Origin of the sequence: Morganella sp. B601 (genome assembly GCF_051172335.1) — a bacterium.
Lineage (GTDB): Bacteria > Pseudomonadota > Gammaproteobacteria > Enterobacterales > Enterobacteriaceae > Morganella > Morganella morganii.
The window spans coordinates 1-56307 of record NZ_JBPIZE010000002.1; the positions used below are offsets into that span (position 1 = coordinate 1).

General features: G+C 44.9%; 61 protein-coding genes and 5 pseudogenes (1 of these 66 only partly in view). 41 read left to right on the plus strand and 25 right to left on the minus strand.

What is annotated here, in order from left to right:
• Positions 1-179 precede the first annotated feature (179 nt).
• From ACSBQN_RS04605 to ACSBQN_RS04620, 4 genes are all read left to right on the plus strand, one after another.
• Positions 180-353 carry a hypothetical protein gene (locus ACSBQN_RS04605; RefSeq protein WP_214232540.1) on the plus strand — a complete coding sequence of 58 codons (174 nt, stop codon included), beginning with the start codon at positions 180-182 and terminating at the stop codon, positions 351-353.
• 222 nt (positions 354-575) lie between these two features.
• Positions 576-1883: a glutamate/aspartate:proton symporter GltP gene (gene gltP, locus ACSBQN_RS04610; protein WP_434991621.1), complete on the plus strand. Its 1308-nt coding sequence runs from the start codon at positions 576-578 to the stop codon at positions 1881-1883.
• A 126-nt stretch (positions 1884-2009) separates the two neighbouring features.
• Entirely contained in the window at positions 2010-2183 is a 174-nt protein-coding gene (locus ACSBQN_RS04615; protein ID WP_434991622.1) for a hypothetical protein, read from the plus strand.
• Between the two features lie 679 nt (positions 2184-2862).
• The gene (locus ACSBQN_RS04620; protein ID WP_214232536.1) at positions 2863-3759 is read left to right on the plus strand and encodes a LysR family transcriptional regulator; all 897 of its coding nucleotides are present in this window, start codon (positions 2863-2865) and stop codon (positions 3757-3759) included.
• Positions 3760-3812: 53 nt separating this feature from the next.
• On the opposite strand, the gene ACSBQN_RS04625 is transcribed toward ACSBQN_RS04620, so the two are convergent.
• Positions 3813-4802 carry an aldo/keto reductase gene (locus ACSBQN_RS04625; RefSeq protein WP_434991623.1) on the minus strand — a complete coding sequence of 330 codons (990 nt, stop codon included), beginning with the start codon at positions 4800-4802 and terminating at the stop codon, positions 3813-3815.
• 38 nt (positions 4803-4840) lie between these two features.
• On the minus strand, positions 4841-5692 hold the full coding sequence (locus ACSBQN_RS04630) for an aldo/keto reductase (RefSeq protein WP_214232534.1): 852 nt from the start codon (positions 5690-5692) through the stop codon (positions 4841-4843).
• Between the two features lie 488 nt (positions 5693-6180).
• Between ACSBQN_RS04630 and ACSBQN_RS04635 the strand changes: the two genes are divergently transcribed.
• The 3 genes from ACSBQN_RS04635 to ACSBQN_RS04645 all read left to right on the plus strand — a co-directional run bounded on the left by ACSBQN_RS04635 (position 6181) and on the right by ACSBQN_RS04645 (position 8570).
• The gene (locus ACSBQN_RS04635) at positions 6181-6669 is read left to right on the plus strand and encodes a hypothetical protein (RefSeq protein WP_434991624.1); all 489 of its coding nucleotides are present in this window, start codon (positions 6181-6183) and stop codon (positions 6667-6669) included.
• A gap of 26 nt (positions 6670-6695) precedes the next feature.
• Entirely contained in the window at positions 6696-7493 is a 798-nt protein-coding gene (locus tag ACSBQN_RS04640) for a hypothetical protein (protein ID WP_434991625.1), read from the plus strand.
• Positions 7494-7796: 303 nt separating this feature from the next.
• Positions 7797-8570, plus strand: a complete 774-nt coding sequence (locus tag ACSBQN_RS04645) for a hypothetical protein (protein WP_434991626.1) — start codon at positions 7797-7799, stop codon at positions 8568-8570.
• A 394-nt stretch (positions 8571-8964) separates the two neighbouring features.
• On the opposite strand, the gene ACSBQN_RS04650 is transcribed toward ACSBQN_RS04645, so the two are convergent.
• Entirely contained in the window at positions 8965-9960 is a 996-nt protein-coding gene (locus tag ACSBQN_RS04650; RefSeq protein WP_434991627.1) for a DUF4365 domain-containing protein, read from the minus strand.
• A 664-nt stretch (positions 9961-10624) separates the two neighbouring features.
• Between ACSBQN_RS04650 and umuD (ACSBQN_RS04655) the strand changes: the two genes are divergently transcribed.
• A complete protein-coding gene (gene umuD, locus ACSBQN_RS04655) occupies positions 10625-11041 on the plus strand; it encodes a translesion error-prone DNA polymerase V autoproteolytic subunit (RefSeq protein WP_214232532.1) in 417 nt (138 codons plus the stop codon).
• Positions 11041-12303: a translesion error-prone DNA polymerase V subunit UmuC gene (gene umuC, locus ACSBQN_RS04660; RefSeq protein WP_214232531.1), complete on the plus strand. Its 1263-nt coding sequence runs from the start codon at positions 11041-11043 to the stop codon at positions 12301-12303. The genes umuD (ACSBQN_RS04655) and umuC (ACSBQN_RS04660) overlap by 1 nt, the downstream gene beginning before the upstream one ends.
• Positions 12304-12590: 287 nt before the next feature.
• Here umuC (ACSBQN_RS04660) and ACSBQN_RS04665 read toward each other — a convergent pair whose 3' ends face one another.
• Both ACSBQN_RS04665 and ACSBQN_RS04670 read right to left on the minus strand, forming a co-directional pair.
• Entirely contained in the window at positions 12591-13025 is a 435-nt protein-coding gene (locus ACSBQN_RS04665; protein WP_434991628.1) for a single-stranded DNA-binding protein, read from the minus strand.
• 60 nt (positions 13026-13085) lie between these two features.
• Positions 13086-13364, minus strand: a pseudogene (locus tag ACSBQN_RS04670) (ERF family protein); the annotation flags it as partial.
• Between the two features lie 172 nt (positions 13365-13536).
• Between ACSBQN_RS04670 and ACSBQN_RS04675 the strand changes: the two are divergent.
• Together ACSBQN_RS04675 and ACSBQN_RS04680 are read left to right on the plus strand one after the other, a co-directional pair.
• On the plus strand, positions 13537-13707 hold the full coding sequence (locus ACSBQN_RS04675) for a recombination protein NinB (protein WP_080740581.1): 171 nt from the start codon (positions 13537-13539) through the stop codon (positions 13705-13707).
• A gap of 205 nt (positions 13708-13912) precedes the next feature.
• On the plus strand, positions 13913-14317 hold the full coding sequence (locus tag ACSBQN_RS04680; protein ID WP_024473813.1) for a hypothetical protein: 405 nt from the start codon (positions 13913-13915) through the stop codon (positions 14315-14317).
• Between the two features lie 27 nt (positions 14318-14344).
• On the opposite strand, the gene ACSBQN_RS04685 is transcribed toward ACSBQN_RS04680, so the two are convergent.
• Positions 14345-14788 (minus strand): universal stress protein, encoded by a 444-nt coding sequence (locus ACSBQN_RS04685; protein WP_024473812.1) that lies wholly within the window; start codon positions 14786-14788, stop codon positions 14345-14347.
• A 109-nt stretch (positions 14789-14897) separates the two neighbouring features.
• Here ACSBQN_RS04685 and ACSBQN_RS04690 point away from each other — a divergent pair.
• The 14 genes and pseudogenes from ACSBQN_RS04690 to ACSBQN_RS04755 all read left to right on the plus strand — a co-directional run.
• Positions 14898-15227: pseudogene (locus ACSBQN_RS04690) on the plus strand (recombination protein NinG); the annotation flags it as partial.
• A gap of 154 nt (positions 15228-15381) precedes the next feature.
• Positions 15382-15573: a phage holin family protein gene (locus ACSBQN_RS04695; RefSeq protein ID WP_004238694.1), complete on the plus strand. Its 192-nt coding sequence runs from the start codon at positions 15382-15384 to the stop codon at positions 15571-15573.
• Complete coding sequence (locus ACSBQN_RS04700) at positions 15566-16042, plus strand: glycoside hydrolase family protein (RefSeq protein ID WP_024473811.1); 477 nt, start codon at positions 15566-15568, stop codon at positions 16040-16042. The genes ACSBQN_RS04695 and ACSBQN_RS04700 overlap by 8 nt, the downstream gene beginning before the upstream one ends.
• Before the next feature lie 136 nt (positions 16043-16178).
• Positions 16179-16556: a hypothetical protein gene (locus ACSBQN_RS04705; protein WP_024473810.1), complete on the plus strand. Its 378-nt coding sequence runs from the start codon at positions 16179-16181 to the stop codon at positions 16554-16556.
• Positions 16474-16809 (plus strand): Rz1-like lysis system protein LysC, encoded by a 336-nt coding sequence (gene lysC, locus ACSBQN_RS04710; protein ID WP_419789163.1) that lies wholly within the window; start codon positions 16474-16476, stop codon positions 16807-16809. The genes ACSBQN_RS04705 and lysC overlap by 83 nt, the downstream gene beginning before the upstream one ends.
• Positions 16810-17001: 192 nt before the next feature.
• On the plus strand, positions 17002-17274 hold the full coding sequence (locus ACSBQN_RS04715; RefSeq protein WP_024473808.1) for a helix-turn-helix domain-containing protein: 273 nt from the start codon (positions 17002-17004) through the stop codon (positions 17272-17274).
• Positions 17275-17653: 379 nt separating this feature from the next.
• Complete coding sequence (locus tag ACSBQN_RS04720) at positions 17654-18169, plus strand: lipocalin family protein (protein WP_024473807.1); 516 nt, start codon at positions 17654-17656, stop codon at positions 18167-18169.
• A gap of 943 nt (positions 18170-19112) precedes the next feature.
• Positions 19113-20122: pseudogene (locus ACSBQN_RS04725) on the plus strand (DUF1983 domain-containing protein); the annotation flags it as partial.
• Between the two features lie 600 nt (positions 20123-20722).
• A complete protein-coding gene (locus ACSBQN_RS04730) occupies positions 20723-21496 on the plus strand; it encodes a class I SAM-dependent methyltransferase (protein ID WP_024473804.1) in 774 nt (257 codons plus the stop codon).
• Positions 21497-21568: 72 nt separating this feature from the next.
• Positions 21569-23140 (plus strand): nickel ABC transporter substrate-binding protein, encoded by a 1572-nt coding sequence (nikA, locus tag ACSBQN_RS04735; RefSeq protein ID WP_024473803.1) that lies wholly within the window; start codon positions 21569-21571, stop codon positions 23138-23140.
• Positions 23141-23185: 45 nt separating this feature from the next.
• Positions 23186-24112 carry a nickel/cobalt ABC transporter permease gene (opp1B, locus tag ACSBQN_RS04740; RefSeq protein ID WP_024473802.1) on the plus strand — a complete coding sequence of 309 codons (927 nt, stop codon included), beginning with the start codon at positions 23186-23188 and terminating at the stop codon, positions 24110-24112.
• Positions 24113-24116: 4 nt separating this feature from the next.
• Entirely contained in the window at positions 24117-24986 is an 870-nt protein-coding gene (opp1C, locus tag ACSBQN_RS04745; protein ID WP_024473801.1) for a nickel/cobalt ABC transporter permease, read from the plus strand.
• Entirely contained in the window at positions 24976-25803 is an 828-nt protein-coding gene (locus tag ACSBQN_RS04750) for an ABC transporter ATP-binding protein (protein WP_024473800.1), read from the plus strand. The genes opp1C and ACSBQN_RS04750 overlap by 11 nt, the downstream gene beginning before the upstream one ends.
• Positions 25787-26533, plus strand: coding sequence for an ABC transporter ATP-binding protein (locus ACSBQN_RS04755; RefSeq protein WP_434991629.1), 747 nt, complete (start codon positions 25787-25789; stop codon positions 26531-26533). Before ACSBQN_RS04750 ends, ACSBQN_RS04755 begins: the two co-directional genes overlap by 17 nt.
• Positions 26534-26817: 284 nt before the next feature.
• On the opposite strand, the gene ACSBQN_RS04760 is transcribed toward ACSBQN_RS04755, so the two are convergent.
• The gene (locus tag ACSBQN_RS04760; RefSeq protein WP_354633309.1) at positions 26818-28455 is read right to left on the minus strand and encodes an SAM-dependent methyltransferase; all 1638 of its coding nucleotides are present in this window, start codon (positions 28453-28455) and stop codon (positions 26818-26820) included.
• A 9-nt stretch (positions 28456-28464) separates the two neighbouring features.
• On the minus strand, positions 28465-28722 hold the full coding sequence (locus ACSBQN_RS04765; RefSeq protein WP_015422654.1) for a YjhX family toxin: 258 nt from the start codon (positions 28720-28722) through the stop codon (positions 28465-28467).
• A 446-nt stretch (positions 28723-29168) separates the two neighbouring features.
• Here ACSBQN_RS04765 and umuD (ACSBQN_RS04770) point away from each other — a divergent pair.
• From umuD (ACSBQN_RS04770) to ACSBQN_RS04780, 3 genes and pseudogenes are all read left to right on the plus strand, one after another.
• A pseudogene (umuD, locus tag ACSBQN_RS04770) lies at positions 29169-29584 on the plus strand (translesion error-prone DNA polymerase V autoproteolytic subunit).
• Positions 29584-30798, plus strand: coding sequence for a translesion error-prone DNA polymerase V subunit UmuC (gene umuC, locus ACSBQN_RS04775; RefSeq protein ID WP_354632815.1), 1215 nt, complete (start codon positions 29584-29586; stop codon positions 30796-30798). The pseudogene umuD (ACSBQN_RS04770) and the gene umuC (ACSBQN_RS04775) overlap by 1 nt, the downstream one beginning before the upstream one ends.
• Before the next feature lie 480 nt (positions 30799-31278).
• Positions 31279-31920: a hypothetical protein gene (locus ACSBQN_RS04780; RefSeq protein WP_024473795.1), complete on the plus strand. Its 642-nt coding sequence runs from the start codon at positions 31279-31281 to the stop codon at positions 31918-31920.
• A gap of 147 nt (positions 31921-32067) precedes the next feature.
• Here ACSBQN_RS04780 and ACSBQN_RS04785 read toward each other — a convergent pair whose 3' ends face one another.
• Positions 32068-33198: a glycosyltransferase family 9 protein gene (locus ACSBQN_RS04785; RefSeq protein WP_158001758.1), complete on the minus strand. Its 1131-nt coding sequence runs from the start codon at positions 33196-33198 to the stop codon at positions 32068-32070.
• 413 nt (positions 33199-33611) lie between these two features.
• Here ACSBQN_RS04785 and ACSBQN_RS04790 point away from each other — a divergent pair, with 413 nt between their 5' ends.
• On the plus strand, positions 33612-34298 hold the full coding sequence (locus tag ACSBQN_RS04790) for a DUF4431 domain-containing protein (protein WP_036406738.1): 687 nt from the start codon (positions 33612-33614) through the stop codon (positions 34296-34298).
• Positions 34299-34492: 194 nt separating this feature from the next.
• Here ACSBQN_RS04790 and ACSBQN_RS04795 read toward each other — a convergent pair whose 3' ends face one another.
• Positions 34493-35050 carry a hypothetical protein gene (locus tag ACSBQN_RS04795; protein ID WP_354632813.1) on the minus strand — a complete coding sequence of 186 codons (558 nt, stop codon included), beginning with the start codon at positions 35048-35050 and terminating at the stop codon, positions 34493-34495.
• 189 nt (positions 35051-35239) lie between these two features.
• Here ACSBQN_RS04795 and ACSBQN_RS04800 point away from each other — a divergent pair, with 189 nt between their 5' ends.
• The 5 genes and pseudogenes from ACSBQN_RS04800 (at position 35240) to ACSBQN_RS04820 (ending at position 37767) form a co-directional block, all read left to right on the plus strand.
• Positions 35240-35470 (plus strand): hypothetical protein, encoded by a 231-nt coding sequence (locus ACSBQN_RS04800; protein WP_036406735.1) that lies wholly within the window; start codon positions 35240-35242, stop codon positions 35468-35470.
• Positions 35471-35592: 122 nt separating this feature from the next.
• Positions 35593-35937, plus strand: a pseudogene (locus ACSBQN_RS04805) (aspartate/glutamate racemase family protein); the annotation flags it as partial.
• A gap of 232 nt (positions 35938-36169) precedes the next feature.
• Positions 36170-36457 (plus strand): hypothetical protein, encoded by a 288-nt coding sequence (locus ACSBQN_RS04810; RefSeq protein WP_318668017.1) that lies wholly within the window; start codon positions 36170-36172, stop codon positions 36455-36457.
• Between the two features lie 269 nt (positions 36458-36726).
• A complete protein-coding gene (locus ACSBQN_RS04815) occupies positions 36727-37155 on the plus strand; it encodes a hypothetical protein (RefSeq protein WP_250326652.1) in 429 nt (142 codons plus the stop codon).
• Between the two features lie 15 nt (positions 37156-37170).
• Complete coding sequence (locus tag ACSBQN_RS04820) at positions 37171-37767, plus strand: DUF1287 domain-containing protein (RefSeq protein WP_354632812.1); 597 nt, start codon at positions 37171-37173, stop codon at positions 37765-37767.
• Between the two features lie 29 nt (positions 37768-37796).
• Here the strand turns inward: ACSBQN_RS04820 and osmB are convergent, their stop codons facing one another.
• The 3 genes from osmB to ACSBQN_RS04835 all read right to left on the minus strand — a co-directional run bounded on the left by osmB (position 37797) and on the right by ACSBQN_RS04835 (position 39481).
• A complete protein-coding gene (osmB, locus tag ACSBQN_RS04825; RefSeq protein ID WP_024473788.1) occupies positions 37797-38015 on the minus strand; it encodes an osmotically-inducible lipoprotein OsmB in 219 nt (72 codons plus the stop codon).
• 111 nt (positions 38016-38126) lie between these two features.
• Positions 38127-38354 (minus strand): hypothetical protein, encoded by a 228-nt coding sequence (locus ACSBQN_RS04830; protein ID WP_036406726.1) that lies wholly within the window; start codon positions 38352-38354, stop codon positions 38127-38129.
• 227 nt (positions 38355-38581) lie between these two features.
• A complete protein-coding gene (locus ACSBQN_RS04835) occupies positions 38582-39481 on the minus strand; it encodes a helix-turn-helix domain-containing protein (protein ID WP_152696469.1) in 900 nt (299 codons plus the stop codon).
• A 213-nt stretch (positions 39482-39694) separates the two neighbouring features.
• On the opposite strand from ACSBQN_RS04835, the gene ACSBQN_RS04840 reads away from it, so the two are divergent.
• Positions 39695-39973, plus strand: a complete 279-nt coding sequence (locus ACSBQN_RS04840) for a DUF6694 family lipoprotein (protein WP_004237422.1) — start codon at positions 39695-39697, stop codon at positions 39971-39973.
• A 50-nt stretch (positions 39974-40023) separates the two neighbouring features.
• On the opposite strand, the gene ACSBQN_RS04845 is transcribed toward ACSBQN_RS04840, so the two are convergent.
• The 3 genes from ACSBQN_RS04845 to yddG form a co-directional block, all read right to left on the minus strand.
• Positions 40024-40224 carry a DNA polymerase III subunit theta gene (locus ACSBQN_RS04845; protein ID WP_354632810.1) on the minus strand — a complete coding sequence of 67 codons (201 nt, stop codon included), beginning with the start codon at positions 40222-40224 and terminating at the stop codon, positions 40024-40026.
• Between the two features lie 58 nt (positions 40225-40282).
• Positions 40283-41416: a glycosyltransferase family 9 protein gene (locus tag ACSBQN_RS04850; protein ID WP_024475139.1), complete on the minus strand. Its 1134-nt coding sequence runs from the start codon at positions 41414-41416 to the stop codon at positions 40283-40285.
• A 70-nt stretch (positions 41417-41486) separates the two neighbouring features.
• Positions 41487-42380, minus strand: coding sequence for an aromatic amino acid DMT transporter YddG (yddG, locus tag ACSBQN_RS04855; RefSeq protein WP_024475138.1), 894 nt, complete (start codon positions 42378-42380; stop codon positions 41487-41489).
• Between the two features lie 128 nt (positions 42381-42508).
• Between yddG and ACSBQN_RS04860 the strand changes: the two genes are divergently transcribed.
• Complete coding sequence (locus ACSBQN_RS04860) at positions 42509-43045, plus strand: DUF924 family protein (protein ID WP_024475137.1); 537 nt, start codon at positions 42509-42511, stop codon at positions 43043-43045.
• On the opposite strand, the gene ACSBQN_RS04865 is transcribed toward ACSBQN_RS04860, so the two are convergent.
• The 3 genes from ACSBQN_RS04865 to ACSBQN_RS04875 all read right to left on the minus strand — a co-directional run bounded on the left by ACSBQN_RS04865 (position 43022) and on the right by ACSBQN_RS04875 (position 45777).
• Positions 43022-44305 carry a mechanosensitive ion channel family protein gene (locus ACSBQN_RS04865; RefSeq protein ID WP_036410213.1) on the minus strand — a complete coding sequence of 428 codons (1284 nt, stop codon included), beginning with the start codon at positions 44303-44305 and terminating at the stop codon, positions 43022-43024. The two genes, ACSBQN_RS04860 and ACSBQN_RS04865, sit on opposite strands and share 24 nt — an antisense overlap.
• A 198-nt stretch (positions 44306-44503) precedes the next feature.
• The gene (locus ACSBQN_RS04870) at positions 44504-45076 is read right to left on the minus strand and encodes an HdeD family acid-resistance protein (RefSeq protein WP_024475135.1); all 573 of its coding nucleotides are present in this window, start codon (positions 45074-45076) and stop codon (positions 44504-44506) included.
• 143 nt (positions 45077-45219) lie between these two features.
• On the minus strand, positions 45220-45777 hold the full coding sequence (locus tag ACSBQN_RS04875) for a helix-turn-helix domain-containing protein (protein ID WP_015422664.1): 558 nt from the start codon (positions 45775-45777) through the stop codon (positions 45220-45222).
• Between the two features lie 106 nt (positions 45778-45883).
• Between ACSBQN_RS04875 and ACSBQN_RS04880 the strand changes: the two genes are divergently transcribed.
• Together ACSBQN_RS04880 and ACSBQN_RS04885 are read left to right on the plus strand one after the other, a co-directional pair.
• On the plus strand, positions 45884-46546 hold the full coding sequence (locus tag ACSBQN_RS04880) for an AzlC family ABC transporter permease (RefSeq protein WP_004237414.1): 663 nt from the start codon (positions 45884-45886) through the stop codon (positions 46544-46546).
• Positions 46546-46872 (plus strand): AzlD domain-containing protein, encoded by a 327-nt coding sequence (locus tag ACSBQN_RS04885; protein ID WP_004237413.1) that lies wholly within the window; start codon positions 46546-46548, stop codon positions 46870-46872. Before ACSBQN_RS04880 ends, ACSBQN_RS04885 begins: the two co-directional genes overlap by 1 nt.
• A 42-nt stretch (positions 46873-46914) precedes the next feature.
• Here the strand turns inward: ACSBQN_RS04885 and ACSBQN_RS04890 are convergent, their stop codons facing one another.
• The 4 genes from ACSBQN_RS04890 to ACSBQN_RS04905 all read right to left on the minus strand — a co-directional run bounded on the left by ACSBQN_RS04890 (position 46915) and on the right by ACSBQN_RS04905 (position 50194).
• The gene (locus ACSBQN_RS04890; RefSeq protein ID WP_024475134.1) at positions 46915-47487 is read right to left on the minus strand and encodes a cysteine hydrolase family protein; all 573 of its coding nucleotides are present in this window, start codon (positions 47485-47487) and stop codon (positions 46915-46917) included.
• A gap of 35 nt (positions 47488-47522) precedes the next feature.
• Positions 47523-48941 carry an ATP-binding protein gene (locus ACSBQN_RS04895; protein ID WP_036410209.1) on the minus strand — a complete coding sequence of 473 codons (1419 nt, stop codon included), beginning with the start codon at positions 48939-48941 and terminating at the stop codon, positions 47523-47525.
• A complete protein-coding gene (locus ACSBQN_RS04900) occupies positions 48942-49607 on the minus strand; it encodes a response regulator (RefSeq protein WP_004239617.1) in 666 nt (221 codons plus the stop codon).
• A 128-nt stretch (positions 49608-49735) separates the two neighbouring features.
• Positions 49736-50194, minus strand: a complete 459-nt coding sequence (locus ACSBQN_RS04905; RefSeq protein ID WP_024475132.1) for a DUF6097 family protein — start codon at positions 50192-50194, stop codon at positions 49736-49738.
• 191 nt (positions 50195-50385) lie between these two features.
• Between ACSBQN_RS04905 and ACSBQN_RS04910 the strand changes: the two genes are divergently transcribed.
• The gene (locus tag ACSBQN_RS04910) at positions 50386-51192 is read left to right on the plus strand and encodes an MBL fold metallo-hydrolase (RefSeq protein WP_024475131.1); all 807 of its coding nucleotides are present in this window, start codon (positions 50386-50388) and stop codon (positions 51190-51192) included.
• A gap of 18 nt (positions 51193-51210) precedes the next feature.
• On the opposite strand, the gene ACSBQN_RS04915 is transcribed toward ACSBQN_RS04910, so the two are convergent.
• Positions 51211-51759 (minus strand): NADPH-dependent FMN reductase, encoded by a 549-nt coding sequence (locus tag ACSBQN_RS04915; protein ID WP_024475130.1) that lies wholly within the window; start codon positions 51757-51759, stop codon positions 51211-51213.
• 152 nt (positions 51760-51911) lie between these two features.
• Between ACSBQN_RS04915 and ACSBQN_RS04920 the strand changes: the two genes are divergently transcribed.
• Positions 51912-53945 carry a S9 family peptidase gene (locus ACSBQN_RS04920; protein WP_354632808.1) on the plus strand — a complete coding sequence of 678 codons (2034 nt, stop codon included), beginning with the start codon at positions 51912-51914 and terminating at the stop codon, positions 53943-53945.
• Positions 53946-53988: 43 nt separating this feature from the next.
• Here the strand turns inward: ACSBQN_RS04920 and xseA are convergent, their stop codons facing one another.
• The gene (gene xseA / locus ACSBQN_RS04925) at positions 53989-55365 is read right to left on the minus strand and encodes an exodeoxyribonuclease VII large subunit (protein WP_004239610.1); all 1377 of its coding nucleotides are present in this window, start codon (positions 55363-55365) and stop codon (positions 53989-53991) included.
• Positions 55366-55537: 172 nt separating this feature from the next.
• Here xseA and guaB point away from each other — a divergent pair, with 172 nt between their 5' ends.
• Positions 55538-56307: the 5' portion of an IMP dehydrogenase gene (gene guaB / locus ACSBQN_RS04930; RefSeq protein ID WP_004237403.1), read on the plus strand. 697 nt of this gene lie beyond the right edge of the window; only the first 770 of its 1467 coding nucleotides appear in the window; the start codon lies at positions 55538-55540; its stop codon lies beyond the right edge, outside the window.

Below are 56307 nucleotides of genomic sequence, written 5' to 3' on the forward strand. Positions count from 1 at the left end.
CCTCGTGGACGAAAGAATGTGAAAATAGAAATTGAAGTGGGAGTCAGGCATAGAGGCAGGGCACATGTGGTTCTGAGGGAAGGGGTTGTGATGGCCTTCAAACGCAGTTCCGCATCATTCAGATAGCGGAACCGGAGAAAGCTCAGGGTAAACTGCGCCGGTGGTTACCGGCGTGGTCCGTGACTGTATTCTGTCAGGATGTTGCGCTATGTGATCTGCCGGAATCCACCCGACTCGATGTGCGTGTGGAAATGCCGCAGGGCTCAGTGTGGAATGTGAAACAGTGCGAACTGGTTGAACAGATGAAATGTGAGCGGGCTGAGTGTGAGATACAAAGAGTGGAATTAGAGTAATCATGCCGGTAGTTTAATGAAATTACTTTTTGTAAGCTTGGGGCACATGATCTTCAATATCTCTGATTGTTATTTATGGCAGGGTGAAATCTACGTAGATATCATTGGTTGTAAACTATGTGCCTTATATGTTAATCAATTGAGCTGTATGTATTTACAGTTTCCTTCTTTGTGGAAATTTTGTATAAATATGCGTCGTTTATTTTTTAACAATGAGGGGTTATGGGAACAATATATTCTGATAATAATAAAAAGAAATTTAAATTTGGGCTAGGTTGGCAAATTTTAATAGCATTAATCTTAGGGGTTATAATAGGAGCAATATTACATGACAATGATAACAAGGATTGGTTGATAGTTAATTTTCTTGCGCCAGCAGGGAAGATATTTATTCAATTAATTAAAATGATTGTTGTGCCAATTGTTATTTCTACATTAGTAGTCGGCATTGCTGGAGTTGGAAGCACTAAACAACTAGGTAAACTTGGCTTTAAAACAATATTATATTTTGAATTTATTACGACCATAGCTATAATAGTTGGTATTACACTAGCGAATGTATTTCAGCCCGGAGTGGGAATAGATATGTCATCTCTCAGTCAGGTTGATATATCTCAATATGAAAAAACAACACAACAAGTTGAAAGTCATTCACATGGTATAATGGGTACAATATTATCATTGGTGCCAGAGAATATTTTTGCTGCTATGTCTGGTGGACAGATGCTGCCAGTTATATTTTTTGCGGTTATTTTTGGTTTAGGTTTATCCTCTTTACCAAGAGAAAAGAAAGAACCATTATTAACAGTATTACAAACATTTTCTGAAGCAATGTTCAGAGTCACTCATATGATTATGATGTACGCACCTATTGGTGTTTTTGCATTAATCTCTGTAACAGTGGCTAATTTTGGCTTTAGTTCCTTAATTCCTTTAATTAAACTAGTTGTTTTAGTGCATGCGGCTATTATAATATTTGCTGTTGTTATTCTTGGTGGTGTGGCCAAATATTGTGGAATTAATATATTTACTTTAATGAGAATTCTGAAGGATGAGCTTATATTAGCATATTCAACAGCAAGTTCTGAGACAGTTTTGCCTCGTATTATGGATAAAATGGAGCAATATGGCGCATCAAAATCAATAACAAGTTTTGTTATTCCAATAGGATATTCATTTAATCTGGATGGGTCAACGCTATATCAGAGTATTGCTGCTATATTTATAGCTCAATTATATGGCATTGATCTATCCATATGGCAGGAAATCACACTTGTTCTTACGCTAATGATAACCTCAAAAGGTATTGCTGGTGTTCCTGGTGTTTCTTTCGTTGTTTTACTGGCTACATTAGGTAGTGTTGGTATTCCCTTGGAGGGGTTAGCGTTTATAGCAGGGATTGACCGAATATTGGATATGGCAAGAACTGCATTAAACGTTGTTGGTAATGCATTAGCTGCATTGATTATTGCAAAATGGGAACATCAGTTCGACGCTAAAAAAGCTAAGGAATATGAATCAAGCTTATGAGCGAAGAATAAATTTATAGGAATAAAAACCGCACTGTTAAATATTCAGTGCGGATTTTCAGATCTATTTGAATTTTTTTGTTACAATATCAGTGTGTTTTTTGATAAAAATATCAGAGGCCGCTATGTGAATCGTACAATGAAAAAGCTAATGTTATTAGCGCTAATGGTGCTAAGTATTGCTGCATCAGTAGTTGAAACCCTGTCAAAAGAGAGTACTCCATTTGAGTTTTACTGGGAAAATAAGCCTGAGGAAATCAGTCTGATTAAGGCAGAAAAATACAAAGTAACTACTGAATAATTAATATATTTTTTGGGTAGTGAAAATAATTAATAAATGGAATGAAGATACTGCATTAATTTTTAGGAACGGAAGGTTAGTATCTGTCATAGTCTCTTTCTCAGATAAAAAAGTGATGGCCAATCTATCTGTGATAAGACTAAAAAAGAAACAAACTACCTTGGCAGTCGTGGTATTGATATCAGTCAATTTAGTGATTATGAAAAAATATGTGTCATCAAAAATAAAAACAAACTAATGAATTATAATAAAACTGTGAAAGCGACTTATGGGAAGTGAAAATAAAATTATATCGGGCTTTTGGTTTGGGGGTTATTGGAGCAACAACCTATAAATTTTTAGGTGAAGTAACTGAATAAAAAATAGCGTTGGCTGATATATGGCGCGAAAATTTTTATTGTATCAGTCCAGATTTAATCTGACATATCTGAGGTATAGTATTCATCATGCATTGTTCACAGAGTAAGCCTTAGTGTATCTTCACGTAAACTAATAAACTCCGTTAGGCTATATATTTTTTTATAGACATCACAAACTAACAAAACAGATACTAAATATTTATCTATAAAAATAGATTATAAACACAAAAGCAATATTCGCACATAATGTATATATACATTATGATGAACTAGTTTGTTAAAAAGGATACAAAACGTAAAGATACACAGAGGAATACATTGTGCTTAAAGATAATTTTAATGAATTACAAATTTTTTTTGCTGTTGCGAGGGAGAGAAGCTTTACCAAAGCTGCGGCTAAACTGGGGGTTTCTCAATCTGCACTGAGTCATGCAGTCAAGGCATTGGAAGAGCGTTTAAATGTTCGACTCTTAACACGCACAACTCGCAGTGTCGCGGCTACAGAAATAGGAGAAAAGATTATTGCTTGTCTTGAACCCCGACTGGCTGATCTTAATCACGAGTTAGAGGCAATCATTCAGCTTAATGGCGTGGCTTCTGGCAATATCCGTCTTTCAACGGGGGAGCATGCAGCACGCAGCCTTCTTTGGCCTAAGCTCAAACCGTTTCTGCGTACATATCCGGATATTAATATCGAACTGGTAGTTGATAATGGGTTTGTTAATATTGTTGATGGCGGTTTTGATGCGGGAGTGCGTTTGGGTGAAAGCGTTGATAAGGATATGGTCGCCGTCAGAATTGGCCCTGATATGCGGCTGGCGATTGTTGGTTCACCGGGATATTTTGATTCTCAGGGCATACCGCAAACGCCTCATGAGTTACAGCATCATCGTTGTATCAATATGCGTCTTCCTACCGCAGGAGGGTTGTATCATTGGGAGTTTGAAAAAGAAGGCAAATCGTTACGTGTTAGAGTGGAAGGGCAACTCACCTTTAATTTATTATCTGAGCGAGTTGATGCAGCTCTGTCCGGGTTTGGCATTGCCTGCGTCCCCGAGGATACCATCCAAGAGGCTGTCAAATCAGGAAAGCTGATCCGGGTTTTAAGTGATTGGTGCCCGGCTTTTTCTGGCTATTATCTTTATTATCCCAATCGAAAACAGCACCCTCCTGCGTTTGCATTATTGATTGATGCACTGCGTTACAGTGAGAAATAGAGGCTGGTAGAGTGAGACAAATGCATTAATACATACCAGCCTATAAAGCAAGTTTATCGATTAATCAGTGCTTGTAACGCAGCGGGATAGCGTTCTCCAACAATTTTTACTGTTTCCAGCGCATGGGTAATTTTCTGCAAATCGTTATCTGTAAGTATGACATCGACAGCATTTAAATTTTCGTCTAAACGATGCAGTTTAGTTGTACCCGGAATAGGAACAATCCACGGTTTTTGTGCCAATAGCCAAGCCAGTGCAATTTGTGCTGAAGTCACGCCTTTCTGACTGGCGAGGTCGGCTAACAAAGTAACCAGTTGTGCATTCGCCTCTAACGCTTCTGCATTGAAACGCGGGACCTTGCTACGAAAATCATCATCGTTAAATGTGGTATTCGCATTAATTGCCCCAGTTAAAAATCCTTTCCCTAATGGGCTAAAGGGTACAAATCCAATACCTAATTCTTCGAGCACAGGTAATATTTCATCTTCAGGTTCGCGCCACCAAAGTGAATATTCGCTTTGCAGTACGGTGACAGGCTGAATAGCATGTGCCCGGCGAATTGTCTGAGCGCTGGCTTCAGAAAGGCCAAAGTGTTTTACCTTACCTTCAGCAATCAAATCTTTTATTGTGCCTGCTACATCTTCAATCGGTACATCAGGGTCAACACGGTGTTGATATAGAAGATCAATAACGTCAGTTTTAAGCCGACGTAATGAACCTTCGACGGCTTCACGAATATGTTCCGGACGGCTATTTAAAAGCTGTTGTTTGTTTTCATTACTGCAGTTGAAACCAAATTTCGTCGCAATAACCACGCTGTTTCTAAAGGGTTTTAACGCTTCACCAACCACCTCTTCATTCAGGAATGGCCCATAGACTTCTGCGGTATCAAAAAAAGTTATCCCACGTTCTACTGCTGTACGCAGTAATTCAATGGCCTGATGTTTATCTGTGGCTGGACCATAACCGTGACTCAACCCCATACAACCTAATCCAAGTGCAGAAACTTCAAGTTTTGAATTACCGAGAAAACGTTTTTTCATGATTGATATCCTGATAATTAATTAGATTGTTTGTATGGCTAAACATCCAGTTTGCGGCCAGCGAGCCATTCGACCATCGCAGGATCGCGATGTGAGAAGAAAGCACTGGTTGCGGTGTCGAGGGCGGTAATCTGCAACATATCTTCAGAACTGAGTTCAAAATTGAGAATATTGATGTTTTCTTCCATACGTTCTTTTCGCACCGATTTTGCCAGTGAAACGATGCCTCGCTGGAAGATCCAACGCAGTACAACTTGTCCCGCACTTTTGCCGTACTTCTGACCAATTGCCGTTAGCAAGGGATGCTGGAACAAACCATTCTTACCCTCAGCAAATGGTGCCCAGGCTTCCGGTTGAATGCCGCGGCTTTGATTCCATGGAACGTCATGTAGCTGCTGGTTGAATGGGTTAATTTCAATCTGATTTACCGCAGGGGCTACTTTGTTGAAGGCGATAAGGTCGGCCAGTCTGTCCGGATGGAAGTTGCTGACGCCAATAGCACGAATCTTTCCTGCCTGTTGCAATTCTTCCATGGCACGCCATGCCCCATGGACATCGCCGTAAGGCTGGTGAATCAGGTACAGATCAACGTAATCAAGTTGCAGTCGATTCAGGGAGCGCTCAAACTGGGCTTTAGCACCTTCATAATTGGTATCCTGCAGCCAAAGTTTAGTTGTGATAAAAAGTTCGTTACGGGCGATACCGGTCTGTTTCAGAGCATTTCCGACCTGAGTTTCATTCTGGTAAGAGGCGGCAGTATCGATCAGACGGTATCCCGTATCGACGGCATCAATAACGGCTCTTTCGCATTCAGCGGCATCAGACATTTGAAACACGCCAAAGCCCAGCAGGGGCATTTCAATACCGTTGTTCAGTTTTACAGTTTGCATGACGTCATCCTTCAGCTGTTGTTTAGGGAAATCATAATGCAAACTGATTTATTTGATTAGATGGGATAATTAGCTAGGGTTTATTAAATGTGTTCATTAATATTTATAGGGTTGACGGGCGGTTTAGTGCCAAAAGTAGACATTTCAAATGTTTAGTATTGATAGCTCAAATTAGTACGAAACTACAGAATATAGAAGAACTAAAAATTATTGTCACACTGATACTGCTTTAATTTTAAATAATTCAAGACAATCTGAACTTCCATTAGCATCGCTTAAAGGGACCTTAGATAATTCTGAATTATCTGTTAACCTGAGGAGATTCATTTTCAGTCTTAGGTCGTTAAAAGAACTCGTTGCAAGGATGGACAATACTTACAGTTTTGATGGAAATCCAAGCATTATTAAGTGTGGTTCCCTTCGGGAACAGTCAACATAAAATTTCCGTAAAGTCATTTTTAAGACAATATAACAGAAGGATGTACTTAATGAGTGTAGAAGTGCGGGACTACGTTTCGATTTCTGATAAGTTAAACAGCTTCGGGATCTCCGTTCCCAACGGGTTATCAATACTCCCAAACAATCTAGCAACGGCAAAATCTATCGGTGACCTTCGTCAGCACGTTGAATCTGACACAGTACGGACGCTGTTGAAGGCAAAAAAAATTCCCTATGTCGAGATTTTCGACGAGGATAGCCAACCACCGTATCTGCAGCAGTACGGCTTTGAATGGTTCGGACCTACACTTTTTATATCAACAGGCCTGCTATTGCAGGAACCCAATGTTCTTTCTATAACCCTCGGAATTATCACAAACTATCTTTATGATTTATTCAAAGGAGGCAAGAATGGCAAAGTCTTACTTGATATCATCGTCCAACAAGCTGACGGTTCTTGCAAAGAGGTCCACTACAGCGGATCTCCAAATGGGTTAAGTGAAATTGCTGAAATTGTCAAGGAACTGAGTTCCAGATAATAAACGTTCCACTTACAGAGCAGTCGATGAAAATGACCTTCGAACAAATAATTAATTTCTTCAATAATGGTATAAAGGAAGCTGAAAGTTTCCTTTATATGACCCGATCTAGCCAGTTGCAACTAGAACAATGTTTGGCGCTAGATCATTTATTGTACAACGCTACACGAATTAAGTCCAAGGAGATACATCGTGGTGAAGAAAATACTGCGAACCTCTTCTTGGGTTACGAGTGCGCCATAGGTTCTGTACGATCAGAGCTAATGATGTGGATTTTGTTAAAACTTGATATGCCGAATGAGGCATGGGATCAACTTATAGCTGCTCAAATGGGATGTTTAGACGCAAGCCGTGCTCATGATTTTTTTGCACACTGCGAGCAGAGGATAATGGTTTTGGAGCAGCTTGAAGATAAAATCTTCCCCCCACAGATATTCATTAGTGCAGGATTTTTTTCGGATAAGCTGGATTGCTCTATTTGCCAGATGCGTTACTCTCAATGCGAACATCTACGAGGAAAACCTTATATGGGGCAATTCTGCGAAGTCATTCATCGCAATATACGTGGCAACCATGTAGCCATAGTCGAAGTACCTGCGGACAAACGTTGCCGGTTTGTTTCAGTTAAAACCAAAGACGGTTATCAAGATAAGTTATCTTTAAAAACTACACCATATAAGAAGGGAGAATTATTCAAAGAAGGTGATCTACTTGAGGCCAAAATGCACCTTCTACACTCGAATCGCTATCCATATCTCACATCAACAAAAAAAATCCTTGGTACAAAGTTTCTAACATTAAAATCAAAGTCAGAGCTAAAATAACTTGTAGTTAACTGTAGCGGATTACGAGATCGAAAATTAGTGCGGATGGCCTCTATTATCTCGTCTTCTTTGTGCCAAATGCAGGCTATCCGATAATAAAGGTTTTAAAAACTCGAAGTGTTTTTCGTTTTATCTGAATCCAGTGCAATAGCATCAATACTAGAGTGAATATCCGTCAACCTATGTAACAATTTAGCTCACAAGTATGATAAAATCAAATAGCAATTCTGACCACATTGTGATATGTAATAACTCACTGTAATGTAGCGAATATTTATGGGAAATTAAATTAAGAAGGAAATCATGGAACTTTATAGTGGTAAATCAGATGATAAAGATGCCAGCTATCTTATTTCATACTTAAATAATGTACTCAAACCTGCCTCTGAAGAGTTTTTTAAACTTATTGATAGTAATAGCATGAAATTACACCATGCTTATTCCTTTAATGCAATACTGGCACATGTAATAGATTATATGACTTATATTCTTAAAAAGAAAAAACCCAGCATCACCAGAAGATACTTCATTAAAAACTTCGATGAAATTTATTTCATCTCAGGATGTAACTATATTAATAATAAATTCGAACTATTAGATGCTATTAATAATTCTTTTAAACATGTAGAACTTCGAAAAAATCAGTACAAAGACCTTATTCATCTCTATGGTGATCTTTCATTTAAGAGTTTGAAAGCTAATGAAGGAAAAATTTTTTTCAATATGCCCGAGTATAAATTTGATTATTGTCGAGTTGTACTAAGACCCATTGCTAAAATATTTGATTGTGGTCTTAATACTACAGATGATATTGATAATTTTATTAATGGACGAAAATTTGGAAGTACGGGGTATGGTACATTTATATACGACTACGAACCATACGATGCAATTGATCGAATGATCGACTACTGTAATTCTGAATGTATGGACTGCGGTGAAACTGACCAATACTGTGATTGCCCTAGCTTCACCTACGGCCCATCAAAAGGGGAATTCAATCCAAACTCTGATCCTAATTTCGATTTTACAGATGTTATGTCCAATATTAGTGGAACACGAGAATGGAGAAAATAGAAAATCCTGGCCGCCCATAACTCATTGTATTTAAACTAAGTACATTCGGTGTTTGACCTTATATCTGCATTTCGCTCATAGCTGTCCTTGGTCTTGTTTGAGACAGTTGTAGGCTAAAAATAGAAGTCACATAAGCACTTTTATGTGAAAAGCGGCTATTTGATTGCTTGATATTCGGCATCAGTTTGCACCTTGATGCTGCTAAAAAACATACAGAACGTTTAACCCATACAACGTTATTCACCAGCTGTAGACAGCTACAGCATATGATTATACAATCATATGCTGTATGGGGTGGAGCTGGTGTCACTAGACGTAATCAAAGAAGATAGCGGTGCTGAATTAAGCACAGGCACTTCGGTACGATGCTTGAAGTCAGACACAACGCTTCGCCTCATACAAATGATCTTCTGCGAGCAACCTCATGCACTGAATAAAATACACTAACGTCTTGCCTCAGCTTACCCTTGTAGAATAACTGTGTCCTTTCAATAATTACCCTAACTACCGCAGCATCTCGAGCATAGAAAGTAACATTGCACGTTCGACTTTCATACCACCGTTTTCTTGTTTGCCCATCACGTCTTTCATCCGTTAAGGTTATTTTTTTTGACTCGCTTTTAGTTGTTTTCAACAAAATCCTCATAGCTACTGGAAGTAAAATTAAGGATTGTACTTTAGTTTCACCTGGGCGGCTTCTTCTTGTTATGTGCTCCCATCCTCTACGGGTAAAAACAACCTGAAAAGGATTGGTAGACGATTTAGATTCTTTCATTAAATTTTTATAATACTGCTTTGCTATTAAATACAGACTTTCTGCATAAGGAGTTATTTTAGCGAATGCAGTTTCATCTATTACAAGTGATGTAGGCATATTTGCTGCCAAGCGAGGCAAACTCCTTAATCTAGCCCATTGCCAGCATAAATTATATATATTAACTTTAGCAGTAGCATCAAACTTATCCTTAATTTCAAAGTATATTGAACCATCAGACAATTTATTTTTTTCTGAACGTAAATTCGTCCAGTACGCTACCGGATCCCCCTTAGTAAGCCTAGGGGGAATAACGTTTATCATTATAACTGGTCCCGGATAGGCACGCCAACGATTCATATGTAATTCAATATGCTTCTTACCTAAATTTAAATTATAATCTTTACTTGGTACCTGAGAAACATAACCTGTTTTAATTTGGGCGAAAATAATATCGCCTGTTGAATTGGCTGTTTGTTTGTATTTTCTGAATTTTAGAAGAAGAATAACATCGATACCATCATCATTATGCGCCGACAGCACTTCTAAACCAGCCCCCCATAATCCTTCAACAATCCATTGAACCCAAGCAACTCCAATCTGGCCTTGATGGTTTGTATCTATTTTTTTATTCATATTCCCTCTTGTAAAAACGTTAATAACATCTATTTATGTACATAACCTCTTGACAGGCTATATTAGTTCGATCCTCGATATATTTCATTCTAAATGAGATCGAACTGTACGATTGACCACCTGAATGTAGGCAATTGCGTATTCAAAATATCCCAAGTATTGAAAAATTCAATTGCTGCCGCATCTCCCATGGAGCTAAGTTCTCGATGTTTGGCTATCAGAGCATAGACGAGGGCAACCCAAGAGGAAGTTAGAGCCCTCTGTAACGCGTTTGCTTTGTAAGCTTTAATCGCATCAAGGAAGTATTCCTTCCGCTGGGCATTCAAATTCGTGTAGAAGTATATGAAGATCTATGAACTAACTTTCCATGATTAAAATTCTATGATGTTACGTGTCGAAAATCATATCAATATCACATCACGACCCCCTCTTCACCAAGTGCTAAGGTTATTGTGCAAACATGCTCAAAAATTCCTTCCAATATTTTTCTACCGGCTAGCTATAGACTGCGGATAAACGTCCGCTCCTCGCTCATAGCGGACTGTCGGCTTTGATTTCAATGAGTAATGCATGTGACGCATAAGATTAGTAAAAATCAGATTGATGAGACAGCCAAATTTCTCTATCATTAGCTGTATATATATACAGTTAATCGGTTCTGAGTATGAAACTTGTCAAGATCAACGATGATACAATTCTGACATTGCCTCTGTTCCTGGAACATGTCCCCGCTGGGTTCCCGTCACCGGCGGCGGACTATATCGAGGAGCGCATAAACCTGAACAGTGAACTGATCCGACACCCGGAAAGTACCTATTTACTCAGGGTTGAAGGTAGTTCGATGATAGATGCGAATATCTTTAACGGTGATGTGGTTATCGTGGACAGCGCGGTAACTGCGGCGGAGGGGGATATTGTGATTGCCAGTTTTGACGGAGAGTTTACTGTCAAAAAATTACAACTGTCACCGGTGCCTATGCTGATCCCGATGAATCCGGATTATCAGCCTATCGTAATCAGTAGTGAGCAGGATTTACAGATTTTCGGTGTGGTCACCTACATCATCCACCGAGCGCAGTGATGTTTGCGCTGGTGGATGTAAACAGCTTTTATACCAGCTGTGAAAGAGTGTTCCGGCCCGATCTGACAGGTAAGCCGGTTATCGTCCTGAGCAATAATGATGGCTGCGTGATCGCCAGGTCAGCAGAGGCGAAAACCCTCGGTATCAAAATGGGGGCGCTGTATTATGAGTGTCGCGATTTTTGTCATAAAAACAATGTGACAGTATTCAGCTCAAATTATGCGTTGTACGGTGATATGAGCAGCCGTGTGATGACATTGCTCTCATCCTTCGCACCCGCCACAGAAATCTATTCTATAGACGAAGCTTTTCTCGATTTTACCGGCATGACCAGGATATTCAGCCCGGAAGATTACGGACGTGAGATACAGGCTGCCATTCTGCAGAAAACACACCTTCCGGTCGGCGTTGGTATTGCACCGACAAAGACACTCGCAAAACTTGCCAACCATGCAGCAAAAACATGGAAAAAAACCGGCGGAGTGGTCGACCTTTCTGATCGGCTGCGCCAGCGTAAATTACTGGCACTGATACCGGTCAGCGAAGTGTGGGGTATCGGTCGGCGAATATCGGCCAGACTGAACACCATGGGGATTCGCACGGCATTAGATTTGGCGAACGCCGCACCGGCAACTATCCGTAAAACTTTCGGTGTTATTACTGAGCGTACGCTGCGGGAACTGAACGGAGAACCCTGCATCAAGCTGGAAGAAGTCAGAAAGGTGAAACAGCAGATCCTCTGCTCCCGATCATTCGGTACCAAAGTGACGGACATTGTTACCATGAGAAAGGCAGTGTGTGAATATGCCGAACGGTCAGCGGAAAAACTCCGGGAAGAAAAACAGCGCTGCCGGATGATCGGACTGTTTGTACAGACCAGCAGACACGCTAACGGGCTGGACTATGCGAACAGTGCAAACATTTCACTCGAGTATCCCAGCTGCGACACGCGGGACATCATCAATGCCGCCATGAGAGCACTGGATAGTATCTGGTGTGACGGGTACCGGTATTATAAGGCTGGCATCATCTTGTCAGACTTCACTGATTCAACCGTCACCCAGTTCGATATGTTCGCCATCCGGCAGCCATTCAAAAACAGCGACGAGCTGATGAAGACTATGGACACAATAAACAACAGTGGGCTGGGCCGTGTGTGGTTTGCCGGTAAAGGCAGTGACAGCGGGTACAAGATGAAGCGCGAAATGTTGTCACCGGCATACACAACAAATTTTAGTCAGTTACCGGTGGTGAAAAGTTAATGTGGCACCAGTGAGATAAAGAGTTGTTGCAAATATGCAGTTTGTTTAAATGATGAGTGTATCGCTATGGGTAGGAGTGGTGGGACATATTTGGGACATGAATAGTTTTAGATGTGCTTTATACCTTTTCAATCTTTTTAATTGTTGGGACGTGAAAGCGTGATTTAATGCGGTATCTAATTGATTAAAAAACAAAACTACTGACTTGTAATCAGTAGGTCACCAGTTCGACTCCGGTAGCCGGCACCATATTAAACCCGTTAACTCTCAACCAGTTAGCGGGTTTTTCATTTGTGCTCACCAACCACACTCAGGGTCGGGTGGGACATATTTGGGACATCCTCACCAAAAACAGCATCGATTTGCTGCGTCTGCGTCTGCGTCTGCGTCTGCGGCTTCTGGCCTCCTGCCTGATTGCCGCCGAAATCCAGTTGATTCACGATAATCACTGGTGCAGACCGTTTACTGCCATTCTGATCAGTCCATTCCTCCATGACAAACTCGCCAATAACCGTCACCTTCGTTCCTTTTTTCAGGTGCTCTGGCAATTTCTCAGCTTTCGCGCCGAACATTTTGCAGATAACCCACGATGTCTTTTCGTGCTCGCCATATCCCTGCCTAACCGGCAGACTGAACGATGCAACGGCTTTCCCTGCCGGAGTCCATCGTTGCTCACAATCCTTTCCGGGATTGCTGCTGACAGTAATCACGTTAATTGCCATTTATGCCGCCTGCTTAAGTTCGTTGATCCTGATGCCGGTGAGGCGCTTACATTCATCCTGTTTGCTGCCGTCTTCCGTGGCAATGAAATCAAACTCAGCCTTCACCACGACATAAAATAAGGTACCGCCTTTTTGTGTCTGTCGCTCCGTGACAGAACGCTCCATAATGCGAGGAAGGATAATCAGGCCATGCTTAACCAGCGCTGGGGCAAGTGCGTTGTATACAGCGTCGATACCCCTGAACATAAACCCCTGTTGTGAATTCCGGCTCCCTTTTTTGATGCCTGTCTCAGCCAATTCCTTGGCTACGGCACTTATTGCCTTATAGACTTCAGACATGATTAATCTCCCAATCTCTGGCCGGGGCGTGATTCCGTACGCCCGCCGCCGTAATAATCGACACCATCTACACCGGTAGTTTTTCCATGTTTAGTTTTCCATTCTCTCCACACCTTAGCTTCAGTTGCATTCCGTGCTGCTTTGATGTTTTCAGGTAGGTGACGGGACGCTTATTCCGGGACTTGAGGGAGAGATTGTACCGCTGGCAAGAGAAAGTACCGCAAACATGAGTAAGAAGCGCATGACAAGCTTAATCGAATATTCGCAGGCGTGGGCTATAGGTGAAGGTATAAAACCCCGCGCCGCACGATACAGGTTTAATCATTACGGACATCAGGAATAGGAGCAGGACGTATGAAAGAACCGCACATACACCGACTTCTCACCAATGACGAAGCCGATAATCTCTGCATTTACTACAGGCGTAAGGGATATAACCCGGTGAAGTCACTGAATATCAATCCTCAGTATTTCGACGTCACCGTGTATCTGCCGGTAGTCAGATATCTGAAACCAACACCACAGGCAATGATTAACAGGATGTGGCGATGAATGACGAACAATTCAAAGTATGCGTTGACATAATCAGGGCATGTCGCGATCTGGATTCGTTCACCAATCACGAGGCTGGGCTGCGCACAGGAAACTCGACAGAGTTCATTAAGTGGTTTACCAACAAAATGCTGTATATCGGATGTTTGCGAAAGGTTGGTACAACGAGGCATAACCGCCATGTGAGTCCGTTATTTGCTATATCGCCGGATGCTGTCACCAGGCTGTATCGCTACATTTGTGATTTCCGTGGTGAGCTAATGCCGGGTGGTGAGCAGAGTGAGAGAAAGCGAATCGAATTTTGCGGAAAGGTGGTCAGCAAAGCATACATTGAGCCGGGTTTCGGACAGTCGATTATAACCAGGATGGACGCAATGCTGCGGGAAGTGCGCTGTTTATAAAGACAGTTTCCCGCAGCGTAACATGCGTTATCTTACTATAAATACGGATGTTTTTGCGTAATGTGCTAATGATGAAGCAGTTGAACCAAGGATATGTGTTTTAAAGCTTGGATTGCGGGAGCCAATAATAATAAGGTCAGCTTTAATCTGTTGAGATACGTCGATTATGATGTCGGCAGCACTACCAATCTTAACGAGCAGGGATACCTGGTTATCGGGGATACCGAATTTACTTACAACTTCTTTTAGTTCTTTTTCAATGGTCTTAGATGTTTCATCTTCGAATTTTGTATCTTCAGTGATCATCGGGTATCCAACACCATACTCATTATATTTTTCGGCGGGGGAAATGACAGTCAAGAAATAAAAGTGTGTATTTTTATTTACTGAGAATTCATTGATTTCAGAAATGACCTTGTCGGTCAAATAGTTATGATTTAGGTCTATAGGTACAAGAATAACTTTATGCATAACCAACTCCTTTATGAAGAATTAACATCTCATCATTAATAGTAGAACACTTTATCGCCGTTAATCGAAGTTTTTTGCAATCATATATTTATCGAACTGAAGGAGGAGTATGGTGAAGTGGCCAAGGCGAAAGTGCCTGATATGCCGGGCATGGTTTCACCCGAAATTCAGTAACGAATGGTGGTGCTGTCCGGAGCATGGTGCTGAGCTGGCAATAAAGCGACGAAGCAGGGAGAGGAAAAAGGCCGAGGCCAAACTAAAAAAGGAGCAGCAGCAGAAAAAACGTGAAGAAAAAGACAAACTCAAAATCCGCAAATTAGCAGTAAAACCCCTCTCATATTTCCGGCAGCAAGCACAGACCGCATTCAACGCATACATCCGTGAACGGGATAAAGACCTTCCGTGCATCAGCTGCAGCCGTCACCACACAGGTCAATATCGTATTTGGTCACAGTGCTCTTCTTATTGCTTTCCCGCCGCTGGTGGGATTCCGAATAATGCCGCAGCCACCTCACTTTAACCTGTTTAAAACATATAACCCGGTTGCGGCATTTTCCTATCACTCAACATACGGAACACTCCGCAGGGGGGATATGCGCATGTCTGACAAATATTCCAGCCCTACAGCATATGCCTGGGGGCTTATAACCTCTGCCTTTGGCATTTTATCTCTGGATCAGTGGGCTATTGTTGCCGGGATCATCTGTACCGTCGGTACGTTCCTGGTTAACTGGTATTACAAACGGAAGGAATTCCAGCTGAAAGCCGGAGAACATCATGAATAAGCGATTGGTTAAAAAGGTAATGGCTGCTTGTACTGCCGGGGCAATTGCCGGTGCGCTGGTACTGATCCCCGCATATGAAGGTGTTGAGTATACGCCTTATCGTGATGTGGCCGGAGTGCTCACCGTATGTTATGGCCATACCGGCAGTGATATTCAGCCCGGCAAGCTGTACACGGAAGCTGAATGCAAGGCCCTATTGCATGACGACCTGACGAAAGTCCGGCGCGCGGTTGATCCTATGATTAAAGTGCCGATTGATGACAATACCCGGGCGGCCATCTATTCATTTGTCTACAACGTCGGTCCCGGCGCGTTCTCGCGCTCCACTATGCTGCGTAAACTCAACGCCGGTGATATCGCCGGTGCGTGTGACGAAATGAAGCGCTGGACATTTTCCGGTGGTAAGCGGTGGCAGGGTCTGATTAACCGGCGCGAGACGGAGAAAGCGGTATGCCACGGAATCCCTTAACGTTGACCATCATTGCTATCATCCTGCTGACTACTGCTCTGTTGGCGGGTTGTTATCTGTATTCACTCCCGAATTACTGTAAGCCTCTGCCGGGTAACCCGCTGGACGGTGTGATCCATTATAAGTGTGAAGCGCTATGAACCGGAAAGAAGCGGTAATTGCCGCGCTGTTTATTGCTGCTGTCTGGTGGGTATATGACATTTACCGGGATAACCAGCAACTGAAGGTGAATAACACAAGGTTGTCAGGACAACTGTCAGCCCGGCAGGTGATAAACACCACCACACTTTCAGCCATAGCCACCAATCACCGCATATCACTCGACAACATCAAAGCTAAACAGACTGAGGGTACAGAGCATGTCAAAGTTAAGACAGTTATCAAAACAGTATTTAAGGGCAGTGAATGCGCTGTTACTCCTGTTCCCGCTGATGCTGTCAGTGAGTTGCGCAGATACGCGACCGGAATTAATACCCGCACCGGTGATACCGATTCCGCCACAACTGACCGCTGATTGTGAGCAGGCAGATATACCGGATGATCTGACGTTCGGTGGTGCAGTTGAGCTGCTGGCTGATGCTATGAAATATATTGCTAACTGTAATCACGATAAGCTGGCAATACGGGAGATTGAAGCGGGGAGGATAAAAAATAGCCCGGCTATTGCCGGGCAAATGATTAATAGAAGGGATACTTACGACTCCTGCAATCGAATATACCTGCTAAAAGTTAAACGAAACATAAACAAGTATAATTACTTGGTGTGAGGTTTATAATTATGGTTAATGAGGTTAATTAATCTTTTTGATAGTCATTAAATTATAGTTTTGGTTTTTTTGCACGAGATATCTTTCTTTGTTGGGTAATCATTCTGAATAGTCTATTTTTTGTTGATGACTTGGTTTGTCAGTCAGCATATTATGCTTTACTCTTAATATATGTTTATTAGGAGGTTCAGAATGAAAGATATTAATTTTATTGTAGGCCAGAACATCCGCGATTTAAGACACCGTAATGGCTTGACTACAAAGATGTTAGCCAGAATGCTGGGAGTGTCACAGCAACAGTTGTCAAGGTATGAACGGGGTGTTAATAAAATAGATGTCAGTGTTGTATTTAAGATAATAAATATATTTCATGTGTCTTATGAATATCTGTTTCCTGAAACTCAGAATGATTATACAGAATCAGTAAAAAGCTCCTTTGTATATATGGAGCCTTTAGCAATCTAATTATACCAAAAATATAATCATAAATGATATTCATTACTAAAAAATAATGAATATTATTTTTATTGAAGCATGGGAATACACCATAAAGCCAGCTTAATATTGTGAGCTGGTTTTAGTTTGTATAAAGATATTACCCGGTGTTTCAGTCTGTACGAAAATATAACTGCATAAAAACAGGGTATATCGCAGTGCCATGGTTGACGCTGTAATATCAGGCGGGAAAGGCATTGTTTTATCTGCCGGAAATTTCCTGCTGTTCCTCTGATGTATCACCGATATTGAGATGACAGTAATGGCTGTTGTGGAACAGTGAATAGATCGTACAAACACATTTTTTATGCGAAAGTATCTCATTGGTTAAAAACTTGATGAGGTTATGATGCAGATAAAGTCAGTTTTTATGTTTTTGGGTATGTTTCTGCTTAATGGATGCAGTGTCAAAGTGCCCAAAGATATAACCCCGGTTAAACCTTTTGATTTATCTCATTATTTAGGTGACTGGTATGAAATTGCCAGGATAGATAATCGTTTTGAAAAAGGCTTAAGCAAAGTTACAGCTAACTATTCTCTTCGTGATGATGGTGGTGTGAAGGTTATCAACAGGGGCTGGGATGCGAGTAACAATAAATGGAAAGAGAGTACCGGAAAGGCCTATTTTGTTAACTCAGCCGATACAGGCGCGTTAAAGGTATCTTTCTTCGGACCTTTCTATGGAGGTTACAATATTATTAAGCTTGATGATAACTATCAGTACTCATTGGTTGTTGGCCCCGATAAAGATTACCTGTGGGTGTTATCACGTACGCCAGCTATGCCGCCAGAGCTGTTAAATGAGTATCTCAGCTTTGCTGGTGAACATGGTTTTGACAGAGAAAGAATACTTATATTTCAATAAGATTATATTCCGGTTTATTCCCGGGATACTGAATGGACTGAATATTAAATATTTCAGCAAATAAAACACAATAACCCGCTCCGGCGGGTTTTTTATTACCGGCGAGCCGCCGATCTCCTCTGCCACATTAGCCACGACCAGTGCCACTCCTCACAGCGAGCGTGTGGGCATCCAGAATAATCGGCAACACAGGGATAAAGATACCCTCATATGCGGCGACACCAGCCGTGGTGGAGGAAATGGTGAACATCAATCAACTTAGGTGGACATGACTGAAAAATACGAAGTCACAGCCACCAAAAAGGACGGTACGACATATCACGGACTGACCACTACAGTAGAAGCTAAAGGACAAGCTGATGATAATACCGAAGCCATCCTCGATGAATTATCAGGGCAGATTGGGCGAGACCAATTAGCTCAAGACTTATTGGGTGAGATTAACAGTAAAGCTGAACAATCAGCTGTTATGGCGCTAAATAATCAAATTAAAGCTAACCACGATGCAATTTTAGCGGAGAAAATAGAACGAGGTACGGCGATTGAACAAAGTGAAAGGAAACTGGATGAAACGGGTAAGTTATTATCCGAACGGCTTAATCAGGTTTCAACCGCGACGGAAGCACAAGTGGCTGCTATTAAACAAGAGGAACAATCACGTATTGAGGGGGATAAAACCGAGGCGCAACAACGACAATCTTTAGCCATACAACTTCGTGGTGATTATACCGGTAATGATTTATCCCAATTAACTGCTGGTCTCATCTCAGCAGAGAAGCAAGCTCGTATTACGGGTGACCAGGCGGAGGCAAAAGCCAGGCAATCACTGGAAACCCGGATGAATGGGAATGTTTCAGTAATTAATAAATCATTAGAAGCGCTCACGTCAAAACAGCAGGCGCAAACGCAAGAGCTTTCAATCCTCAATTCAAATCTTAAAGGGAAAGCGGATAGTAACTCGGTAAATGAATTAAATACGCGCGTATCTGATATTGATGGCAAAGTGACGTCAGCAACTTCTCGGGTGCAAACGTTATCCAGCAAATTAGACAAAGTAAAGGCCGATTTATCAGAGTCAGTTGTTGATCTGGATCTGTCAGCATTAGATGAAAGTACTTATTACCCGGTTATGCAACTCACGGCTCCGGCGGTTTTGCCATGATTGTTGAGTGGCAGGTGAGCGGTTCAGGAAGGGTCACATCAACGGTTCAGCAGGTGACACGTCTGGAAAGTCAGGTCGGGGCGGATTCGGCAAAAATTGAACAAACCTCAAAGGTTCTTACTGACTTAAACGGCAGGATTTCTGCATCGTGGACAATGAAAGTCCAGCTGGACAGCAAAGGGAATAAGGTCATTACAGGTATCGGACTGGGGTTTAATGCTCAGGGAAACAGTCAGTTTCTTGTTAATGCTCAAAATTTTGCAGTGATATCGTCACTGAACGGGAAAGTAGTAACCCCTTTTGTCATTCAGAACGGGCAGGCATTTTTTAACGATGCGCTAATCAGCCAGGCAACGATTGATAAGTTACTGATCGGGGATGTTGCAGTGGCTGCTTCATATCCTCACGCCTCGGCACAAAATATCCATAGTGGTCGTGGCGGGTGGACAACGGCAACGTCTGTAATTACGTATGCAGGCGGAATGCCTTATGACATGACGTTGGTACTCCCTTCGATAACTGCCATTATTGAGGATGATACGGGGGGGCGTCCACGTCCGGTTGAGGGAGAACTGCGGTTCAGTATACGTGTGGACGGGGTCGGTCAGCAGGCAACTTCTCAGTGGTCAGAATTGAGTGTTATGGGGTCAGCACATGCGGTTATTCCCCGCAGCCGAAAGAATGTGAAAATAGAAATTGAAGTGGGGGTCAGGCATAGAGGCAGGGCACATGTGGTTCTGAAGGAAGGGGTAGTGATGGCCTTCAAACGCAGTTCCGCATCATTCAGATAGCGGAATCGGAGAAAGTTCAGGGTAAACTGCGCCGGTGGTTACCGGCGTGGTCCGTGACTGTATTCTGTTAGGATGTTGCGCTATGTGATCTGCCGGAATCAACCCGCCTCGATGTGCGTGTGGAAATGCCGCAAGGCTCTGTGTGGAATGTGAAACAGCAGGAACTGGCTGAACAAATGGGAATTGGAGCACAGAAAGTGAAAGAAAAATACTAATTATTATTAATATTAGCCATTTTAGAGTATATTACATCAATATCTATTTTAAATGATAATTATTACCATTGGTGATTTAGTGTGGTTCAAGAGTACCCATCTATAATTTACTGCTATTTATACTAAGGGGGAGTATTTTATTAAGTATAATTATAATGTAGTGTTGTTAAGTTAATTCTAATCTAACTCAATAAGTTATTATTCTTCATGAATAGTACCAGGAGATAAGATATGTCTATATACAGTCATCGTGATTAAATGCTAAATAATACTCGCTTTCTCACTCTATCAATATAATCATGTGATAGTTTTAGATATATTGATTGACTTGGATTTATATGCACTGTGATTTCAGTGTTTTTATTCTCTCCTTATGAAGGTTATTATGTCTTTATCATTAAAAAATTCTGATGATTTATTGGAGGCGGTCACAAACTATTGGGATAACAGAGCATCCAGCTATAGTTGTGCCAATCAGGAAGAATTAAATAACAAAAAAAGGATTATCTGGCAAAATTTGTTACTTTCTCATGCTCCTGAGGAAAAAAAACTCAAAGTATTAGATATAGGTACAGGACCTGGATTTTTTGCGATTATCATGGCCCAGGCGGGCCATTCGGTTACTGCCGTTGATGCAACGAAAGCGATGCTGAAACAAGCTAAAAATAATGCTAAGCATTATGAGGTGAATATTGATTTTGTAGAATCGGATGTACATACACTACCATTTGATGAATGTTCATTTGATCTGATTATAACTCGTAATGTAACATGGAATTTAAAAAAACCGCATGAAGCATATCTGGAATGGTATCGTCTTTTAACAAAGGGTGGAAGATTAATTAACTTTGATGCTAATTGGTATCTTCATTTGTTTGATGATGTTTTCAAAGAAGGATTCGAGCAGGATCGCAGAAATACTGTTAATCTTGGAATTCCCGATCATTATGCAAATACAGATACAGTCGCTATGAAAAAAATTGCAGAAGTACTTCCTCTCAGTCGCAAACTCAGGCCACAATGGGACGTTGTAAAATTATTAGATATTGGTTTTTCCCAATGTTTGGTTGACACGACAATAAGTGAAAAAATCTGGGATGATGAGGAAAAGGTTAATTATAGATCAACGCCAATGTTCATGATTATTGCTGAGAAATAATACGACAAAATACCATTTGTTAAAATTTAGACATGTGGTGTTAATAAACTCAAGCGAACAGGCAGGATAAAAATGAAAAAAATGTTATTTTCACTTATCACTATATCTGTATTTACATTTAGCGCACCAATTTTTGCTAATGTAGAAAATAATGAATTGGACTACGCGAGTACAAAAGATATTCGTGATATTAATCCTCATTTATATTCAGGGGAGATGGCAGCTCAAAATATGGTTTTTGAATCTCTGGTATTAAATACTAATGAGGGTGTGAAACCATTTTTAGCCAAAAGCTGGGATATTTCATCTGACGGAAAAAGTTATATATTTCATCTCAGGGAAGATGTTAAATTTACTGATGGGGAGCCATTTAATGCACAGGCAGTGAAGCTAAACATTGATGCTGTAACTGAAAATTTTTCCCGTCATGCCTGGCTGGAGCTTGTTCGCCAAATAGAGAGCGTCAATATTATTGATGATTACACCATTGAATTAAAGCTAAAAAATCCATACTACCCAACATTGACTGAGCTGGGTCTTACGCGTCCTTTCCGTTTTATTTCACCTAAAGCGTTTATTGATGGTAAAACACTAAATGGTGTAAGTACCTATGCAGGTACAGGACCGTGGATTCTTACAGAACATAAAAAAAATCAATATGCACGCTTTGAAGCGAACCCTCATTACTGGGGAGAGAAACCATTGTTAAATGCAGTGGTATGGAAAGTGATTCCAGACCGCCAAACCTTACTACTTTCATTACAAAAAGATGATATCCAGTTAATTTTTGGTGCTGACGGGGATATGCTTGATATGGACTCTTTCGAGGCATTACAAGCATCAGGTAAACTGAAAACAATAATGAGTGACCCTGTTGCTTCGCGTGCAATTGTCCTTAACAGCAGCCGACCGATTACCAGTGATAAAAAAGTACGTCAGGCTTTGGAATATGCAGTAGATAAGGACGGAATTGCCAGTGGTATTTTAGATAATAGTGAAACAGTTGCAGAGACACTGATGGCGAAGACTGTTCCATACAGTAATATAGACTTACCTGTTTACCATTTTGATCAGGATAAAGCACGGAAACTATTAGATGAATCAGGTTGGATTTTAACAGAAGGTAAAACCATCCGGGAAAAAAATGGAAAAAAAATGGAATTAATATTGTCATATAATATTAATAATGCAGCTGAAAAAGATATAGCTGAGCTTATGCAGGATGATTTTAAGAAAATTGGTGTAAAATTAACTATTTTGGGAGAGGAAAAGCAAGCTTTTCTGGATCGGCAGAAAAGTGGTGATTTTGATCTCCAATATTCATTATCCTGGGGTACTCCATATGATCCTGCTTCATTTGTTTCCTCTTTCAGAATCCCTGCACATGCAGATTATCAGGGACAAAAGGGGTTGAAGAATAAAGCTGAAATCGATGAAATGATCAGTGAATTACTGATCACGCCGAATGAAAACAGACGTCAACAACTTTATAAAGAATTGTTTACAACATTAGCAGATGAAGCTGTTTATATTCCATTGACCTATTCCCGAACTAAAGCAATCTACAGTAGTGATCTTAAAAGTGTAGGTTTTAATCCTTCACAATATGAGATCCCGTTTGAAAAAATGTCATTCACTCGTTAAGTATCCGGGGAGAATATTTCTCCCCATTAACTTTGAGCATATATAATGCAACGCTATTTTTTTCTGCGTTTATTAATGATACTTCCTTTAGCGCTGATTATCTCATTTATTGCCTTTTTGTTATTAAATATGGCACCATCAGATCCCGCTGAGGTTGCGCTGCGTATTAATGAAATCGTACCTACAGATCAGGCGATTGCATTGATGAAACAGGAACTGGGTCTGGATAAACCTTTTTTGGTTCGTTACTTTGCCTGGTTATGGAATGCTGTACACCTCAATTTCGGGAAATCGTTTCTTACCCGTGCCCCTGTCTTAAATGAAATAGTTACAGCTTTACCTGCAACACTTTGGCTAGCAGCTGTTAGTTTATTTTTTATTATTGTTATCTCTTTGATACTCTCATTTTTATGTGTAATCACTCATAATACCCTGGTTGATAAATCAATTCGGGGAATTATTTTTATTTTTACAGCTATTCCAAATTATTGGCTGGGATTACTACTAATATGGGCTCTGGCAGTACAGCTTGATTTATTTCCTGTCAGTGGAATGTTAACGCATGAGTCTGTTATATTACCAGCGTTAACTCTTTCTCTGGGATATATTGGTACTTATATTCGCCTGATTCGTGGTACGATGCTTAATCAATTACAGCAACCTTATGTTTTTTATGCCAGAGCAAGAGGGCTTCCGGACAGTATTATTCTTCGAAAGCATGTTTTACCTAATTCATTACATACTTCGCTGATTGCGATAGGAATGAGTATCCCCAAGTTGATTGCAGGAACGGTAGTTATTGAAAATATCTTTGCCTGGCCGGGAATAGGTCGTTTATGTATAAACGCTATATTTGGCCGTGATTATCCGATGATACAGGCTTATATACTTCTTATGGCTTTACTCTTTCTTTTATCTAATTTTATTGTTGATCTATTGCAGCAATACCTCGACCCGCGTTTAACGAGGTGATTAAATGATACCATTTTTTTTTCAACAATTACGGCGGGATGGATTTGCGCAGATCTGTTTGGCAATTGTTATTATTGTAATCGTCGCTGGTATTCTCGCACCGTGGGTTGCACCTCATGATCCAACAGAAACAGCTGTACGCCTGAAATATCAGGGTAGTAGTTTTCTGTATCCTCTGGGTACCGATAATCTGGGGCGTTGTATTCTATCCCGTTTGTTGTTTGGTATCCGTACTACGGTATTTTACTCTTTATTTGCTATGGCTTTGACATTATCGTTCGGATGTATTATTGGAATGATTTCAGGTATTTCAGGTGGAAAAATAGATGAAGTATTGATGAGGCTATGTGATATTATGCTCTCATTTCCTGGGGAGGTTATGATCCTTGCTCTTGTCGGAGTTTTGGGACCCGGAATTGAAAATATTTTATTGGCTGTTGTTGTGGTTAAATGGTCTTGGTATGCCAGAATGATTCGCGGAGCTGTTATTCAATACACTCATCGCAATTATGTACGTTATGCAGAGGTTATTGGTGCCCCTCCTGTACATATATTACGAAAACATATTCTACCTGTAACAATGGCGGAAATAATTATACTGGCTACTTCTGATATCGGTAGTGTTATTCTGATGATCTCAGCTTTGTCTTTCCTTGGATTGGGGGTTCAGGCACCAACCCCTGAATGGGGAAATATGCTCAGTGAGGCTAAAAATGTTATGATACTACATCCTGAATTAATGTTACCTGCGGGATTATCTATTGTGATAGTTGTTGCTGCATTTAATGGTTTAGGTGATTTTTTACGGGATGTCACTGATCCTGCAAACAGGCGCAGCCATATTGTATATCAGGAAAAGAACAATGATATCTGAGTTATTATCAATTAAAGATTTATCTGTAACTGATGAATCCGGAAACATATTACTTCATCCTGTTTCCCTAACTATTTCATCTTACAGAACATTAGGTATTGTCGGAGAAAGTGGTAGTGGTAAAAGCCTCATGGCAAAAGCAATCATGGGTTTATTGCCAAATACGTTTCAGGTAAAGGGTGATATTTTATTTTGTGGTCGAAATTTAATTGAGAATAATAAAGTGCAATGGCAACAGACCCGGGGCAAAGAGATTAGTCTTATTATTCAAAATGCAATGGGGGCATTTGACCCTTTAATGACGCTGAAAAATCAGTTTACAGAAACATTAAAATATCATACAAATCTGAATAATGATGCCTGTTTTCGGCTTGCGTGTGAGTGTCTGGAGAAGGTTAATATAAAATTTCCGGAACAAAAATTAGCTTGCCTGCCTCATCAGTTGAGTGGCGGGCAATTACAACGAATGATGATTGCTATTACACTTGCATTAAAACCCGCATTGCTGATTGCAGATGAGCCAACGACTGCATTGGATACCATCACGCAGTCCGATATCCTGCAGCAATTCAAACAACTGGCAGATGAAAAACAGAGCACTTTGGTTTTTATCAGTCATGACCTGGGTCTTGTTCGCAAAATAGCTGATGATATTGCTGTTATGTATCAGGGGAAGATTGTGGAATACCAGGATACAGAGTCCTTATGGCGATTACCACAGCACTGGTATACCCGTTTCCTTCTCGATACCAGAAAACGTTTATCTTCGAGATTCAAAGCGGTTATGGAAGGAACATGTCATGCTTCTTCACGTTGAAGGTATATGTAAAACTTATCCGCGGCCTAAAGGTTGGCGACATCAACGGCAAACTATACTGGATAATGTCAGTTTTACGTTAGCAAAAGGAGAGAGCGTAGGGCTTGTTGGTGAAAGTGGAAGTGGAAAAAGCACATTAGCACGGGTGATAAGTGGTATTGAAAAACCTGATAGTGGAACAGTATTGCTTAATGGTAAATCAATATATTACCGACAGAATCGTTACCAACAGTTAAGTATTGTTTTTCAGGATTATACTACCTCAGTTAATCCTGCTATGACTGTATTTGCAATGATCAGTGAGCCATTGTCACTGCAAAATTGTTTGCTACCTTTGCAACTGCGTGAATTAGTTGCCGGTCTTTTAGACACTGTTGGATTATTGCCGGATCTTATGAACAGGTATCCCCATGAATTATCAGGAGGACAAGCTCAACGGGTATGTATTGCAAGAGCACTGGCAACGCATCCTTCCCTCATTATTTTGGATGAAGCAGTGAGTTCATTAGATATACCTGCACAGGTACAGATATTGGATTTACTTGAAAAACTGAAACAAGAGTTTGAATTGAGCTATTTTTTTATTACTCATGATATACAAACACTATGTTACTTTTGTCAGCGAGTTTTATTTTTTGATCAGCATACGATTGTAGCGCAGAGTTCTATTAAGGATTTAAGTACTATAAAGCATCCGTATGCCCAAAAATTACTTAATGCTGTGATTTAATATAAAATTAAGTGCCGTATTTCTGCGTTGTAACCAAACTCACTCAATTAAGCAGAGTATAATAATTCAATAAATCCAATTATCAGGGTAAGAGAATATTCATGGTCCGGATCTCTGATTTAACCTAGCGCTGATTTTGGGAGGAGATCAAAAATAACGAAATCTCAAAAATTGTGTGGAACTGAAACGGGTGTGCTTACACTTCGTAAGCCAGTTTATAGGGAGCAGATTAATGCAAAGAAGAAGTCCCGGTATTTCCGGAAAGAAATACCGGGAGTCTGTTGTTACCTGGCGATCAGCGCGAACACGCCCCAGCCAAAGTATTCACGCGCGTAGGTCACGTGACGTTTTGGCGAGACCGTTAGCTCAGCCCTGACTTCTGCCGCGAAGTCGTCGTTAGGGTTGGCCTCCAGCCAGTGGCGCATGGTCAGCCATTTCGCGGCTTCATACCTGTCCCAGCCTTCCTGGTCTGCCAGCACCATTTCCACCACGTCGTAGCCGAGGTAGTCGAACGCGCTGATAAGTTCAGGCAACATCAGGAGATCAGCTATTGCGCTGACGCCGCATGCCTGCGCTATCTCTTCTGTTGAGGGTAGCTGACGCCAGTAGGGTTCCCCGATAAGCATGATCCCGCCCAGCTTAAGGCTCTGCGCCAGCAGCTCCATCATCCCGGCAAATCCACCGGCAATCCATGTCGCACCTACGCAGGCGGCCACATCAAATTTCTCTTCTGCCACATACCCAGCGGCATCGTTATGTATGAACTGGACCCGATCACTGACACCAAGTTCTTCCGCGCGCCGTCTGGCCTGCTTGCTGAACAACTGGCTCATGTCGATACCGACTCCGGTAATCGCATGATCCCGCGCCCAGGTACAGAGCATTTCCCCCGAGCCGCTGCCGAGGTCAAGAATGCGGGTCTCCGGCTTCATGCGTAGCACACGGCCCAGTGTGGTGTACTTCTCTTCGGTGAACGGGTTGTGGATGCGGTGTTCGCTTTCACTGATGGTAAAAATACGTGGGATATCCAATGCTGAATTCCTTTTATTGCGTTGAGTATTAAGAGGAAGCTCCCCTGAGGTTTTTGCTTTTTCAGCCAACAGAGCAAACAGCTTCCCTTCAAATGTCTCGCTGACAGGCCAGTCGTGACCTGCAGGGGGAGGAAGCAGGGTAAATCCGGTATTATTGAGCAGGCTGACGTACTCTTCATCGCGCCAGGCCGTCATTTGGCTGCCGAAACGAGTGGTGTGACCGTTTGCCTCTATGGCCCAGAACTGCGTTGAGCTGGTCTGTTCTTCTTTATCCCAGCTATGTTCCGTCAGCAGCAGATGAGGGACGCCCAGAAAAAGTCCATCCGGACAGCGTTGCCAGCTCGCTTCAGCCATTCCCTGACGCTTAACTTCTTCGAAAGTATGGACTTCAGTGAGCAGCCTGCCACCCAACTCCAGCCACAGCGCGCAGCGGCTGACTAGTAAGCGTGCATCCGCAGTGCTGAACACATTCAGTTCCCCGAACGTCATCATGATGAAATCGAACGACCTATCCGGCCAGTATGCGCGGATATCCTGCTGAATATAGTTGATGTTCAAATTGGCATTTTGCGCCTGCTGGCGGGCCCAGCTCACAGATGCTGGTGAGAAATCCACGCCGGTGCAGCGAAATCCGCGCTCCGCTAAGCGGTGGGTATAAAAGCCGGGACCGCAGCCGAGATCGAGGATGTGTGCGCCAGGGGATAACTGGCTGGCGACCCACTCTACCTGCTGCTCAATGATCTCCTGCCTGCGGCTGGCCCAGTCGTGATCCTGCGACAAGTGGTTCGCCAGCATGCGCTGGCTGAATGCTGGTTCATCCCAGGGAATTTTGCTTTCATCCGCTGAAAGCCGGTCATATCGGGATGCGTAAATAAGGGTATTAATATCCATCATGCCTCCTTAGCGGTTATCAAGCTGTGCGCGAACGTTATTCAGCCCGGTAGTGTTGATGCGGTACGGCTGACCGTTAACGGACTTGATAAGTTTTTTGGTTTTGAGTTTTTTGAAGGTGGCAAGGGTGCAGTCGGTAAGCAACAGCCCTTCGCGGGTGTAGCATTCAACGGCGATGAGGCGGCCAGACGTATCTCGGACTTGCGCGATACGACCACCTTTAGCGAGAACGTGTAAGGTACGTTGTTCCTGACGGGATAAATTCATACTGGAAAACCTGTTTAATCATCATGTGCAAAACGTGCAAACACATAGCGGTGTCCGCATTCGATTTCGGCGCATTGATAATCAGTCCGGCCTGAAAAGGTCGGTAAGCTGATTATCGGATGATTACATTCTCCAGCATCAAAGCCTCGGGTTGAGTTGAAAGGTATTTACAGAACGAATGTTAGCACACAATTTAAATATGGGTATGTACCATACGATAAAGTGTGATTTATTTCATAAAGCTCCCTTTTTTAACTTTGGCCTGCTCCCTATTGATTCACACAGAATGCTGTTAGCAATATTCGTTCTTCGCTTATAGCGGACTGTCGGATTTGATTTTAATGAGTAATGCATGTGACGCATAAGATTAGTAAAAATCAGATTGATGAGACAGCCAAACTTCTCTATCATTAACTGTATGCATGTACAGTTAATCGGTTCTGAGTATGAAACTTGTCAAGATCAACGATGATACAATTCTGACATTGCCTCTTTTCCTGGAGCATGTCCCCGCTGGTTTTCCGTCGCCGGCGGCGGACTATATCGAGGAGCGCATAAACCTGAACAGTGAACTGATCCGACACCCGGAAAGTACCTATTTACTCAGGGTTGAAGGTAGTTCGATGATTGATGCCAATATCTTTGACGGTGATGTGGTTATCGTGGACAGCGCGGTAACTGCGACGTAGGGGATATTGTGATTGCCAGTTTTGACGGAGAGTTTACTGTCAAAAAATTGTAACTGTCACCGGTACCTATGCTGATCCCGATGAATCCGGATTATCAGCCTATCGTAATCAGCAGTGAGCAGGATTTACAGATTTTCGGTGTGGTCACCTACATCATCCACCGGGCGCAGTGATGTTTGCGCTGGTGGATGTAAACAGCTTTTACACCAGCTGTGAAAGAGTATTCCGGCCCGATCTGACAGGTAAGCCGGTTATCGTCCTGAGCAATAATGATGGCTGCGTGATCGCCGGGTCAGCAGAGGCGAAAGCCCTCGGCATCAAAATGGGGGCGCTGTATTATGAGTGTCGCGATTTTTGTTATAAAAACAATGTGACAGTATTCAGCTCAAATTATGCGTTGTACGGCGATATGAGCAGCCGTGTGATGACATTGCTCTCATCCTTCGCATCCGCCACAGAAATCTATTCTATCGATGAAGCCTTTCTTGATTTAACCGGCATGACCAGGACATTCAGCCCGGAGGATTATGGCCGTGAGATACAGGCTGCCATTCTGCAGAAAACACACCTCCCGGTCGGCGTTGGTATTGCACCGACAAAGACACTCGCAAAACTTGCCAACCATGCAGCAAAGACATGGAAAAAAACCGGCGGAGTGGTTGACCTTTCTGATCCGCTGCGCCAGCGTAAATTACTGGCACTGATACCGGTCAGTGAAGTGTGGGGTATCGGTCGGCGAATATCGGCCAGACTGAACACCATGGGGATTCGCACGGCATTAGATTTGGCGAACGCCGCACCGGCGACTATCCGTAAAACTTTTGGTGTTATTACCGAGCGCACGCTGCGGGAACTGAACGGAGAACCCTGTATCGAGCTGGAAGAAGTCAGAAAAGTGAAACAGCAGATCCTCTGTTCCCGATCCTTCGGTACCAAAGTGACGGACATTGTTACCATGAGAAAGGCAGTGTGTGAATATGCCGAACGGTCAGCGGAAAAACTCCGGGAAGAAAAACAGCGCTGCCGGATGATCGGGTTGTTTGTGCAGACCAGCAGACACGCTAACGGGCCGGACTATGCGAACAGTGCAAACATTTCACTCGAGTATCCCAGCTGCGACACGCGGGACATCATCAATGCTGCCATGAGAGCACTGGATAGTATCTGGTGTGACGGGTACCGGTATTATAAGGCGGGCATCATCCTGTCAGGCTTCACTGATTCAACCGTCACCCAGTTCGATATGTTCGCCACCCGGCAGCCATTCAAAAACAGCGACGAGCTGATGAAGACTATGGACACAATAAACAACTCCGGTAGCCGGCACCATATTAAAACCCGTGATATCTTTGATATCACGGGTTTTTCTTTTCTGGCTAAAATATAGTGGTGTGTTTGCCCGGTTATGTTTGGAGCCATCAGTGTCAGCTATAGGCATGATAACCCCACACCGGTTTTCATCTGTTGAATTTGATTCAGGATCCTTATTATTACTTTCTTCAGATATCTCTGTATTTTTCTCTGACATAGTTTATGTCTCATATTTAGCAACAATATAATATTATTTAATCTGAGGGGAGCCGGTATAATTCTTGTTATCTCTAAGACTATCTGATGTTGTGATGAAAAAAAATTGCATCTATTTTCGTAACTGCCTGCAGATGTGAATTTATAGGCGATCTGTCTGTTTTAATGCTACAGAGGCAGGAGATTTGTCTGTAATATTAAATACATTAACAAAACTATTGTTTACTATTGATTAGGTAAGCATAATTCCTGATGAGTCAAATGGAAATATGTATTTTGCTCCATTGGCTTTTCTGTGAATACGTTTGGGTTGACTAAAACTTATGTATCGGGAAGAATTATGTGGAATGCAATAATTGGTAATTTAGATGTAATCAAGTCTGCTATTGGAATATTAAGTGTTGTTATGGGGGCTTTTTTAACTGCATTTAAACTTGGATACAGATATCTGAATGTGAGGAAAGATAAGAAAATAAAGAAAAATAAAGAGTATCTTGATGAGTACAGTCAATTTCTAAGTGAAGATGATAAGAAATATATAAAGAAAGATATAAGTGATATGGTTATGTCAAACGTCTCACAGGAGAAAAGCAGGTCATTCAGAGAGTTAAAAATTCTGCTGTCAAAATATGATTTAATGCCGGACATCAGTATCTGGCTTGTCTTAAAAAGACTAAAGAGATATATTTGTATTAAAAATGAAGTATTATCGGTTAACATTGATAATTCATATTATATTAACAGCTGGTTTGAAAAAATATTCTCAATTACATTAATTCTGTGGGTCTTTATATTTGTTCTGGCCGTTTTCCTGAGTGATGGTGTTGTTTTTGAGACGTGGAAATATTATTTTTTATTAGCTATAGTTTTTGTTGCCTTAGTCGTTTCTATTAGTCTTTTTATAAACTCACCGGGAAAGAAAAAAATAAAAAAAATTGTCAAAACAATTAATGATATGATTTCAGAAAAAATAACACAGTAGTAAACTCAGATAGCGATGTGTTTAAATGTGCGAAAATTAATGAATTATTCTTTATATCAATACCGGAGTTACGGAAACTTTCATCTTAAAATTCAACCGTGTCACCGGGTTGTGATATAAAAAAGCCTTGCAGAATAGCAGGGTTTTTTATTTATTATATGCTTTCAGTTTTTTTTCTGCAGAGGAGATAATTTCATTAATTATGTTACTATCATCATATATTCTTGATGTTGATGTAAAAAGCTGGACGGCATTTTCGTATCCGGGACCCCATAATTCATTGTTGTGAATATCATTCTTATATATTGCGATTAGGTTTTTTCTGAAAGCGGCAGAAATATGTACAATTGATGTGTCAGGAGATATTATAAGATCTGACTTTGAGATCAAAGCGATAGAATGCTGTAATGAGATTGGATTATAAACATGAGCGTATGTGAAATTTTTCTCAGACAGCTCATTTCTGTAATCTAATACAATAACAGTAATGTTATCGTAGAGTGAATTTAATCTGTCATCTAACTCTTTTGCTTGTGATAAAGAAAGACTGCGTTCATCAGTGCCAGCAAACATATTAATTACAATATTTATATTTTTTGGCGGAAGTGAAGATATATAATTATCCGTATCACAACCCGTTTCATCCGGGTAATTTATTTCATAATCTGGCGAAATATCAGTGATGCCGAATTCCGACAGTAAAAGTTTGTATGACTCTTTTATGTGATTTTTATCGTAGTCAAAACTGATTGATTTGCCATAATGATTAATCCATTTGTTTTTATTAAATCCTATGGCATTCTTTGCAGAAATTTCCTTTAAAAGTTTAGGCCGGTGTGTTGGGGTATTAATTATAGATGGATCTATAATTAAATCATATTTATTTTTATTTAACTGATGGATGATATCACTACTGACATTATGGTTACGCTTTTTCATAAAATCATTAAGAGATATTTTATCTGCGATATAAATTGATCTAATGTGTTTGTCATGTTGCATAATGGAACAGTTATCAGGCGTAACTATAATATCCACGTCATACCCATGCTGCGATAAGACTTTGATTAAGCCGGAGTCAACAATAACATCACCTATTTTCCCTTCATTTCGTAAGATGAGTATTGATTTTACAGCAGTAAAGTCAATGGCTGATTTACTTTTCTTATCCCAGAGAATTTTTTCGATAAAAAGTCTTGAATAGTAGCGGATGTTTTTCATCATATAGTTTCGCTTTCTGTTCAATGTTCTTAATTTTGCGAATTTTTTCTTTTTCATAAATATATTGGATTCCATTGTCCGGAACAGAATGCTGTTGCCCTGAGTCTGTTTAATGATTCAATTATACATAGATTTTATGAATGTTATCGCTGATTTTTTTCACAAAATCACATCTGACAGGAAATCTGTCATTTTGGTCATTTTTGAGGCAGACGCCCGGACATCCTATCTGTATTCACAGGCGTGTCCGGCAGGTATGATGATTGTTTCGCGTGCTGTACACTTGTCTGATGCTGTACCTGCATTGCGCCGGCATGAGAGAAAAATAAATCATACGGAGATTATCTGTGACCTGACCTGCGTTAAATGTGATTTCTCCTGTGGCACAATAACGGAGAGTTAAGGGATAACAGCCGCTGATGTCTGGTTTTTATCTTTGTAAGCTGTCACCGGGAAACAGAAGGTCTGGTATGAAAAAAGTGGTGGTTATATCCTGTTTGTTGTTTTCATCTGCGTCTTTTGCGGTCAGTTTTGATTGCAGCAAAGCACAGAGTAAAACAGAAAAACTGGTGTGCGATAGTCCGTCATTATCTCAGGCAGATGATGAATTATATGCAGATTATCTGCAGGCAAAAAAAATCACCGGAAACAGTGATGAGTTTAGAAAAACTGTCAGAGAAAACCGGAAACTGAGATTACAGAGTTGTGATACAGAAGCATGCCAGCTGGAATGGTATAAAAAATCATCGGTGTTGTTCCGGAATATTGCTGACAGTAAAAATCCGGCGTCAGCGCAGATATGCTATGAGGACGGGCAGCAGGTGACATTAACCGGTACGCTGAAACGTGTTGTATTTCCGGGGCCGCCAAATTATGAAAGCGTGGAAGAGGGCGATGAACCTGAACCGTATTGGGTTCTTTTTACCAAAGCACCATTAACCTGTATAAAAGACAGTCCGGACTGGGGCAGTAATGATCAGTTTCAGCTGATTGTAAGAGGTGATTTTTACAGCAAAAACCAGCGTTATCTTAATCAGCAGATCTCTGTTACCGGCGAAATATTTTATGCCGAAACCGGACATCACCATACACCGGTATTAATCGATGTGACGGCAATAAAAGGCGTGAAAGTTATTTCACCGTCAGATAACCACTAATTTTGTGTTTCACTGATAGTTACTCCGGATATTCACAAGGCTAATCTCTCTGTTATTTCCGGAGCAGATTAACGTCATCCGTAAAAGTACGGTATATATGCAGTAAAATTCCGGGGCTGGGCAGCGGGCGATCGGACGTAAATATAAAGTCCGTGAGGATGAAATCTGTAAACAGGTACAGAGTGCGGAAAGTTTTATTTTAGGTTGTCCGGGAATGCTGGCTGTGCAACCGGATATGGATATGCGGCGCAAAAGTCGTCGCAGGTTTCTTTCAGTTCAGTCAGTTCGTAAGCCATAACGTCTTTATTATCTTTAACGGCATGATAGCGGGATTTGAGTTTTACAATCAATGAATCCTGGACAACATCATTGTCATCAGGATCACGCTTTGCACAATAAGAATAAAACATCGCTTTTTGCAGCACAGAAACCGGTAATACATCGTAATGGCCGGATAAATACTGAATAACATATTCGCGGTATTTATCTGATGAAAGCAGTAAATATTCCATACACTGGGATTTAAAATAATCATTACTGATTACAGGCGATTCCATTATTCTTTTCCGGAAATCACAGGATAAATCAGGATTGCGTAAAGAAAGAGCATCCAAATAAAAACCCGCTTCTTCTGCACCCTCGTCTTCGCAGTCGCAGTTGATATATAACGGATTAATATAACCCTGTGTCAGGTACAGTGCTAAACCATCAGCCAGTTCCTGTGTTGATTTACTGTTGTAATCGTTATCCATGATGCCGGTTCCGGTTTTATGGTATATGGCGGATACCATTAATATACGGTTTCCTGACGGAAATTAAATCATTATTTATCTGTCATTATATCGCAGCACCGGAATACGGAGTGTTCAGCCCTGCCTGTGAGCTGGGCTTTTTTATGGCCGGACAGGAGGCAGATAGTATTCACGGGCACTGAGGTAAGAATGAATGATAAAGACATTGAATTAATTATTTATAACCAGCTGGTTACTGAGCTGAAAAATCACGGTATCACTAAGGGGGTTAAGGCCGGGCTCTTTCCTGAAAATCATATTTCCGGGGAGGATTTTATTGCCTTTTATCCCGCCGGTGCTATCCGGGGGGATTACAGACAGGCACCTTCTTTTGTTTTCCCGCCGGTGACTTCCTGCATCGTTAAGTGTTGCCATCTCTGACAGTCCTGCGGTACGCTTTCCCTGCAAATAACAAAAATATCAACACATCCTCTGTCAGATAAAAAGAGCACACAACATGAAAATGATCGGATTGATTGGCGGAATGAGCTGGGAAAGCTCGTATTAAGAAGATTGGTTTGCTGGGAACTGCATTTACTATGGAGCAGGATTTTTATAAAGGCCGGCTGACGGAAAAGTTTGGTCTGGATGTTATTATTCCGGATACAGCGGACAGAAAAATTGTTCATGATATTATCTATCAGGAACTGGTCTCCGGTATTATTAATGAAGCATCCCGTGAACAGTATAAAACGATTATTCGTAAAATGATTAATGAAGGTGCTGAAGGTATTATTCTGGGTTGTACGGAAATAATGCTGCTGATTTCTCAGAGTGATTGTGCAGTACCGGTGTTTGATACCACCGAAATTCATGCTCTGGCTGCAGTTGATTACGCTCTGGCTTAACATCCGTAATATGAATGCCCCCGCGGTTGCGGGGTTGTTCCGGATATATACATAGCTATATTTCATTCTTTTAATCACCTCATGCGTACCCAGTGAATCTGACTGCCGGTGAAAATATTCTGCCGGATAAAGAGACGGTAATATTTTTACCTGCCGCAAGGTACGGGGACAATCACGGCGGTAAAACGCTATAATCGGTGTTCAGTATATTGCAGATAAGGGTAATGTTTTTATGACTGACAATGACGATATGCGGGCGTATTCAGAATTCGATTTTGAAGCTATTGCGCACTGTAATCAAATCAGAGATATACTGATGGCGGCGCTGGAAAGGCGAAATAAAGAAATGCAGCACCTGCGGATAAAAACACAGAAAATTCAGCGGGAATTTCCCGGTGATTTGAAAAAGCTTCAGGCGCATATGCGGGAAATGAAAGATTCCAATAATAAAGTCATGACGCTGGTCAGAGAATATAATGTCTGGGCTGAACGGGCCGGGCAGGATAAGCTGGTACTGTAATGAGCCGGGTAACCTGCTGATATGACAGCGCAGATGCCGCCCGGCCTTTTATCCGGACATTCCGCTCCGGTGCCGGGGGCTTTTCTGTTGTTTACTGTAATGCCCTGTTTACGTATTACAGTGTATTTTTCTGCCTTCTTTCTGTTTTTTCTTCTTATTTTTTTCTGTCACCAAAAGCGGTTGCGGCAGAAACAATGCACAGCAATATATCAGGACGGAATTATCTTTTATCCGGTATTAAACTGCGGAATTTTTACCGTATGATTTATATGAGTAATACAGAAGATCGAAAAGTACTGCTGCAGCAAACACCGGATGAAATGATACTGCAATATGCAGAAAACCGGCTGGCATTGTTTAACAGCGCGATGGATAAAGATCCTTCCGGATTGCTTTGTTTCAGTTTCATTTACCCGGCAGAGCCGGATAACGGAGCTGTCATGACATTTTTACCCGCAAAAGAAACAGTGCCCGGTTTATCTCAGGCAGAAACTGACGCATTATATACCGGCATCTTTCTCCGGTTGCGCCATACCTATGGTGATTTGCTTGATGAAGAGGAAGCCGAAACCCTGGAAAAGGATGCCATACTGGCCTGTGAAATAAAATCAGCGCTGTATCAGGATATATTACAGCTCAGTCCGCGGGATGCTGCCGGGGTATTACGTTACATCTGGGGCAGGGACGGGATTTTCTGAGCGGTTACGGAGGAAATGATGCGTCATTATATTGCCGGAATATGTGCTGCTTTGCTGTCTGTCGCCATAATACCCGCCGGTTACGGTGCGGGATCGCTGAATCAGGCGGCTCAGCAGCTTGACAGGCTGGTGTTGTATGATCCGTCCTATGAAAAAATCGCTTATCTCGGCGGGGATGTTTCACCCCGGAAAGGGGTATGTTCGGATGTGGTGATCCGCAGTTACCGGAAAATAGGTATCGATCTGCAAAAAGAGGTACATGAAGATATCAAAACGGCGTTTTCTCTCTACCCGGGCCGTAAATTGTGGGGACAGACACGGCCGGATACAAATATTGATCACCGCCGGGTGCCCAATCTGATGGTTTTTTTCAGCCGGAAAGGGGAAACCAAACCGATCACACAAAACGCGGCGGATTATGTGGCCGGAGATATTGTGACCTGGCAGCTGGATAACGGTCGTCCGCATATCGGTATTGTGATCGGTAAAACCGCGCTGTTCAGCGGAAATACGCTGGTCATGCATAATATCGGCGGCGGGCAGGTCAGTGAGGATGTGCTGTTCAGCTGGAAAATTACCGGACATTACCGGTATAAAGCCGGGAAAGAATGAAAGAGCCGACGGTATGCCGGCTCCGGAAATTATTTTTTCACCTGGTGTCCGATAAGGCCGCCGATTGCTGCACCACCGACGGTTCCGAGTGCGCTGCCGTCGGTCAGGACTGCACCACCAACAGCACCGACACCGGCTCCGATAGCAGTATTCCGGTCACGTTTCGACATATTTGAACAACCGGCTACAGCAAGCAGCAGGACTGCAGATAAAGTCACTGTGCTTACTCTCTTAATATTCACTTTCATCTCATAAACTCCTGAACAATAGGCTTGTTACAACATAGACCTGTTCGGGAATCGTCTGTATCAGAATAATCGGGAAATACGTAACAATCCCGGTACATTATCGGATATCTGCTATACCGCCAATGCCTTAAACGACAGATGACAATATAAAATACCGTAAGTGGAGTTGATGGCATTACTGAGATGTTCAATCCGGTCATTATGCGCCGTGATTTCGGCCTCATCCGCAATAGCGGCATCCGCGACAGAAACAGCAGCGAAAGGATGTGTCGGCAGCAGCGTTTCTTCCGCATCGCACTGAATGTGCGCCGTGGTGATATGTTCTGCATATGATGACATCGGTTACCTCCGCAAATCAGAAGATACACCTTTTCATAGTAACCGGTTCATGTGTAAAAAACAGAGCATAAATAACAGTCAATTACTAATTTTGTTATTTTAAGACGACTATCAGAATAATGTACGGACAGATAAGATAAACGACGATTGGAATATATGCAGTGAGTTATTGCACAGCAGGGATCATAACAAAATGACCGCAACAGCATAGTCCCGGCGGAGAATGATCACCAGCCTGATGCATCAGTCATAACAGGAATGTAATAATTAATCACCCGGACTGCCGGTTTCGGGTTTTCCGGGTTTAATTCCGTGATGTTTTCCTGAAATATGTACTCTTCCGTATCAGGATGCTCCGGATGGCGGATAATATTCAGTTCCGGCAGAATATTATTATAGATATCATAAGTAATATCCTGAAAATCAATATCTGAAAAATCACCGGTAAAAATAATTTTTAAGTAATGGGCATGTCCGGGCGTATAAATAATATCCTGCGGCATCGTATTTTTCAGGCAGTGTGCTTCGGCCAGGGTGGCATAATACATTGAGAAAGTGTCCCCGGCAGATTTACTGACACCGTGTATGGCATAAACCGCCTCCGGTAAAGCGGTCAGCCGCTGTAAAAAAGGCTGCCAGTAATATTTGCGCAGCTTTGGCAGGTTCATATTCCAGGTATCCGATGCCGCCTGATACACATTCGAAGTCCCGGTCAGCACTTTTTCCGGCAGTGTCGTCATCTCAACCGAGGAGTGCAGCTTTCCGGCATAGCGTTTCGGCAGTACAAAGCCTCCCGGCTGCCAGCCGCTTTTTTTACGGTATCCTGACGGGGTAATACCAAAATGCTGTTTGAAAGCACGGCAGAATGTCTGTTGTGAATCAAAGCGGTATTTCATGGATAAATGCATCAGGTTGAGCGGCAGCAGGCGCAGGGCGATGGCCGCACAGGATAAACGCCGTGCACGGACATAATTTGCCAGGGTATAGCCGGTCTGTTGTTTGAAAATACGCTGAAAATGCCATTTGGAATATCCGGCTTTCCCGGCAACGGCCTCTAATGAAAGATCAGACTCAAGATTGTTTTCTATCCAGTTTAAAATTTCATCAACAACGCGTTCGTTAAACATAGCTTTTCCGTGTATTTCGCAGACTGAAGTATTATATCGGCACCGGTACTGAAAAACAGCTGATTTACAATAACAAGTAAATTTCCTGTTTTCACAGGGCGGGGCAAACATGGTTATAACTGTATAAATAAACGGTTAATTCTGCCTGTAATAAACATGGTTTTATCTGTCCGGCAATGTAAAATACCGCAGATATTATTAACGAGGTGGAAAATGAAAAAATTACTGGCAGTTATCGCGCTCTCTTTTGCACTTACCGCTTGTGGTGATGCAACACTGGATATGTCTTCTCAGCAGGCAGCGCAGGAATCCATTGCAAAAATGGAAAAAGATCTGAGCCCGGAGCAATCCCGTGAGCTGAAAGGTGCTATTACTAAAATCAGCTTCCAGGTCGCTTTTGCCAGCGGTGGCGATGAAGAAAAAATGATGGCGTTGCTGAAAGAAAAATTACAGGGTAAAACAGCAAAAGAAATTATTGAAATGGCAAAATAACCCTTTTCAGCCTGCCGGTATATCTGTTACCGGCAGGCTCTGTTTTACGGTTAACTATTTATGGCTGCATCGCGGTGGAATTTAAGACGTTCCCGGAACCAGGGGCGTAAACGTTCAGGGCGCTGCTGCCCGACTTCTCTGTCAATTCCCGGCAGTTTCATCTTATCCCGCATGACAAGGCTTTTTGTCAGGGACTCAATTTCGTCCTCTTCTTCCTGTGTTATTTTCGGCTTCTGCATATTCTCTGACATAGATCCTCCTTTTTCTGTCAGTCTGCTGTATTTTACGGCCGGGTGTGAGACCGTGCTTTTACTCAGGATTATTCTGCGGCATTATTCCCTGCGCAGATAATGATTTAATTGTTGCTTCAATCACACTATCCACAGAAATGGCTGACATTTCATGCTCTCCCTCATTTCGTAATAATTTTGAGGCGAACCCGGAAACAACCTCATGCAGTTCATAGTTCTGATAAGGGCCGGTAAATTGCGGATAAGTACTGACATGCAAGCTGATGCTGGGGATTTTTAACGCAAATGCCAGGTGCATGGTTCCGGTATCATTTGTGACCAGCAGGTCCAGGTTATTGATGACCTGAGTTAATTCTTCGATGGTGGTTTTGCCGATCAGCGGCTCAATCCGGTTGTGAAATTCAGGTTCAAGCAGGCTGAAAAATTCATCAGACAAATGAATTTCATTCGGTGCGCCGACCAGAACAATATTGAGGTCAGAGTAGCAGGTAAGCAAATAGCGTGTAAGTGCCACAAAGTTCGCTACCGGCCAGCGACGTTCTTCACTGGATGCGCCCATCTGAAAACCAACCCGTTTTACGGAGGATGGTACTTTTGTCACATCGCACGGAACATGCATCTCAACACTTTTATCAGTAAAGCGGCAGCCGAGCGGCGTAATCAGATCAAGGCGGGCCTGTACCGAATGCCGGTGACCATAGCCGCTGAAATTGGTCAGCCAGGGTTCAATAAGCGCACAAGGTGATGCCGAATGATTACAGCGAAAAACAAACGGTGCTCCGGTCATGACCGCGCTCAGATAATCATACGGGTTATGTGAGTGCATAATCAGAATCAGATCCGGCGTTCCGTGCGCTTTTAAATCTCTGACCAGTTTCAGTACAGTATGGACTTTGCTGTTCCAGCACACCACATCATCCCAGTCCTTGCCGATACCGGTGCGGATATAAGGTGCCATTTTATTGCCGGAAACAACGGTAATTCTGGCATCAGGAAAACGTTTTCTGACTTCATGAATCGCCGGGGTATTCATCAGAAAATCCCCGAGTGCCGTTGTCGAATAAATAACAATATTCCGGAAGTCGATAGTCTCCAGCTGTTTAAAGGCAGCGACGGAGTGCGAAAAATCACGGCGGCGCGTATAAAGCTGCAAGAATAAATTAACCAGTTTATGTTTAAGTTTTTTGGACATCGTATTTCCTGAAAAGCGACCAATTATCGTATAGCGTTAATTTAGCATATTCCGCCGGTTCATTTTCATGTTATTTCCGGCGGGTGGCGAGCCAGCATAATAAGGAACCACAGGTGACCATCAGTACCCCCTGCCAGAATGCAAAGGAGAGGGCGGTGCTGAGTAATAATGCGGAAAATGCGGTGGAAAGTACCGGGGTGAAATAAGAGAGTGTGCCTATCAGGGCAACATTACCTCGCAGTACTGCAATGGTCCAGAGTGCGTTTGCGGCACAGGACAGTGCCGCAGCGGCAATCAGAAAACCAACGGTGGAAACGGAAAACTCAGCGGGCAGTGTGATGCCGTTAAAGGCGGTTACCACCCACAGCATCAGGGCGGTGATGATAAAAAACAGGGTAATGCCGTTATTACCGTCCGCCAGCCTGCGGGACAAATTACTGTAGAAGGCCCAGATCACCGCACCGGCAAACGCCAGGCCGTAACTCAGCGGATTAAGTGCGACATTGGCGGCGACAGAACTGAGGGATAATCCGTTCTCTCCGCCAATCACCCGGCTGATACCGAGCACCGCCAGCACCAGGCCGGCTATCAGCGACAGGCGCAGACGCTGCCCGCCCATGAGTACAGCCAGCCCGACAGTCAGGGAAGGCCACAGGTAGTTCACCATACCCAGCTCAATTGCCTGCTGACGGTTCTGAGAAAAACCGAGCGCCAGAATAAAGCAGATCTCATAACTGACAAACAACAGCGTGCCCCAGATAAGATAGCGGCGCGGCCAGCGGCGGATGGCCGGAAATCCGGTCACCAGCAGTAACATCACTGACCCGAGGGTGTATATCAGCGCTGCACCGAAAGCAGGCCCGAAATCCTCACTGACCCGTTTGATTAATCCGACAATAGTGCTCCAGAACAGAATGGCCAGAACGCCGTAAAATGTGGCGGTGTGTGCGGACAGTTTTCCCATGAATATCGGCCTGTGATAAATAATTGACAATATATGCGTTAAACTAATAATGATTTCCCAGCATACCGTGATATGACCGCCGGGCAAAGGGAGAGATCCTCATGGCCGGACTGAAAAGGAGACTGACAATGGAAGCACAACAGATTCTGGATTTTTGGTTTAATGAAGCCACACCGGAACAATGGTTTAAGAAAGACACACAGTTTGATGACCTGATCCGCCGCCGTTTTCTTAAGGTATGGGAGCAGGCAGCTGCCGGAGAATGTTTCAGCTGGCGGGCACACATCGGCGGACGTCTGGCGGAGATCCTCGTGCTGGATCAGTTTTCCCGTAATCTCTGGCGTGGTGACGCGCGGTCATTTGCACAGGACCCGATGGCACTGGTGCTGGCGCAGGAAGCGGTGAAAACACCGGATTATCTGCAATTGCCTCCGGTTCAGCGCAAGTTTGTGCTGATGCCGTATATGCATTCAGAATCCGCACTGATCCATCAGCAGGCGGAACTGTTGTTTAAAGGGCTCGATGAGAGCACAGAGGATTTTGAGCGGCGGCACAAAGCGATCATTGACCGCTTCGGCCGTTACCCGCACCGCAATGAGATTCTGGGGCGGCACTCCACCCCGGAAGAGGCGGAGTTCCTGTTACAGCCCGGCTCGGCGTTCTGATTCACATTCACGGGCGAAATGGGCTGCAATACCGCGCATATCAAAGCCCGTTGGTGTCTGATGTACCCGCAGCCAGAATTGCGGCAGGATCGCGAACAGGTGATCAAAAATATCGGACTGGATTTGCTCATAGCTTATCCACGCCGTCACATTGGTGAAGGCGTAGATTTCCACCGGCAGCCCGTCCGGTGTGGGTGCCAGCTGGCGCACCATGGTGGTCATCTTCTTGTGAATATGCGGACTGGCTTTGATGTACGCCTCCGCATACGCACGGAATGTCCCGATATTGGTCAGCCGCCGCTGGTTGAGCAGGGTATCTCCGGGTTCCTGCGCATTGTATTCTGCGATTTCCTGTAATTTGGCATCGATATACCCGGCTATCAGGTTTGATTGCCGCAGCCGGCTGATCTCTTCATCGGTCAGAAAACGGATGCTGGTGGTATCCAGGTTCATACTGCGTTTGATGCGCCGTCCGCCGGATGCCGTCATTCCCTGCCAGTTTTTGAAGGAGTCGGAAATCAGGGCGTAAGTCGGGATAGTGGTAATGGTATTATCCCAGTTCTGCACTTTGACCGTCGTCAGCCCGATATCCGTCACAGCACCGTCCGCGCCGTATTTCGGCATCTCCAGCCAGTCCCCGACATTAAGCATGTCATTGACCGATAACTGAATACCGGCTACCAGTCCCATGATCGGGTCTTTAAAGACCAGCATCAGCACGGCGGTCATGGCACCGAGTCCGCTCAGTAAAATCAGCGGGGATTTTCCTATCAGCAGCGAAATAATCAGGATACTGAAGAGCACCGCGATAATCAGTTTCAGGCTCTGCATCACGCCGCGCAGCGGAAGGCGGCTCAGAGACGGGGTATGGCGGGAGAGGTTCTGAAGAATGTCCATCACGGAAAACAGCAGCAGCATGCCGAACAACAGACACCATGCCTGTGCGCCGGTCGTGAGGATCTCCTGTGCGGCAGAGCCGCGTCCCAGCCAGATCAGCGCCTGAATATTAAACACTATCCCCTGAATCAGAAAGGCAAACCGGTTAAACAGCCGGGTGCGGGTAATTAACGCGCCCCACGGACGCTGAGTACCACCGGTGCGGCGTTCAATATACGGCAGAAGGCCTTTGTGCAGGGTAAGATGCAGAATAACAGCGATAGCCAGAATAAGGACAATAACCCCGGTAATGGCCGCCCATGAGGCGTAGTCATTACTGAGTTCAAATTGTTGTTGCAGCCATAACCGCAGTTGTTGCTCCATAAAAAATGTCTCCTGTGACGTAGTTTTTACAGACTCCTTAGTGAGCAGCAAAATGTTAAAAATGGGATCACATTGAATACTGTACCATTTTTCAGGCACGGGTACTGAAAGGGTATGTAAAGATGCGGGAAAAGCGGAAAAAACAGAAAAAAGGGGGATGTGGCGCGGTAAATTATTTGCCCGCGCCACCGGATGCGGTTAATTATTCTTTTTCAGGACAGAGGCGGCGGCGATCAGACCAAAAGAGCTGAACAGCAGTTCAATACCGACCAGGGTCGCAATCAGGGTGACAGATACAATCGGGCCGTTACCGACCAGCAGGTAAGCGATAAACAGATCCAGCAGGCCGATGATAATGTTCAGCCAGCCGCGAGCCTGAGACATCTGACGCAGACCAGAACCCAGACGCAGGATCCCGCCGGCAATAAACAGAATGGCGAGCAGAATTGCGAGGCTGAGCATCCCGGTGAGCGGTTCGGTCAGGAACACATAACCCAGAAGGAGATAGGCGACCGCAACCAGAACGGAAAACAGCTTACTGCCGCCGCTGTAGAGCCGGCTGCTGAGTGTCACAAATAACATGGAGATCCCGTTTATCAGGAGAAGCCCCCCGATAATATAGCTGAGAGTCACACCGGATATCAGCGGATTCATCAGACAGGCCACACCACCGGCCAGCAGAAGAATGGCGATGATCCACAGGTAGCCCCGTTGTTTTTTCAGGGCATCGGCTGTCATATGAGTTAAATTCTGACGGTTAAAATCAAGCATGGTTTTTCCTTAGTAAGCCCGTTACAGCGGTATCAGAGCATGCAGGGCAGCCTGATACCGGATGCGGAATATACCCGAAATGATAAACTTCACTTTACATTATTTGCGATAAGTAAGCATTTGTGAATACCAAATGCGTAAAATCAGTGCTCAATAATCATGACTGCCGTGGTATCGGGCTCCAGCGCCTTAAAAATATGCGGGACATCGCCGGGGTAGGAAATATAGTCGCCGGGCAAAAGTGTGGCGGGCTCATCAAGGGTACCGACGACGGCACTGCCGGTCATCAGCAGGATATGTTCGGTAACCTGTGCCATATGCGGCTCAGACACGCGGTCTTTGCCGGGCTGGGCGGTGATGGTGTACAGGTCACGGCGGTTAACCGCAGAAGCGGAAGAGAGCAGAAAAGCGTGGTAATACGCATTCTCAGCACTGACCTGAATGCCTTCCCCGCGCCGCAGCACGGTTACCCGGCTTTTCGGGGTTTCAAACAGACTGGCAAACGGGATATTCAGCGCCACACAGAGCGACCACAGTGTTTCGATTCCCGGATTTCCCTGCGCCGATTCCAGCTGCGACAGTGTGGATTTTGCAATACCGGCACTGCGCGCGACATCAGCGATAGAACGTCCCTGGCGCTGACGCTCTTCGGTCAGCCTGACAGCCATGATCTGCAGGGGCGGGGTGATAGGTGAATCCATAAAATACACTCTCTGCTGGTTAACGGAAATAACCCGGAATTAACACTTGCGTAATTCAAGCCGTTCGACATAATGAACGTATCGTTCAATTTATAAGTCTATCGCAATGAAACTCGCTATTCCACTCGATAATGCCATGATCCGCAATATTTTGCTGGTTTGTGTGGCGGATTTAATTGTCGGCGTTTCCTACGGGGCGCTGGCGCATGCCAACGGTTTTCCGCTCTGGGTACCGCTGACATTGTCCCTGGTTGTGCTGGCAGGGGCGTCAGAGTTTCTGTTTATCGGCGTTGTGGCGGCCGGTGGCAGTCCGGTGTCTGCGGCGCTGGCCGGGTTGCTGGTGAATGCCCGTCATGTGCCGTTCAGCCTTGCGGTGCACGACCTTGCCGGTAAAGGCCCGAAAAAGCTGCTGGGTTTCCATATTCTTAATGATGAGAGTGTGGTGTTCGGTCTGGCGGAAAAACAGAAAGACAAACAGAAAGCCGCATTCTGGCTGTGCGGGCTGGGGATTTTTCTGTGCTGGCCGCTGGGGACGATCATCGGTGAGTTTCTCGGTACCTTTATTGTGGATACCAAAGCGCTGGGGCTGGATGCCATGTTCCCGGCGATTATCCTGGCATTGTGCCTGCCTGCACTGCGTGAGGCGAAAACACGCCGCGCTGCGCTGCTGGGAGCGGTGATTGCCCTGGCGGCAACGCCATTTTTACCGCCGGGGATCCCGGTGTTGTTATCACTGCTGGGGCTGGTGGTCAGCCTGAGGAGAGCGTAATGCCGGATACATTATCCATTCTGACGGGGATCGCGCTGCTGGCGGTCGGTACGTATGCCATGCGGGCGTCCGGGGCGCTGCTCAGCGGGCGTTTCTCGGTGTCGTCACACGTTAAAAATCTGCTTTCCACGGGGGCGATTGTCATTCTGTTTGCTGTGGCGGTAACGATGACGATTTTCAGCGGACAGGAATTATCAGACTGGCCGAAAATGGCCGGGGTGGCGGTTGCGGGAATACTGACGTGGTATAAAAAGCCGTTTCTGGTGATTGTGCTGGCTGCCGCGATTGTGACTGCGCTGCTGCGTTATCTGCTGTCGCTGTGGTAAACAGAGAGATCCGCGCAGTATCACTGCGCGGATAATAAAAGGTTATTGTGCCAGCCAGGCAGCAGATGTGGTGATAGCTGCCATCGGGCGGAGCATCTCCAGACTTATCTGGTGCAGCTCCGCTGTCGGTGCGGCACACAAATCCTCCGCTACCGAGACATAAAACCCGCTGTCGTGGGCATAACGCGCGGTACTCTGAATCGCCATCACCGTGCTGACACCGGCCAGAACAAGATGTTCAATCCCGGCTTTGCGCAGCCAGATCAGCAAATCATTTCCCGCAAAGGCACTGACGCCTTTCTTCACAAAACAGATATCCTCTTTCTGTACATCCGTACCGTCTGCCCAGTCACAACCGCTGCCGCTCAGTTTCAGGGCACCAATCTCTTTTGCCCGCTGAAACATCGGTGATCCGGCGGGGATATCATGCCAGTCATCCGCAAACCCGACCCGCACCCACACCACGGGAATATCCCGCTGCCGCGCCTGACGGGCGGTTTCCCGTGTGGCCGCAATCAGGTTACGGGCGGCAGTCTGCTCATGGCAGGCGTTGGAAAGCCCGTGTTTGCCGGTAATGTCATTAATAAGGTCGATAATAATCAGTGCCTGTTTCATCTGTCCCTCCTGTTCTGACTTTTTTCAGCATAGCCTTATGTTTCAGAACTGTCATGGGAAGCAGCGGAAATTTCACGGTTTTTTGCCGGAATGTGGATCACAAACCCGATACCGCGCTGCTGCAATCCGTCGGTGACGGAGAGATAACCGCCGATTTTTTCCGCCAGATTCTGTGCAATGGCAAGACCGAGACCGCTGCCGTTCTCACTGCAGCCCGGCACACGGAAAAAGCGCGAGAACAGGCGGTGCCTGTACTGCTCACTGATGCCGTTGCCGTTATCACGGATAATAATCTGTACTTCCTCCGGGTTGCCTGTGTCCAGTGAGACTTCTGCCTGACTGTCCGGCGGGCAGTATTTCACAGCATTATTCAGAATATTGTTGATGATGGAGAACAGTGCCTGTTTATCGCTGACAACAATGCAGCTTTCCGGGCCGTCGAAGGAAAACTCAATATTTTTGCGCAGGGCGTAGGGCACCAGCATGGCAATGGTATGACTCAGCGCCTGGGTCAGGTCGATCTCTTCCATTTTCAGCGGATAATCTTCCGTTTCCAGCCGGGCCAGATCAATCAGCTGCCGTGACAGTGATACCGCGCGATCCAGACTGATTTCCATATCAGCGGTTATTTCGTTGCGCTCCGCCGGGTCATCAATCTGTTTGAGCAGATGAATTTGTGCCAGTACGGCGGCAATCGGCGTACGCAGTTCATGAGCGGCATCTGCCATAAACTGTTTTTCCCGCAGATTGGCGGCATCCACCCGCTGCATCAGCTGGTTAATGGCATGCAGTACCGGACGCATTTCATTGTACTGATATTTCATGCTGATGGGTGTCAGGTTGCCGGGGTTACGGGTGGCGATACTGCGGGTGGTTTCACGCAGCGGGCGCAGGCTGAGATAGGTGGTGATAATCGTGGATGAGAGCATGGTGCCGAGAATAAACAGCAGCGGGACGGCGGTGCCGGTTGCCGGGTCGCCGATCAGCATATGACGGTCAGTGCCGGATTCCCCGATAACCGCGGTGCGCTGCATATCGGGGTCGGTATTATAAGCAAGATACCAGGTTTCGCCGTCCTCGGTGAAACGCTCGATTCCGTCCGGTTTCAGCGGAATATGAACATCCGGTTTATTACTGTACAGCACTTCACCTGTTGTACTGTGCAGAATGGCGACCAGCGGATCATAATTTTCCTCTTCCAGGCCGCTTTTCATCGCATTGGCGTACATACTCTCCAGGGCGCGGGCAATCTGCGGGAAGGTAGCGGAATCCGTGGGGGTTTCCCGCAGCGTGTCAGAGACACCACGGGCAATCACCATCTGCTGGGCATTAAAATCTTCACTTAAACCGGGCAGATAGGCGTATTTCAGCCAGGCGATCCAGACGCCCCACAGCAGGAGCATTGAGAAGGTCTGAAGGAGAACGGTATAAACAAAGAATGAGCGGATTCTCACTTATTCGCTGTCCTTTTTCAGCAGATAGCCGATTCCGCGGACGGTAATCACTTTCTCTTTACCGATTTTGCGGCGCAGATTATGGATATGCACTTCCAGGGAATTACTTTCGATTTTATCGTCCAGTCCGAATAAACGCTGCTCCAGCTCATGCTTGCGCACCACATTACCGGTATTGCGCATTAATTCATATAACAGCTGATACTCTTTGCCGGAGAGCAGTAATAACTCGTCATTCAGTGTCACCTGATGGTTCATCGGGTTAAGGGTGATATTATCCACTTTCCATAACTGTGAGGAAAAACCGGCAATACGGCGGGAAACCGCTTTAACGCGGGAAATTAATTCCGGCAGCTCAACCGGTTTGGAAATAAAGTCATCCGCCCCTGAATCGAGGGAATTGACCAGATGATCACGCTGATTACGGGCGGTCATAATAATAATCGGGATTTGTTCCCCGCTGTTGCGCCACTCCACCAGAGAGTCAAACCCGTCGCCGTCCGGTAACCCCAGATCCAGCAGCATCAGGTCAAAATGCTGTTCTGTCAGCCGCTTACGGGCATCGGCCAGTAAACGCAGCCAGCACACACGAAAACCGGCCAGTTCCAGTCCCCGGCACAGTGCTTTGCCTAATTGTAAATCGTCTTCGACTAATAGAATTTGCACGTTTCCTCTCTTTCTGTAAAAGCGGGCTCTCTGTAAAAGCGGATTGCAGTATAGCATTGACGATTACTGTGACAACGCAGGCAAATTATTGTGGCAACGGGGCTTAATGTACCCTTAATCAATCCCGCTTAATGTGATATCCGGTTTATAAAATCATCAATCAGGTGACCGGCATATTTTTCTGTCTGTTTTTGCAGGAAATAAAAATAAAAAATGGTGCCGAACAACACGGCGGCATAAATAAATACGGCCCAGATATAGGTCAGGCTGTAGTCCAGCAGGGTCAGGGATAAATAGCTGATGTCGATATTCAGTGACAGGGCATCAATAATCTTCTGTGAAAACAGCAGCAGGGAGAAGAGTAATACCGGCAGGGCGAGTAACCCGGTCAGCATATTCACCTTTTTGCGGCGTTTTGCCAGGGCGGGATAATCTTCATCGTGCATATAGGCGGCGATATCGGTGAGCTGATCGTCCAGATCGTCACGGCAGGCTACCGGCGCATTCTGTTTCTCTATTTGCTGATGCAAAAGACGTAAAAGCTGACTGTTATCGATGCTTTTTGCAAAAGCGGTAATAATTCCCATGCGGAACTCCTGAAAGTCTGTGTCGGCCGGCTATTATTTAACAATTTTACAGCCGGGTCATGCTGATTTATTAACATTACCTGAATTAAATCATAATCTGCGCTCTGCGGTACAATACAGATACGTTATAGCGGAAAACACTGTGTTATATATAACGGCAGAATACATTTATCTTTCAGGGATTATCATCCATGTTACGCATCACCGCACTACTGGAAAATACGAATACTGACCCGAAACTGGATTCTCACGCCGGTCTCAGCCTGTTGCTGGAGGACGGGGAAACTTCGTTGTTGTTTGACACGGGCGCGGATGATACTTATATCCGCAATGCACAGGCACTGGGGATTTCACTGGAAAATATTGATGCGGTGGTGTTGTCACACGGTCATTATGACCATTTCGGCGGATTAACCCGTACAGAACGGCATAATCTGCCGTCGGCGCTGAAGGTGATTGCACACCCGCATATTTTCGAGCCGCGCCGGGCCGCATTGTGGCTGGGCAGTTACCCGCTGAAATTCAGGCGGTTATCTCCGTTATTTTGTGAAGAAACACTACGCCGTGACTATCAGTTCGTGCTGACGGAAAAACCGTATGCCATCTCATCCCGCTTTCTGTTCGCCGGAGAAATAATGCAGCGGGCCGTGGTGCGCCGTTACGGGGTACTGCTCAGTAACGGGGAGGCGGACTATGTCCGTGACGACAGTTTTCTGATCTGGCACGGGGAGGAGGGGATTGTGATTATCACCGGATGCAGCCATTCAGGCATTGAGTCAGTGATACAGCATGCGCGTGCCCTGACAGATAATGCACCGGTGCAGGCGGTGGTCGGCGGGCTGCATCTGCGCCGGGCAACACCGGCAGCACTGCGCCGCGCACAGGAGGCTGTGGATCCGCAAACCCGGGTGTACGGCTGTCACTGTACCGGTGCCAGAGGGCGTCAGGCCCTGAATGCGGACGATTTTAATACCGGGCAGCAGCTGACATTCCGCTGAGTCTGCCCGGCGGGGTTATCAGCCGTGCGCTTCCAGGAAACGGACATATGCATCTGCCCATTTCTGCACAAACGCACCGGTTTTTTCACTGAATTTACCGTTTTCGCCGATCATGCCGTCATACCATTGCAGGTACATTTCCGGCTGATTGAGTGTCGGCATATTCAGAAATGCCAGCACATTGCGCAGATGCTGCTGTGCCATAGCGGTACCCATCGCCCCGGCGGAGGTACCGATCACGGCGGCCGGTTTGCTGTCCCAGCTGTTTTGTCCCCACGGACGGGAGCCCTGATCCAGTGCGTTTTTCAGCACACCGGGAATAGAACGGTTATACTCCGGCGTAACAAAAATCACGCCGTCAGCCTGTGAAATCTGCTGTTTGAATGCCAGCACCTCAGCAGGCGGCTGTGCATCACAGTCCTGATTATAGAGCGGCAGTGAGCCGATACTGACAAATTCGCACTGAATGTGTGCGGGGAAAAGAGAGACCAGAGCATGCGCCAGCTGACGGTTGTAACTCTGCTCACGCAGTGAACCGACAACAACAGCAACGCGGTACTGTTTCATTGTAACCTCCTGAACCGGTGAAAACCCGGTGATGAATAAGCAATAAAACAAATGAAAACGTTACTATCATAGTGCGGAATCGCGGAACAGAGAGCAAAATTTAGTAAATTTCTATGACATCACAACAAAAAAAGATCTCATCAGGAGCCGGAATGACTATCCCGCAAGCCCCGGAACGCCCGGTACAGTTCACTGCACATGGTGAAACCCGGACGGATAACTATTACTGGCTGCGGGATGATACCCGCAGTGATCCGCAGGTGATTCAGTATCTGACGGATGAAAACCGCTATACACAGCAGAAATTGCAGTCCGCAGAGCCGCTGCGCGAAGCGCTGTATGAGGAGATGGTCGCCCGCATGCCGCAGGCGGATGAATCCGCGCCATACAGTTACAACGGTTATGTTTACCGCACCCGGTTTGAGGCGGGCAAAGAGTATCCGCTGTATGAGCGGCGTAAAATAAACAGCAGCCAGTGGGAAGTGCTGGCGGACGGCAATGAACGGGCACAGGGGCTGGCCTATTATGAGCTGGTGTCTCTGGCGGTCAGTGCGGATAACCGCCGTATTGCGATTGCGGAGGATAAAGTCGGCCGCCGTGAATATCAGGTGGCTTACCGTGATCTGACCAATGACCACTGGCAGGAATCCGTACTGACAAAAGTGGCCGACGATCTGGTCTGGTCAGCCGACGGTTCGGTTCTGTTTTATGTCCGTCAGGATCCGCAGACATTGCTGCCGTTCGAGGTATATCGCCACCGTTTCGGCACAGATACCACACAGGATGAACTGGTATACCGCGAGGACGATGACCGTTTTTATACCGGGTTATCCCTATCATCCTCCCGTGAATGGATTTTTATCGGCTGCCACAGCCCGGTAACCTCCGAAGTTCAGCTTATCAATGCCAATGCACCGTTACAGCCGCCGGTCTGTTTCTCGCCGCGTCAGGACGGGCGTGAGTATCACGTCGATCATCTGGATGGTCAGTTTTATATCCGCTCTGACCATGAAAACGAACTGTTTGGCCTCTACCAGACGGAGGCGCCGGAAAATCCGTGGCAAACTCTGATTGCACCGCAGCCGGATACCGATCTGGAAGATTTCACGCTGTTCCGTGACTGGCTGGTATTACAGGAACGGCACGCCGCGCTGCCGCAGATCCGCATTATTCACCGGCAGAGCGGGAAAGAAACACAGGTTGCGTTTGATGATGGCGCTTACTGCGCGTGGCTCGGGCTGAATCCGGAGCCGGACAGTCAGTTGCTGCGCTACGGTTATACCTCGATGACCACACCGGCATCGGTGTATGAGCTGAATATGGTCAGCGGGGAACGGACACTGCTGAAACAGGCACAGGTAAACGGTTTTCAGCGGGATAATTATCACAGTGAACGAATTTGGATCACCGCCCGTGACGGCGTGCAGGTGCCGGTTTCGCTGGTCTGGCATAAAGATCACTATCAGCAGGGATTTAATCCTTTGCTGATTGAAGGTTATGGCGCGTATGGTGCCAGTATGGATCCGGATTTCGACACCAACCGGCTGAGCCTGCTGGATCGCGGTTTTGTTTATGCTCAGGCGCATATCCGCGGCGGTGGTGAGCTGGGTAAACGCTGGTACAATGCCGGAAAGATGCAGCATAAAATCAACAGTTTTAATGATTTTGTGGATGTGACACGCGAACTGATTGCCCGGCGTTATGGTGCTGAAAACCGGATCTACGCTACCGGCGGCAGTGCAGGCGGGTTGCTGATGGGGGCGGTGATTAATCAGGCACCGGAACTGTATCGCGGTATCGTGACACAGGTGCCGTTTGTGGATGCACTGACTACCATGTCGGATCCGTCCATTCCGCTGACCACCGGCGAATATGACGAGTGGGGCAACCCGGAAAATGAATCCGCTTACCGGGATATCCGTGCCTACAGCCCGTATGATAACATTGAGGCGAAAGCCTACCCGAATATGCTGGTGACCAGTGGCCTGCATGATTCTCAGGTCCAGTACTGGGAACCGGCAAAATGGGTGGCAAAACTGCGGAAACTGAAGACGGATGATAATCTGCTGCTCTATACCGATATGGAAGCGGGACACGGCGGTAAGTCAGGGCGGTTCAACTATTTGTGGGATGTGGCGCTCGGTTATGTGTTCCTGCTGATGGTGGATGAACAACAGGAATCGTGACACTGTCACTTAATGTGTGACAATGTCACCGGTAAACCTGATATTACTCAGCGGCTTTCCGTTTACGGGCAGCCGCTTTTTTGTGCACGGCGATAATTTCACTCTCCACACTGCCATCCTGTAACAGCGTGGTGATTTTTTGCCCGACTTTTACCTGATGGGTTTTGTTCAGCACTTCACCGCTGTCTGTCTGGCTGATACTGAAGCCCCGGCTGAGTGTTGCCAGCGGGCTGACACCCTCGAGGGTTGAGCAGAGACGGGCAAACCGTTCGCGCTGCTGACTGAGCTGTTCACGCATGGCAGAGGAGAGACGGTACTGCAACTGCTGAATATGGCGCTGCTGCTGTTGCAGTTGCGGGCGCGGATCCCGGCGCATCAGACGCTGCTCTGTCTGTGTCAGCTGACGGGACTTTTGAGTCAGCATAAGCTGTCCGGCCTGAATCAGCCGTTGTTCCAGGCGCTGAATCAGCTGTTGCTGGCGCGCCAGACGCAATTGCGGATGCTGCTGCTGTAACCGGTGATGTAACTGGCTGAACAACCGCTGTTTTCGGGCAATAAAATAATCCATCGCCATTTCCAGCCGTTGTTGTACTGACTGGATCTGCCGCAGGCGCTCTGTCAGGTCCCGGCTGACCAGTTCTGCCGCCGCAGACGGCGTTGGTGCCCGTAAATCCGCGACAAAATCGGCAATAGTGATATCCGTTTCATGGCCGACAGCACTGATCACTGGCAGGCGGCTGGCAAAAATCGCCCGCGCTACCCGCTCATCATTGAAACTCCACAAATCTTCCAGTGAACCGCCGCCGCGCCCGACAATCAGCACATCACACTCATTACGGCGGTTAGCGGTTTCAATTGCACGGACAATCTGTGCTGGTGCATCAGTACCCTGAACCTGAGCGGGGTAGATAATCACCGGCAGTGACGGGTCACGGCGGCGCAGAATATTCAGAATATCGTGAAGAGCGGCCCCGGTGGCGGATGTCACCACGCCCACACAGGTGGCAGGTACCGGCAGCGGTTTTTTCAGATGAGTATCAAACAGTCCTTCGGCTTTCAGTTTCTCTTTCAGCAGCTCAAACTGCTGCTGAAGCAGACCTTCACCGGCAGGTTGCATGGATTCAACAATCAGCTGATAATCCCCGCGCGGTTCATACAGCGTGATCGCGGCACGTACCAGCACCTGCTGCCCGTTCTGCGGCGCAAATGTCACACGGCTGTTGTTGCCGCGGAACATAGCTGCCCGCACCTGGGATTTTTCATCTTTCAGGGTAAAATACCAGTGACCGGAAGACGGACGCGAAAAGTTGGAGATCTCCGCGCTGATCCAAATCCGGCCCATTTCCAGCTCGAGTAACTGCCGGACAGTCGTATTTAACCGGGTAACAGTAAAAATTGCGGTATTTTCAGGTAGCAACATGTGAGCCAGATCAAATAATAAAACAAGGACTTAATTGTCCGATACTACCGCCTTCTGACAGATTAGCAACGAATTTTTGAAAAAAAGGCTAGGCGCAACCGATTACCACCTGTATAATGCCGCGGCAATATTTTATCTTCTTTCAATCCTGCTGCCTGGTGAGATATTGCACATGTTACGTATTAAAAAAGAAGCTTTAACCTTTGATGATGTTCTCTTAGTTCCTGCACACTCCACAGTTCTGCCCAACACTGCCGATTTATCGACACAACTCACCGCGAAAATCCGTCTGAACGTCCCGATGATCTCGGCGGCGATGGATACCGTAACGGAAGCCCGTCTGGCGATTGCTCTTGCTCAGGAAGGCGGCATCGGTTTTATTCACAAAAATATGTCCATTGAGCGTCAGGCTGATGAAGTCCGCCGTGTGAAAAAACATGAAAGCGGCGTGGTTTCTGATCCGCAGACTGTTACTCCGTGCACCACACTGCGCGAAGTTCAGACCCTGACTGAGCAGAACGGCTTTGCCGGTTACCCGGTGGTCACTACCGATAACGAATTAGTCGGTATCATCACCGGCCGTGATGTGCGTTTCGTGACTGACCTGGATCAGCCGGTGACTGCCGTTATGACCCCGAAAGAGCGTCTGGTGACCGTCCGTGAAGGCGAAGCCCGCGAAGTGGTTCTGAAAAAAATGCACGAGCGCCGCGTGGAAAAAGCGCTGGTGGTGGATGATTCCTTCCATCTGCTCGGCATGATCACCGTAAAAGATTTCCAGAAAGCAGAGCGCAAACCAAACGCCTGTAAAGATGAGCACGGTCGTCTGCGTGTCGGTGCGGCAGTCGGTGCCGGTGCCGGTAACGAAGAGCGTGTTGATGCGCTGGTGGCTGCCGGTGTGGACGTTCTGTTAATCGACTCCTCTCACGGTCATTCCGAAGGCGT

Coding starts and splice junctions, on each gene's coding strand:
- gltP (WP_434991621.1), top strand. CDS start 576: ATGGGAACAATATATTCTGATAATAATAAAAAGAAATTTAAATTTGGG.
- ACSBQN_RS04625 (WP_434991623.1), bottom strand. CDS start 4,802: ATGAAAAAACGTTTTCTCGGTAATTCAAAACTTGAAGTTTCTGCACTT.
- ACSBQN_RS04630 (WP_214232534.1), bottom strand. CDS start 5,692: ATGCAAACTGTAAAACTGAACAACGGTATTGAAATGCCCCTGCTGGGC.
- ACSBQN_RS04635 (WP_434991624.1), top strand. CDS start 6,181: ATGAGTGTAGAAGTGCGGGACTACGTTTCGATTTCTGATAAGTTAAAC.
- ACSBQN_RS04640 (WP_434991625.1), top strand. CDS start 6,696: ATGAAAATGACCTTCGAACAAATAATTAATTTCTTCAATAATGGTATA.
- ACSBQN_RS04645 (WP_434991626.1), top strand. CDS start 7,797: ATGGAACTTTATAGTGGTAAATCAGATGATAAAGATGCCAGCTATCTT.
- ACSBQN_RS04650 (WP_434991627.1), bottom strand. CDS start 9,960: ATGAATAAAAAAATAGATACAAACCATCAAGGCCAGATTGGAGTTGCT.
- umuD (WP_214232532.1), top strand. CDS start 10,625: ATGAAACTTGTCAAGATCAACGATGATACAATTCTGACATTGCCTCTG.
- umuC (WP_214232531.1), top strand. CDS start 11,041: ATGTTTGCGCTGGTGGATGTAAACAGCTTTTATACCAGCTGTGAAAGA.
- ACSBQN_RS04665 (WP_434991628.1), bottom strand. CDS start 13,025: ATGGCAATTAACGTGATTACTGTCAGCAGCAATCCCGGAAAGGATTGT.
- ACSBQN_RS04680 (WP_024473813.1), top strand. CDS start 13,913: ATGAATGACGAACAATTCAAAGTATGCGTTGACATAATCAGGGCATGT.
- ACSBQN_RS04685 (WP_024473812.1), bottom strand. CDS start 14,788: ATGCATAAAGTTATTCTTGTACCTATAGACCTAAATCATAACTATTTG.
- ACSBQN_RS04695 (WP_004238694.1), top strand. CDS start 15,382: ATGCGCATGTCTGACAAATATTCCAGCCCTACAGCATATGCCTGGGGG.
- ACSBQN_RS04700 (WP_024473811.1), top strand. CDS start 15,566: ATGAATAAGCGATTGGTTAAAAAGGTAATGGCTGCTTGTACTGCCGGG.
- ACSBQN_RS04705 (WP_024473810.1), top strand. CDS start 16,179: ATGAACCGGAAAGAAGCGGTAATTGCCGCGCTGTTTATTGCTGCTGTC.
- lysC (WP_419789163.1), top strand. CDS start 16,474: ATGCTGTCAGTGAGTTGCGCAGATACGCGACCGGAATTAATACCCGCA.
- ACSBQN_RS04715 (WP_024473808.1), top strand. CDS start 17,002: ATGAAAGATATTAATTTTATTGTAGGCCAGAACATCCGCGATTTAAGA.
- ACSBQN_RS04720 (WP_024473807.1), top strand. CDS start 17,654: ATGCAGATAAAGTCAGTTTTTATGTTTTTGGGTATGTTTCTGCTTAAT.
- ACSBQN_RS04730 (WP_024473804.1), top strand. CDS start 20,723: ATGTCTTTATCATTAAAAAATTCTGATGATTTATTGGAGGCGGTCACA.
- nikA (WP_024473803.1), top strand. CDS start 21,569: ATGAAAAAAATGTTATTTTCACTTATCACTATATCTGTATTTACATTT.
- opp1B (WP_024473802.1), top strand. CDS start 23,186: ATGCAACGCTATTTTTTTCTGCGTTTATTAATGATACTTCCTTTAGCG.
- opp1C (WP_024473801.1), top strand. CDS start 24,117: ATGATACCATTTTTTTTTCAACAATTACGGCGGGATGGATTTGCGCAG.
- ACSBQN_RS04750 (WP_024473800.1), top strand. CDS start 24,976: ATGATATCTGAGTTATTATCAATTAAAGATTTATCTGTAACTGATGAA.
- ACSBQN_RS04755 (WP_434991629.1), top strand. CDS start 25,787: ATGCTTCTTCACGTTGAAGGTATATGTAAAACTTATCCGCGGCCTAAA.
- ACSBQN_RS04760 (WP_354633309.1), bottom strand. CDS start 28,455: ATGGATATTAATACCCTTATTTACGCATCCCGATATGACCGGCTTTCA.
- ACSBQN_RS04765 (WP_015422654.1), bottom strand. CDS start 28,722: ATGAATTTATCCCGTCAGGAACAACGTACCTTACACGTTCTCGCTAAA.
- umuC (WP_354632815.1), top strand. CDS start 29,584: ATGTTTGCGCTGGTGGATGTAAACAGCTTTTACACCAGCTGTGAAAGA.
- ACSBQN_RS04780 (WP_024473795.1), top strand. CDS start 31,279: ATGTGGAATGCAATAATTGGTAATTTAGATGTAATCAAGTCTGCTATT.
- ACSBQN_RS04785 (WP_158001758.1), bottom strand. CDS start 33,198: ATGAAAAAGAAAAAATTCGCAAAATTAAGAACATTGAACAGAAAGCGA.
- ACSBQN_RS04790 (WP_036406738.1), top strand. CDS start 33,612: ATGAAAAAAGTGGTGGTTATATCCTGTTTGTTGTTTTCATCTGCGTCT.
- ACSBQN_RS04795 (WP_354632813.1), bottom strand. CDS start 35,050: ATGGATAACGATTACAACAGTAAATCAACACAGGAACTGGCTGATGGT.
- ACSBQN_RS04800 (WP_036406735.1), top strand. CDS start 35,240: ATGAATGATAAAGACATTGAATTAATTATTTATAACCAGCTGGTTACT.
- ACSBQN_RS04810 (WP_318668017.1), top strand. CDS start 36,170: ATGACTGACAATGACGATATGCGGGCGTATTCAGAATTCGATTTTGAA.
- ACSBQN_RS04815 (WP_250326652.1), top strand. CDS start 36,727: ATGAGTAATACAGAAGATCGAAAAGTACTGCTGCAGCAAACACCGGAT.
- ACSBQN_RS04820 (WP_354632812.1), top strand. CDS start 37,171: ATGATGCGTCATTATATTGCCGGAATATGTGCTGCTTTGCTGTCTGTC.
- osmB (WP_024473788.1), bottom strand. CDS start 38,015: ATGAAAGTGAATATTAAGAGAGTAAGCACAGTGACTTTATCTGCAGTC.
- ACSBQN_RS04830 (WP_036406726.1), bottom strand. CDS start 38,354: ATGTCATCATATGCAGAACATATCACCACGGCGCACATTCAGTGCGAT.
- ACSBQN_RS04835 (WP_152696469.1), bottom strand. CDS start 39,481: ATGTTTAACGAACGCGTTGTTGATGAAATTTTAAACTGGATAGAAAAC.
- ACSBQN_RS04840 (WP_004237422.1), top strand. CDS start 39,695: ATGAAAAAATTACTGGCAGTTATCGCGCTCTCTTTTGCACTTACCGCT.
- ACSBQN_RS04845 (WP_354632810.1), bottom strand. CDS start 40,224: ATGTCAGAGAATATGCAGAAGCCGAAAATAACACAGGAAGAAGAGGAC.
- ACSBQN_RS04850 (WP_024475139.1), bottom strand. CDS start 41,416: ATGTCCAAAAAACTTAAACATAAACTGGTTAATTTATTCTTGCAGCTT.
- yddG (WP_024475138.1), bottom strand. CDS start 42,380: ATGGGAAAACTGTCCGCACACACCGCCACATTTTACGGCGTTCTGGCC.
- ACSBQN_RS04860 (WP_024475137.1), top strand. CDS start 42,509: ATGGAAGCACAACAGATTCTGGATTTTTGGTTTAATGAAGCCACACCG.
- ACSBQN_RS04865 (WP_036410213.1), bottom strand. CDS start 44,305: ATGGAGCAACAACTGCGGTTATGGCTGCAACAACAATTTGAACTCAGT.
- ACSBQN_RS04870 (WP_024475135.1), bottom strand. CDS start 45,076: ATGCTTGATTTTAACCGTCAGAATTTAACTCATATGACAGCCGATGCC.
- ACSBQN_RS04875 (WP_015422664.1), bottom strand. CDS start 45,777: ATGGATTCACCTATCACCCCGCCCCTGCAGATCATGGCTGTCAGGCTG.
- ACSBQN_RS04880 (WP_004237414.1), top strand. CDS start 45,884: ATGAAACTCGCTATTCCACTCGATAATGCCATGATCCGCAATATTTTG.
- ACSBQN_RS04885 (WP_004237413.1), top strand. CDS start 46,546: ATGCCGGATACATTATCCATTCTGACGGGGATCGCGCTGCTGGCGGTC.
- ACSBQN_RS04890 (WP_024475134.1), bottom strand. CDS start 47,487: ATGAAACAGGCACTGATTATTATCGACCTTATTAATGACATTACCGGC.
- ACSBQN_RS04905 (WP_024475132.1), bottom strand. CDS start 50,194: ATGGGAATTATTACCGCTTTTGCAAAAAGCATCGATAACAGTCAGCTT.
- ACSBQN_RS04910 (WP_024475131.1), top strand. CDS start 50,386: ATGTTACGCATCACCGCACTACTGGAAAATACGAATACTGACCCGAAA.
- ACSBQN_RS04915 (WP_024475130.1), bottom strand. CDS start 51,759: ATGAAACAGTACCGCGTTGCTGTTGTTGTCGGTTCACTGCGTGAGCAG.
- ACSBQN_RS04920 (WP_354632808.1), top strand. CDS start 51,912: ATGACTATCCCGCAAGCCCCGGAACGCCCGGTACAGTTCACTGCACAT.
- xseA (WP_004239610.1), bottom strand. CDS start 55,365: ATGTTGCTACCTGAAAATACCGCAATTTTTACTGTTACCCGGTTAAAT.